This is a genomic window from Streptomyces showdoensis, from assembly GCF_039535475.1.
Classification (GTDB): domain Bacteria; phylum Actinomycetota; class Actinomycetes; order Streptomycetales; family Streptomycetaceae; genus Streptomyces; species Streptomyces showdoensis.
Window position 1 is genome coordinate 1 of record NZ_BAAAXG010000001.1, and the last position, 57050, is coordinate 57050.

General features: G+C 72.2%; 49 protein-coding genes and 3 pseudogenes (1 of these 52 running past the window's edge). 27 read left to right on the plus strand and 25 right to left on the minus strand.

From position 1 onward, the window contains the following. On the plus strand, positions 1–814 hold an 814-nt coding region (locus ABD981_RS00005; RefSeq protein ID WP_345527190.1), incomplete at its 5' end, for a hypothetical protein. A gap of 728 nt (positions 815–1542) precedes the next feature. Next, positions 1543–3147 carry an FMN-binding glutamate synthase family protein gene (locus ABD981_RS00010; protein WP_240495339.1) on the plus strand — a complete coding sequence of 535 codons (1605 nt, stop codon included), beginning with the start codon at positions 1543–1545 and terminating at the stop codon, positions 3145–3147. A gap of 123 nt (positions 3148–3270) precedes the next feature. Here the strand turns inward: ABD981_RS00010 and ABD981_RS00015 are convergent, their stop codons facing one another. Then, entirely contained in the window at positions 3271–4005 is a 735-nt protein-coding gene (locus tag ABD981_RS00015; protein ID WP_046909661.1) for a DsbA family protein, read from the minus strand. Positions 4006–4122: 117 nt separating this feature from the next. Then, positions 4123–4629 (minus strand): MauE/DoxX family redox-associated membrane protein, encoded by a 507-nt coding sequence (locus tag ABD981_RS00020; RefSeq protein WP_123954788.1) that lies wholly within the window; start codon positions 4627–4629, stop codon positions 4123–4125. A gap of 949 nt (positions 4630–5578) precedes the next feature. Between ABD981_RS00020 and ABD981_RS00030 the strand changes: the two genes are divergently transcribed. Together ABD981_RS00030 and ABD981_RS00035 are read left to right on the plus strand one after the other, a co-directional pair. Then, positions 5579–6991, plus strand: coding sequence for an erythromycin esterase family protein (locus ABD981_RS00030; protein WP_123954789.1), 1413 nt, complete (start codon positions 5579–5581; stop codon positions 6989–6991). 394 nt (positions 6992–7385) lie between these two features. Further along, positions 7386–7733, plus strand: coding sequence for a PRC-barrel domain-containing protein (locus ABD981_RS00035; protein ID WP_046909662.1), 348 nt, complete (start codon positions 7386–7388; stop codon positions 7731–7733). Between the two features lie 637 nt (positions 7734–8370). On the opposite strand, the gene ABD981_RS00040 is transcribed toward ABD981_RS00035, so the two are convergent. Further along, on the minus strand, positions 8371–9978 hold the full coding sequence (locus ABD981_RS00040; protein ID WP_046909663.1) for a S8 family serine peptidase: 1608 nt from the start codon (positions 9976–9978) through the stop codon (positions 8371–8373). Between the two features lie 651 nt (positions 9979–10629). On the opposite strand from ABD981_RS00040, the gene ABD981_RS00045 reads away from it, so the two are divergent. After that, positions 10630–13575 (plus strand): ATP-binding protein, encoded by a 2946-nt coding sequence (locus ABD981_RS00045; protein ID WP_046909664.1) that lies wholly within the window; start codon positions 10630–10632, stop codon positions 13573–13575. On the opposite strand, the gene ABD981_RS00050 is transcribed toward ABD981_RS00045, so the two are convergent. Then, positions 13551–13889, minus strand: a complete 339-nt coding sequence (locus ABD981_RS00050) for a hypothetical protein (RefSeq protein ID WP_131723909.1) — start codon at positions 13887–13889, stop codon at positions 13551–13553. The two genes, ABD981_RS00045 and ABD981_RS00050, sit on opposite strands and share 25 nt — an antisense overlap. A 164-nt stretch (positions 13890–14053) precedes the next feature. On the opposite strand from ABD981_RS00050, the gene ABD981_RS00055 reads away from it, so the two are divergent. Continuing rightward, entirely contained in the window at positions 14054–14659 is a 606-nt protein-coding gene (locus tag ABD981_RS00055; RefSeq protein WP_046909665.1) for a GOLPH3/VPS74 family protein, read from the plus strand. A gap of 51 nt (positions 14660–14710) precedes the next feature. Here the strand turns inward: ABD981_RS00055 and ABD981_RS00060 are convergent, their stop codons facing one another. Continuing rightward, on the minus strand, positions 14711–15430 hold the full coding sequence (locus tag ABD981_RS00060) for a hypothetical protein (protein ID WP_046909666.1): 720 nt from the start codon (positions 15428–15430) through the stop codon (positions 14711–14713). 248 nt (positions 15431–15678) lie between these two features. Between ABD981_RS00060 and ABD981_RS00065 the strand changes: the two genes are divergently transcribed. Continuing rightward, the gene (locus ABD981_RS00065; RefSeq protein WP_240495336.1) at positions 15679–16218 is read left to right on the plus strand and encodes a GNAT family N-acetyltransferase; all 540 of its coding nucleotides are present in this window, start codon (positions 15679–15681) and stop codon (positions 16216–16218) included. A gap of 778 nt (positions 16219–16996) precedes the next feature. On the opposite strand, the gene ABD981_RS00070 is transcribed toward ABD981_RS00065, so the two are convergent. Then, positions 16997–17623, minus strand: a complete 627-nt coding sequence (locus ABD981_RS00070) for a maleylpyruvate isomerase family mycothiol-dependent enzyme (RefSeq protein WP_046909667.1) — start codon at positions 17621–17623, stop codon at positions 16997–16999. Positions 17624–18298: 675 nt separating this feature from the next. Here ABD981_RS00070 and ABD981_RS00075 point away from each other — a divergent pair. Both ABD981_RS00075 and ABD981_RS00080 read left to right on the plus strand, forming a co-directional pair. Continuing rightward, positions 18299–18472 carry a CsbD family protein gene (locus ABD981_RS00075; protein ID WP_123954790.1) on the plus strand — a complete coding sequence of 58 codons (174 nt, stop codon included), beginning with the start codon at positions 18299–18301 and terminating at the stop codon, positions 18470–18472. Between the two features lie 411 nt (positions 18473–18883). Continuing rightward, positions 18884–19618, plus strand: a complete 735-nt coding sequence (locus ABD981_RS00080; RefSeq protein ID WP_240495337.1) for a restriction endonuclease — start codon at positions 18884–18886, stop codon at positions 19616–19618. 161 nt (positions 19619–19779) lie between these two features. On the opposite strand, the gene ABD981_RS00085 is transcribed toward ABD981_RS00080, so the two are convergent. The 4 genes and pseudogenes from ABD981_RS00085 to ABD981_RS00100 all read right to left on the minus strand — a co-directional run bounded on the left by ABD981_RS00085 (position 19780) and on the right by ABD981_RS00100 (position 23748). Further along, positions 19780–21858: a serine/threonine-protein kinase gene (locus tag ABD981_RS00085; RefSeq protein WP_123954791.1), complete on the minus strand. Its 2079-nt coding sequence runs from the start codon at positions 21856–21858 to the stop codon at positions 19780–19782. 319 nt (positions 21859–22177) lie between these two features. After that, positions 22178–22319: pseudogene (locus tag ABD981_RS00090) on the minus strand (4-hydroxy-2-oxovalerate aldolase); the annotation flags it as partial. 79 nt (positions 22320–22398) lie between these two features. Next, entirely contained in the window at positions 22399–22860 is a 462-nt protein-coding gene (locus ABD981_RS00095) for an SRPBCC family protein (RefSeq protein ID WP_046909669.1), read from the minus strand. 150 nt (positions 22861–23010) lie between these two features. Continuing rightward, positions 23011–23748 (minus strand): nitroreductase family protein, encoded by a 738-nt coding sequence (locus tag ABD981_RS00100; RefSeq protein ID WP_046909703.1) that lies wholly within the window; start codon positions 23746–23748, stop codon positions 23011–23013. A 1089-nt stretch (positions 23749–24837) separates the two neighbouring features. On the opposite strand from ABD981_RS00100, the gene ABD981_RS00105 reads away from it, so the two are divergent. From ABD981_RS00105 to ABD981_RS00125, 5 genes are all read left to right on the plus strand, one after another. After that, positions 24838–26103, plus strand: coding sequence for an FUSC family protein (locus tag ABD981_RS00105; RefSeq protein WP_240495338.1), 1266 nt, complete (start codon positions 24838–24840; stop codon positions 26101–26103). Between the two features lie 79 nt (positions 26104–26182). Beyond that, positions 26183–27697 (plus strand): MFS transporter, encoded by a 1515-nt coding sequence (locus ABD981_RS00110; protein WP_046909671.1) that lies wholly within the window; start codon positions 26183–26185, stop codon positions 27695–27697. Positions 27698–27966: 269 nt separating this feature from the next. Further along, positions 27967–29556, plus strand: a complete 1590-nt coding sequence (locus ABD981_RS00115; RefSeq protein ID WP_046909672.1) for a phytoene desaturase family protein — start codon at positions 27967–27969, stop codon at positions 29554–29556. A gap of 495 nt (positions 29557–30051) precedes the next feature. Continuing rightward, positions 30052–30216 carry a hypothetical protein gene (locus ABD981_RS00120; protein WP_165590980.1) on the plus strand — a complete coding sequence of 55 codons (165 nt, stop codon included), beginning with the start codon at positions 30052–30054 and terminating at the stop codon, positions 30214–30216. A 454-nt stretch (positions 30217–30670) separates the two neighbouring features. After that, positions 30671–31120 (plus strand): SRPBCC family protein, encoded by a 450-nt coding sequence (locus ABD981_RS00125; protein WP_046909673.1) that lies wholly within the window; start codon positions 30671–30673, stop codon positions 31118–31120. Positions 31121–31518: 398 nt separating this feature from the next. Here ABD981_RS00125 and ABD981_RS00130 read toward each other — a convergent pair whose 3' ends face one another. Together ABD981_RS00130 and ABD981_RS00135 are read right to left on the minus strand one after the other, a co-directional pair. Continuing rightward, positions 31519–31716: a hypothetical protein gene (locus ABD981_RS00130; protein WP_046909674.1), complete on the minus strand. Its 198-nt coding sequence runs from the start codon at positions 31714–31716 to the stop codon at positions 31519–31521. Between the two features lie 154 nt (positions 31717–31870). Continuing rightward, positions 31871–32824: a helix-turn-helix domain-containing protein gene (locus tag ABD981_RS00135; protein ID WP_046909675.1), complete on the minus strand. Its 954-nt coding sequence runs from the start codon at positions 32822–32824 to the stop codon at positions 31871–31873. A gap of 124 nt (positions 32825–32948) precedes the next feature. Between ABD981_RS00135 and ABD981_RS00140 the strand changes: the two genes are divergently transcribed. The 3 genes from ABD981_RS00140 to ABD981_RS00150 all read left to right on the plus strand — a co-directional run bounded on the left by ABD981_RS00140 (position 32949) and on the right by ABD981_RS00150 (position 39312). Further along, a complete protein-coding gene (locus ABD981_RS00140) occupies positions 32949–37136 on the plus strand; it encodes a S8 family serine peptidase (RefSeq protein ID WP_046909676.1) in 4188 nt (1395 codons plus the stop codon). A gap of 451 nt (positions 37137–37587) precedes the next feature. After that, complete coding sequence (locus ABD981_RS00145; protein ID WP_046909677.1) at positions 37588–38766, plus strand: Cmx/CmrA family chloramphenicol efflux MFS transporter; 1179 nt, start codon at positions 37588–37590, stop codon at positions 38764–38766. A 204-nt stretch (positions 38767–38970) separates the two neighbouring features. Then, a complete protein-coding gene (locus ABD981_RS00150) occupies positions 38971–39312 on the plus strand; it encodes an avidin-fold protein (protein WP_046909678.1) in 342 nt (113 codons plus the stop codon). A gap of 21 nt (positions 39313–39333) precedes the next feature. On the opposite strand, the pseudogene ABD981_RS00155 reads toward ABD981_RS00150, so the two are convergent. Further along, positions 39334–39495 (minus strand): annotated as a pseudogene (locus ABD981_RS00155) (alpha/beta hydrolase); the annotation flags it as partial. Between the two features lie 168 nt (positions 39496–39663). Between ABD981_RS00155 and ABD981_RS00160 the strand changes: the two are divergent. Continuing rightward, positions 39664–40914 carry an MFS transporter gene (locus ABD981_RS00160; protein ID WP_046909680.1) on the plus strand — a complete coding sequence of 417 codons (1251 nt, stop codon included), beginning with the start codon at positions 39664–39666 and terminating at the stop codon, positions 40912–40914. Between the two features lie 20 nt (positions 40915–40934). Here the strand turns inward: ABD981_RS00160 and ABD981_RS00165 are convergent, their stop codons facing one another. The 3 genes from ABD981_RS00165 to ABD981_RS00175 form a co-directional block, all read right to left on the minus strand. After that, on the minus strand, positions 40935–41999 hold the full coding sequence (locus tag ABD981_RS00165; protein ID WP_046909681.1) for a protein kinase family protein: 1065 nt from the start codon (positions 41997–41999) through the stop codon (positions 40935–40937). Positions 42000–42073: 74 nt separating this feature from the next. Beyond that, positions 42074–43987, minus strand: coding sequence for a molecular chaperone HtpG (htpG, locus tag ABD981_RS00170; protein ID WP_046909682.1), 1914 nt, complete (start codon positions 43985–43987; stop codon positions 42074–42076). Positions 43988–44161: 174 nt separating this feature from the next. Then, the gene (locus ABD981_RS00175) at positions 44162–44806 is read right to left on the minus strand and encodes a hypothetical protein (RefSeq protein ID WP_046910364.1); all 645 of its coding nucleotides are present in this window, start codon (positions 44804–44806) and stop codon (positions 44162–44164) included. Between the two features lie 128 nt (positions 44807–44934). On the opposite strand from ABD981_RS00175, the gene ABD981_RS00180 reads away from it, so the two are divergent. From ABD981_RS00180 to ABD981_RS00190, 3 genes are all read left to right on the plus strand, one after another. After that, positions 44935–45366 carry an Hsp20/alpha crystallin family protein gene (locus ABD981_RS00180; RefSeq protein WP_046910365.1) on the plus strand — a complete coding sequence of 144 codons (432 nt, stop codon included), beginning with the start codon at positions 44935–44937 and terminating at the stop codon, positions 45364–45366. Positions 45367–45465: 99 nt separating this feature from the next. After that, the gene (locus tag ABD981_RS00185) at positions 45466–45903 is read left to right on the plus strand and encodes a DUF2267 domain-containing protein (protein ID WP_046910366.1); all 438 of its coding nucleotides are present in this window, start codon (positions 45466–45468) and stop codon (positions 45901–45903) included. A gap of 15 nt (positions 45904–45918) precedes the next feature. Then, the gene (locus ABD981_RS00190) at positions 45919–46362 is read left to right on the plus strand and encodes a DUF2267 domain-containing protein (RefSeq protein WP_046910367.1); all 444 of its coding nucleotides are present in this window, start codon (positions 45919–45921) and stop codon (positions 46360–46362) included. 38 nt (positions 46363–46400) lie between these two features. Here the strand turns inward: ABD981_RS00190 and ABD981_RS00195 are convergent. The 4 genes and pseudogenes from ABD981_RS00195 to ABD981_RS00210 form a co-directional block, all read right to left on the minus strand. Next, positions 46401–47286 (minus strand): annotated as a pseudogene (locus ABD981_RS00195) (oxygenase MpaB family protein). Between the two features lie 142 nt (positions 47287–47428). Continuing rightward, positions 47429–48271, minus strand: a complete 843-nt coding sequence (locus ABD981_RS00200) for a class II glutamine amidotransferase (protein ID WP_046910368.1) — start codon at positions 48269–48271, stop codon at positions 47429–47431. Between the two features lie 233 nt (positions 48272–48504). After that, positions 48505–49107 carry a hypothetical protein gene (locus ABD981_RS00205; protein ID WP_123954933.1) on the minus strand — a complete coding sequence of 201 codons (603 nt, stop codon included), beginning with the start codon at positions 49105–49107 and terminating at the stop codon, positions 48505–48507. 16 nt (positions 49108–49123) lie between these two features. After that, positions 49124–49687, minus strand: a complete 564-nt coding sequence (locus ABD981_RS00210) for a hypothetical protein (protein WP_046910369.1) — start codon at positions 49685–49687, stop codon at positions 49124–49126. 263 nt (positions 49688–49950) lie between these two features. On the opposite strand from ABD981_RS00210, the gene ABD981_RS00215 reads away from it, so the two are divergent. The 3 genes from ABD981_RS00215 to ABD981_RS00225 are packed head-to-tail and all read left to right on the plus strand — an operon-like array spanning position 49951 to position 51921. After that, entirely contained in the window at positions 49951–50640 is a 690-nt protein-coding gene (locus ABD981_RS00215; protein ID WP_046910370.1) for a HemK2/MTQ2 family protein methyltransferase, read from the plus strand. After that, on the plus strand, positions 50624–50866 hold the full coding sequence (locus tag ABD981_RS00220; RefSeq protein ID WP_046910371.1) for a CDGSH iron-sulfur domain-containing protein: 243 nt from the start codon (positions 50624–50626) through the stop codon (positions 50864–50866). Before ABD981_RS00215 ends, ABD981_RS00220 begins: the two co-directional genes overlap by 17 nt. After that, complete coding sequence (locus ABD981_RS00225) at positions 50863–51921, plus strand: iron-containing redox enzyme family protein (protein WP_046910372.1); 1059 nt, start codon at positions 50863–50865, stop codon at positions 51919–51921. The genes ABD981_RS00220 and ABD981_RS00225 overlap by 4 nt, the downstream gene beginning before the upstream one ends. Here ABD981_RS00225 and ABD981_RS00230 read toward each other — a convergent pair. The 4 genes from ABD981_RS00230 to ABD981_RS00245 form a co-directional block, all read right to left on the minus strand. Beyond that, positions 51918–52613 (minus strand): DUF6766 family protein, encoded by a 696-nt coding sequence (locus ABD981_RS00230; protein ID WP_046910373.1) that lies wholly within the window; start codon positions 52611–52613, stop codon positions 51918–51920. The two genes, ABD981_RS00225 and ABD981_RS00230, sit on opposite strands and share 4 nt — an antisense overlap. 194 nt (positions 52614–52807) lie before the next feature. Continuing rightward, positions 52808–53284 (minus strand): hemerythrin domain-containing protein, encoded by a 477-nt coding sequence (locus ABD981_RS00235; protein WP_046910374.1) that lies wholly within the window; start codon positions 53282–53284, stop codon positions 52808–52810. 14 nt (positions 53285–53298) lie between these two features. Continuing rightward, positions 53299–53574, minus strand: a complete 276-nt coding sequence (locus ABD981_RS00240) for an isoamylase early set domain-containing protein (RefSeq protein WP_046910375.1) — start codon at positions 53572–53574, stop codon at positions 53299–53301. A gap of 151 nt (positions 53575–53725) precedes the next feature. Continuing rightward, the gene (locus tag ABD981_RS00245) at positions 53726–53956 is read right to left on the minus strand and encodes a DUF6480 family protein (protein ID WP_046910376.1); all 231 of its coding nucleotides are present in this window, start codon (positions 53954–53956) and stop codon (positions 53726–53728) included. A gap of 228 nt (positions 53957–54184) precedes the next feature. Between ABD981_RS00245 and ABD981_RS00250 the strand changes: the two genes are divergently transcribed. From ABD981_RS00250 to ABD981_RS00260, 3 genes are read left to right on the plus strand one after another with little or no spacing between them, the layout of a single operon-like run. Further along, positions 54185–54814, plus strand: a complete 630-nt coding sequence (locus ABD981_RS00250; protein ID WP_046910377.1) for a flavodoxin family protein — start codon at positions 54185–54187, stop codon at positions 54812–54814. A gap of 33 nt (positions 54815–54847) precedes the next feature. After that, a complete protein-coding gene (locus tag ABD981_RS00255) occupies positions 54848–55741 on the plus strand; it encodes an SDR family oxidoreductase (RefSeq protein ID WP_046910378.1) in 894 nt (297 codons plus the stop codon). Further along, positions 55738–56739 carry a PHP domain-containing protein gene (locus ABD981_RS00260; protein ID WP_046910379.1) on the plus strand — a complete coding sequence of 334 codons (1002 nt, stop codon included), beginning with the start codon at positions 55738–55740 and terminating at the stop codon, positions 56737–56739. The genes ABD981_RS00255 and ABD981_RS00260 overlap by 4 nt, the downstream gene beginning before the upstream one ends. 97 nt (positions 56740–56836) lie before the next feature. Here ABD981_RS00260 and ABD981_RS00265 read toward each other — a convergent pair whose 3' ends face one another. Continuing rightward, positions 56837–57050, minus strand: the 3' portion of a protein-coding gene (locus ABD981_RS00265) for a DUF6479 family protein (protein ID WP_046910415.1). It continues 23 nt past the right edge of the window; only the last 214 of its 237 coding nucleotides appear in the window; the start codon falls outside the window, past its right edge; it ends in the stop codon at positions 56837–56839.

Here is a 57050-nt window from a genome sequence, read left to right on the forward strand (position 1 = left end):
GCCCGCCCTCCAGCAGACGCTCCCGCACAAGCCGTACAGCCCCTTCGTGCTGGTTCTCCTGCTGCCGCTCATCGCGAAGCTGCTGCTGTGGCTGCGTGCCTCGCCGCGGTTCAGTGCGCGGGGGACGGTGCTGAGGGGTGGCTCCCTCGGGGTGCTCTTCGGGCTGCTCTTCCTCATGTACTCCGGGTGGCACCTGTGGTCGCTGCCCGGCGTCGTCGTCGCCGTCCTCTTCTTCCACCCGTGGACTACCGGGCGACTGCGCGGGCTCCTCTTCCTCGGCAGCTCGCTCGGCGGCTTCCTGCTCGTCGCCGGGGTCCACCTGCGGGTGCTGCTGGGGGCGACCAGCACGCGGGACCAGTGGTGCTCCGGGTACACGCTCACCGAGCCCGCGTACATCGGGACCACTCCGCTCAGCAGCCGCGCCTGGGACGAGCCCGGCGAGTACCCGGGCTTCGGCGAGTTCTCCGGGCTGCACACGTACGCCGTGATCGTGCTGATCGGCCTCGGCTTCGCCGTCGCCCTCGGCCTGCGCAAGGCCGTCGTCGCCGCCCCGCTCGCCTGCTTCGGCAGCGCCTGGCTCATCCGCTTCTGGCTCGCCGGGCACATGGAGTCCGACCAGCAGGTGCAGCTGTTCCCGCGCACCATGATCCAGATCCAGGTGACCCTGACCGCCCTCACCGTGCTCGCCTGCGTGCTCGCCGCGCAGCGGCTCGTGCCGCTTCTCAAGCGGCTGCGCGCGCCGGAGAACGGGCGCCGCAGGAACGCTTCACCGCCGTCGGCGTGCTGCTGGCCATGGCGCTCGCGGGCGGCATGATCGGGTCCTTCTTCAGCAACCAGTACCTGCCGACCCGCCCGGCGAGAAGCTCGCCGGCACCCTCGCCTGGCAGGCCCACCAGTTCCGCAAACCGGACGGCACCTGCCCACACGTACGCGGACAAGGGGAGGTGCAGGCCCTTCCCCGCGCGCACCGTCGCCGAGGACTTCCCCGAGGTGGACCGCATGGTGTGTCGAGTACCCGTGGCGCAAGGCGACCAAGGAGGGCTGGATCGTCCTCGACCTCATGACCCGGCCGTAACGAGCCCGTGCACGGCCGGCGGCGGGACGCCGAGGTGTGCGTCAGGTCGTCACGCTCGTCCGTCGTGACGGGCCGTGGGTTTCGCATTCCGACCCGGTCTCTGACTCTCCAGCACCCCCAGCACGATGACACCCGCCACGGCATCGGCAGCCCGGCCCCGTACCGGCCGCAGGACACCGATCCCGGTGAGGCGGTGGGCATAGAGAACGCTTATGAGCCCATAGCGCGGCGCCCTCTAGCTGTCGTCGTCCGTGCGGGCGACGGTGGAGTCGTCTCCCGTGAATCTCCCGGCATTCGTAAGAACCGTTTCTCGGAATGCTCGTCGGACCGAGTACTGGCTCCGCACGCAGATTTCCCGGGCGCCGTTCGCCGTACCGCCGGGTGCGCACCGTGAGTCCCGAAACAGCGACTCTCCCCCAGGGCCCGTCCCCATGACAGGTTCCTCTGACCTACCGAATCCGAGTCTCATCGTGAAGAAACCCCTCCTGGCGGCCCGCCATTCCGCTCTGCTCGTGGCCGTGGCCCTCACCGTTCTCGGCGCAACGCTCATCTGGTGGCACTCTCCACGATGGTGGCTGCTCGCCGCGCCTGCGCTGTGTGCGACCGCTCTCGGGACGTACGACGTGTTCCAGCGTCGGCACGCGATCTTGCGCAACTATCCGCTGCTCGGTCGAGCCCGCTTCCTCCTGGAGCGCATCCGGCCGGAGATCCAGCAGTACTTCATCGAGCGCGACTTCGACGGCCGCCCCTATGACCGGGACGTGCGCGACGCGGTGTACCAGCGCGCCAAGGGCCTGGAGGCGAAGCTGGCCTTCGGCACCGACCGGGACGTGTACGGCGACGGCCACGAGTTCCTCGTGCCGTCCATGGCGCCCCGGAAGGTTTCCGCGACGCCGCCCACCGTCCGTGTCGGCGGACCGCACTGCCCCCAGCCTTACGACATGCCGCTGCTCAACATATCGGCCATGAGCTTCGGCTCCTTGTCCTCCAACGCCGTACTCGCGCTGAACAAGGGGGCCCGGCGGGGCGGGTTCGCCCATGACACGGGCGAGGGAGGCATCTCCGAATACCATCTGCGCCACGGCGGGGACCTGATATGGGAGATCGGCACCGGCTACTTCGGCTGCCGGACCCCCGAGGGAGACTTCGATCCCGTGGCCTTCGCGGCCAACGCGGCGCTTCCCAGCGTCAAGGCCGTTCTGCTCAAGCTCTCCCAGGGAGCCAAACCCGGCATCGGCGGCATGCTGCCCGGCAGCAAGGTCGACGCGGAGATCGCCGGCATCCGCGGTGTCCGCCAGGGCCGGACCGTCCTGTCACCGCCGCACCACCGCCAGTGTTCGACTCCGCGCGCGCTGGTCAGGTTCGTCGCCCGGCTGCGCGAGCTGGCCGACGGCAAACCCGTCGGCATCAAGTTCTGCGTGGGCGACCGCGTACAGGTCCTGGCGCTGTGCAAGGCGATGCTCGCCGAAGGCGTGAGCCCCGACTTCATCGTCGTGGACGGCGCCGAGGGCGGCACCGGCGCCGCCCCATTGGAATTCGCCGACCACGTAGGGATGCCGCTCACCGAAGGGCTGATGACCGTACACAACGCGCTGGTCGGCGTCGGCCTGCGCGACTGGGTACGCGTCGGTGCGAGCGGCAAGATCGCGACGGGCGCGGACATCGTCCGCCGCCTCGCGCAGGGCGCGGACTTCACCAACGCGGCCCGTTCCATGATGTTCGCCCTCGGCTGCATCCAGGCACAGGCCTGCCACACCAACGCCTGCCCGGTAGGCGTCGCCACCCAGGACCCCCGACGGACCCGCGCGCTGGATGTCGACGACAAGGCCGAACGCGTCCGCCGCTACCAGGCCGCCACCGTACACAGCGCCCAGCAGCTCATCGCGTCGATGGGACTCACCGACCCCTGGCAGCTGCGCCCGCGGATGCTCCACCGGCGCGTCGGCCCGGGCGGAGAGATCCGATCGTACGCCGAGCTCTACGAGTGGCTCGAGGACAAGCAGCTCTTGAACGGGCCTCCGTGGTCCTGGCAGGCCGACTGGGACGCCGCCAACCCCGATCTCTTCACGTAGCGGACGGGAAGGGCGTGGCCCACGGCAGATGACCGCCGCCCAGCGCGTAGCGACCGGCAGGCGGTGGCCCGCGGCAGGGGACCGCCGCCCGCCGGCTCCTCTACGAGAAGCGGTGGGCGGCGGTCACGTGCCGTGGGCCGTCACTTCCTGCTCGACCAGGGTGGTCAGCCGCTCCGGGGACAGGGATTCCGGGTCTTTCAGGAGGTCATGGCCTTTGAAGAGGAGGGCCGGTGTGCCCTGGATTTCGTCCTGCTGGTCGAATGCCCTCTGAACCTCGGCGACCCAGGTGTCATGGGTTCCCTCCCGGACCGCGGCGGTGAACCTCTCGCCGCTGAGCCCCACCTTCTGCGCGAGCTTGAGGAGCAGGTCCTTGTCGCCGAAGGTGTCGACGTCTTCGGCGACGGGAGGATGCGCGTACAGCACATCGTGGTAGGCGCGGAACCGTCCCGCGTCCTGGGCGGCGGCCAGGGCGTTGGCCGCGCGCCTGGAACCCTCGCCCGGCACTATGCGGTCGACGAAGGACAGGATGTGGTAATCGACACGGAGCTTGCCCGCGTCCTCCAACCTGTTGATCGTCTCGTGGAGCGTGCGTTCGATCCGCGCGCATCCCGGGCAGCGAAGGTCCTCGTAGATCGTCATGACCGCGGGGGCGTCGGCCCGGCCCACGGAGATGACGAGGCCGGCCTGGTCGGTCACTCCCGCGGGAGTGACGACGGGCCGGTCGTCGGACGCGCGGTTCGCCCGCACCATGACGGTGAGTACGACGTTGCCGGCCAGCGCCAGGGCGATGCCACCGGTGATGGCGGCGCGTCGGACGCGCCGCTTGCGGATTTCGTCGCGGCGGCGTTCGTGGCGCATACGCTCACGTGCGTCGCGCGGCCGGAGGGGTGCGGGGCGGAAGGGCATGGGTACCTCTCACGTACGGCTTGCTGGGGGCACGGAACGCTGTGCGTGCCCGCGGTTGCGAGGTCCGGGTCAGGCGACCACGTTGTCGAGGGCGTACCGGCTCCGTGGCCGGCACATGAGCCACACGCCCGGACAGATCAGGGCGAGATCCCGGAGGATCTCCTTGCTGTACTGGGTGTCGGCGGGGTCGATTTCACCGCCGCCGCCGAAGCACCCGCAGTCGATCGCCAAGCCGCGTTGCCTGGCATGGACGACGGCGCCGGCGAACACCACCAGGAGGACGGTGGACAGCAGGGCGGCGAAACGGACGCGTAGGCCCAGCAGCAGAAGCATCGCGATGCCGAGCTCCAGCACCGGCAGGCCATGACCGACCGGGGTCACCCAGGACTCGGGCAGTACCCGGTACGCGCGGACCGCCTGGACGGACTGCTCCGGCTGCTGGACCTTCGCCCAACCGGCCCAGCACCACACGACGGCCAGCACGAGCCGGGCCGCACCTGCCGTCAGGCAGCGGCCCCCTCCGTCTTCGCTCGTGCCTTCCGGGCCCGGTGGGCGCCCAGTGGTCGACGTTCCCATCTCTCGTCCCTCGTCATTTCTCTCGGCTGGACAGGGCCCCCGGCGATCCCGGGGAGCGGGACCGCCGCGAGCACGGGTACCGGCAGGCTCGTACGCCGCGCGTGCGCGGGATCGACGCGGGCTGCCGTGCCCTCGAACGCGGGCGGTGAGTGCGCCGCTGGCTGCGGCGCGGACGCCTTCCGCCATGACCCGGCGACCACACCTGCGGCAGAACACGCCGGCCTGTGTCCAGCCGGCGACAGCGGCCATGAGGCACGTTCCGGCGAAGTCCCGCGCCCGACCCGCCGCGATGTGACAGGTCGTCGCAGACGACGGTCCCGCAGCCGCCCCCTCGCAGCGGCCACCGTCACGCGGCCCCAGCACCGCCGGCCCCGTGCGGAAAGACACGCTGCCCGGGGAGCGGCTGTCAGCGGACGCTCCCGCTTCCCTGCATCTCAGCCCAGTTCGCCGCGCGACGGCAGGGGATGTGGGGAGATGGGTCCATAAACCGAACTTATGGCGCCTGCTGCGGCGCGTCGGGGCACGTCTCCGGGAGCGCGAGTGCGGCATGGAGGATTCCGTCGGGCAGCCGCACCTCCTTGCCGCCGAGCGCGCCTGAGAAACGGCGAGCCGCAGCCCTCGCGGGTCCGTGCCCGGACGCGCGCCATCGCTGTCCCGGCCGACTGCCTGTTCCTGACCGAGCGGCACTCGCCGACGGCGACCGGCACCACGTGCCCCGGCTTCTGCCGCTGCTCCAGGCTGTCCCGTCGAGCCGGAGTCCGCGCGGGCGTCCCCGCCGCACGCCCCGGCGCCTGTATGCCGACCGGGGCTGCGACTTCGACACGTACCGTCGCCTGCTGTGGTAGCGGGACGTCAAGCCGTTGATCGCACCGATGGTGTAGCTGACTCCCGGGCCGGCCGAGGGCGCACCGGATGGTTCGAGGTACTCCCGCGCGGCGAAAGTGGGTCCATGAACACGCACAAAGTCCTGCTCGCCGCCCTGCTCGTCCCGCTCGGTGCCACCCTGGCCTTCGCCCCGGCCGGCTCCGCCGCCACCCCGCCCGCCCCGGCCGCCGTATCGGCCTTCGCCGCCTCCTCCGCATCTGCCAGTCTGAACGGGGCCCCGGCCACCGCGTTCCGTTCACCCGAGGCGGCCCTGGGCCGGGTGGCTCACCCGCTGCGGACCACCGAGCCCGGCGGTCCTCTGGCCGACCTGCGCCCGTTCGGTCGGATGGTCGGCGACGCCCGGGTGGTGGGCCTGGGCGAGGCTTCCCACAGCTCGCACGAGTTTTTCACCGTCAAGCACCGGGTCTTGCGGTACCTGGTGGAGGAGAAGGGCTTCCGGGCCTTCGCCCTCGAAGCGCCGTGGAGCACCGGACTGCGGCTCGACGCCTACCTCGTGCGCGGTGAGGGTGACTTGAAGCAGATCATGGACGAGGAGTTCCAGGGCACTTACCGGTGGTGGAACAACGCCGAGTACCGCGACCTGCTCCAGTGGATGCGCGCGTACAACGTCAAGCACCCCAACGACCCGGTCCGCTTCGTCGGCGACGACGGCGGTTTCGCCGGTGCGGAGTTGTACGACAAGGTGAGCGCCTACGCGGCCGCGGCCCGCCCCGAACTCGCCCCGCAGCTCACTGAGCTGTACCGGGGCCTGCGGCCCGCCACCGATGCCGAGACGTACGTCAGCGACTATCTGTCGAAGCCCATGGCCGAACGCAAGGAGCTCGCCGAGCGGACCGGCCGGGCGGTGGACCTGCTGAAGCAGCGCTCCGGCACGGGCCCCGACGCCGACGCGCACGCCTGGGCTGTCCAGCACGCCACCGCGATCCACCAGATGACCACGCTGTTCGCCTTCGACTGGGACGACCCCCGGGCCGTCCCCGACATCATGCTCTACCGCGACCGGATCATGGCGCAGAACGTCGCCTGGTGGCAGCGGCAGACCGGAGACAAGATCGTGCTCGCCGCCCACAACGGTCACATCTCCCTCAAGACCTACATCCCCGGCGCCTACCCGAGGGTCCAAGGCGACTTCCTGCGCGAGCGGCTGGGCAGCGGCTACCTGAGTGTCGGCCTCACCTTCGACCACGGCTCGTTCAACGCCTTCGGCGCAGACGGCGCCGTCCACCGCTTCACCGTCGGACCGGCCGCACCCGGCACCATCGAGCACACCCTGGACCGGGTGCGGTACCACGACTCCGTAGTGGACCTGCGAAACGCCCCCGCGGCGGCCCGCGCCTGGCTCGCCGCACCGCACACCGTCAAGAACATCGGCGCCACCTACCCCGGGATCGCCGACGCCCCGCAGATCCGACTCTCGGAGTCGTACGACGTCGTGATCCACCTCCAGCGGGTGGAGGCGGCCCACATGCTCAAGTAACACCGGACCCGCGCGGCGCGGCGGCAGCCCGGGGGGCGGCCGGACCAACGTCCCGCCCCGCCGCCGCGCCCACGCTACTCCCCCCGCCCTTGCCGCCCGCCCTTCCAGCCCACCGGCTCGTGGCCGCGAAGGGGGAGTGCGCACCCGTACCCCGACGGGCGATGTTCCGGCCCGCAGCGTCGACACGCGGCCACGGGGCACCGAGTCGACGCACCCCCGTTCCTCTTGACCAAATGCATAGAGGCGCCAACGCCCGCCCAAAACGCCACCCAGATATCCGCCTCCTGCGGCAGCCACCGCCAGATCATCTCTTTCGAATGGAGTGCCTGATGGTGGGCACACGTCTCAAGCGCGACATCACGTCCTGCAACGGATACCCGCCAAGGAGTCATGCATGAGCCACAACATGTGGAGCTACGTTCCCACCGCTGGTCACGGCCCGGACGATGACCTCACGGGGTACAGCGTCGAAGCCGCCGACGGACGCATCGGCAAGGTCGACAAGTATTCCGCTGAGATCGGCAACCAGTACGTCGTCGTCGACACCGGTGTATGGATATTCGGCAAGGAAGTTCTCCTGCCCGCCAGCACCGTGACGGCCATCGACAACGAGGAGCGGCGGATCCTGGTCTCGCTCACCAAGGAGCAGATCAGGAACTCGCCGGAGTTCGACAAGGACAAGCACCTGGGCGACCCCGCCTATCGCGACCAGCTCGGCGGCTACTACGGTTCGGGCCACTGAGCCCGCTCAGATGGCCGGTCGGCGATCTGGCCACGGTGTTCGGCGACATCGACGGGCGAACGGTTCTGGCAGCGGTCGGCCGAGGTCGGATGCGTGGAAGTGCGCCCCGAGATGGCGTCGCGGCGGTGGGCGGAGGGCGACCGGGCGGGTGCGGAACGCTTCGCTCGGCGGGCCGCCGATGCGGGGGTGCCCTCCGCGCTGAGGGAGGTGGGCGCCCTGTGCTGGGGCGTACGGTGACGACGGGGCCGCGCAACGCATGTTCCCGCACGCCGCTGACGCCGGTGACGGGGAGGTCCCGCCTCGTCTGATGCTGCTGCGTGAGGAGGGCTGGGATGCGGCCGGCCGGTGCCATCCGACTCGCCCAGTACGCGGCTGAGACCGGGGACCGTTCCCGCTAGAGGGGGCCGGCCACGCATCGTGACACGCCGTGGAACGCGAACGGCGCTGAACCGTTGTGGCAGCGCATCGCCGATGCCGGAGACGCGTCCGCCCTGGTGGCGCTGGGACCGCTACACGGTCCGCGTCTCCGCGCGCTGATCGCATGGTGCGGCGAGCGGCCCCGCTCCCGGCCGGGTTCGCCGGGAGCGGGGCCGTCCCTGGACACGGGATCCGCGTCAGGAGGGAGGCGCCGGCGGGGTCAGAACTGGAGCGACCAGGCGTTGATGTAGCCGGTGTCGTTGGTCCAGTTGTCGGTGGCGCGCAGCTTCCAGGTGCCGTTGGCGGACTCGCCGGAGGCGTTGACGGTGAAGGTGCCCTGGATGTTGTCGGCGCTGTCGTTGGAGTCGTAGTCCTTGAGGAGGAAGGCGGTGCCGTCGGGGGCGACCAGCTCCAGCCGCACGTCGCCGCGGTAGGTGTGGCGGACGTCGACGGCGACGGCGAGGTTCGAGGGGGCGTTGCCGGTGACGCCGGTGACCGTGAGGGGCGAGTCGACGGTGGCGTTGTCGCGGATCTGGTAGTCGTCGGTGTTCTCGAACTTCTTGCCGGTGGGCGGCGGGGTGGTGCCGCCGGTGCCGGTGTACAGCAGCTTGTTGGGAGAGCCGGTGCGGGCGTCGGTGACCTTGTCGGACGTGGCGTCGGCGACCAGCTTGTCGCGGACCTGGGCCGGGGTCCAGGTCGGGTTGGCGGCGAGGATCAGGGCCGCCGCGCCCGCGACGTGGGGAGACGCCATGGAGGTGCCGCTCATCGTCTGGGAGCCGGTGTCACCGGAGTTGGAGGTGGAGACGATGCTGTCGCCGGGGGCGAAGACGTCCAGGCAGGAGCCGTAGTTGGAGCCCTGGCCGTTGGACCAGCCGGTGGCCCGGGCGTCACGGCTGTTGGTGGCGCCGACGGTGATGGCCGCCGGGGTGGAGGACGGGGAGTAGGAACACGAGTCGGCGTTGTTGTTGCCGGCCGCGACGACCCAGGTGACGCCGGAGGCTATGGAGGCGGCGACGGCGTCGTTCACCGACTGGGTCTTCCCGCCGCCGATGCTCATGTTGGCCACGGCCGGCTTGACCGCGTTCTTGGTGACCCAGTCGATGCCCGCGAGGACCGGGGCCCACGTGTCGCCCGAGGTGCCCTGGCAGTTCAGTACGCGGACGCCGACCAGCTTGACGCCCTTGGCCACGCCGTAGGACGCGCCTCCGACGGTGCCCGCGACGTGGGTGCCGTGCCCCTGACAGTCGGAGGCGTTGGCGTCGTTGTCGATGAAGTCGTAGCCGCTGACCGCGCGGTTGCCGAAGTCGCGGTGGCTCATGCGGATGCCGGTGTCGACGATGTACGCGTTCACGTTGGAGGCGGTGGTCCCGTAGGTGTAGCTCTTGTCCACGGGGAGGTCGCGCTGGTCGACGCGGTCCAGGCCCCACGAGGGCGGCGAGGGCTGGGTGTCGACGGCGTACGCCACGCCGTCGGCCTCCACGCGGGCCACCGTGGGGTCGGCGGCCAGTTCCCGGGCCTCGCTCTCCGCCATCCGGACGGCGAAGCCGCGCAGGGCGGTGGTGTAGGTGAAACGCAGGCTGCCCGCGTGCCGTTTGGTCAGGGCACGTGCGGCGGCGGGCACGTCGGCCGGGGCGACCGAGCCCTTGAAGGTGACGATGTAGGAGCCTTCGACCGCGCCGGGCCGGTCGGCGCCGACGATGCGGCCTTCCCCGCCGCCCGGCGGTGCGGGTGCGGCGCCGGCCGCGGCGGTCGCGGAGGCTGCGGCGAGCAGGGCGGCGCTGGTACTGATGGCGAGCAGGCGCCGGAGGGCGCGAGCGTCGAACTCCATGAGTGCTTCCTTCGTGGGAGGTGTCCGGACCCGGTGGGAGGTCCGGAGGGCGGCATCCGTCGCACCGGTGTCTCCGGGCGCGCTCCGTCAGGGGTGGGGAGGGCGCGCCCGGAGGGGCCGCCGGTCGTCCGGGACGTCGATCCGGGTCGGGATCGTGACGGCCCGTCGGCCGAGTGCGGTCGTACGGGCGCCCCTGATGGCGGCGCCCGAGACGACGGGACGGGGTGGCGTGGCGTACGGAGCGGGCTCCGCGGCGCACGGATCCGGTCACGCCGTACGGCTGCGTGGGGTGCTGCCTCCCCGTGGCTCCCTCGGCTGGGGACCGTGGTGGACGGGACGGCGCGACCGGACCGCCCAGAGCTTCGGTCACCTGGGAGGAGGCCAGCAATCCGTAGCGCTACCCAAAGAGTGGGGCGGGTCGCCGAGGCTCTGTCGTCCGGGCGAGGCCGTGCCGGGCCCGGGGAATTCCCTGGGTAGTCGCCCCCTATTGCGACGGCGGCGCTGGTACGGGTAGACCACCTGCCGGTGGGCCCATCTGCCCCGACGGACACGGCGGCGTCGCTCGCGCGGCCGCGCGCGGAGTCCGGTCCGCGGGTGCGTCCACGACGTTCGACGGAGCTACCGGGCGCGTGGCCGGGGAAGGGCGGAGCCGTGGAGAGAGGTCCGTTCGAGGCGCGTGGCGGCGGAGTGCGGGCTGAGGGCGCCGGGTTCGTCGGCCGGGCCGAGGAGGCGCGGCGGCTGCGGGCGGCCCTGTGCGCGGGGCGCGGCGTCGTCGTCGTCCGGGGGGAGGCAGGGGCGGGGACCTCGCGTCTGGTGGACGAGGTGCTCGACGGGGCGGAGTTCGCCGCGTGGACGCAGCTGCGGGGGACGTGCCCGGACGGTCCCGACCCGGCACCCCTGGAGGGCGTCGCCTCGGCCCTGGCCCGACTCCCCCACCATCAGGGCCTGGCCGACCGGTTGCCGCCGGTCGCCGGAGTCCTGGGGCTCGTCGTGCCCGAGCTGGCCGACCGGCTGCCGCACCCGCCGACGGCGGCCGCCGACCCGGGGACACGACGCGGACTGGTGCCCCGTGCCGTGGGCGCGCTGCTCGCCTCGCTCGGTGACACCGTGCTGGTCCTGGAGCGGATCCACCTCGCCGACCCCGCGACCCTCCGGCTCCTCGACCGCCTGGCGGACGCGATGCCCACCGGACTGCGGTTGGTCGTCACCGAGGACGCCGCCCCCGGGTTGCCGGTCCTCGGCGTCCGCGTCCCGGCGGGAGGGCGATGCGAGGAGATCCGCGTACGGCCCTGGACGGCGGAGCAGACCGAACGGTTCGTCCGCCTGTGGGCAGCGGGGCACCCGCGGATTGGACCGGACGAACTACCGGAACTGGCAGACCTCGTCCACGGGCTGTCCGGCGGGCTGCCCGGAGCCGCCGACGCGCTTCTCGACGACGCCGGAGAGCTGCTGTCGGCCGGCGGGGCGGACGGCGCCCGGGGGCTCGCGGTGCTCACCGCCGTACGGGAGGCGGGGGTGCCCGGGCGTGTGGTCAGGGAGTTCGCCCGGCGGTGCGCCCCCCTCACGGCGGACGCCCGGCGGATCGTCGAAGCGGCCGCGGTCCTCGACCGGCCGGCTCCCCTCGACGTCCTCGCCGAGGTGGCGGAGTGCCCGCCCGATCTGGCCGGAGCGGCGGTCGAGGCGTGCGTGCGCCGGTCCGTATTGCGGGCCGACGGGTCGTCGCTCGCCTTCCGGCATCCGCTGGATCGGCGGGCCGCGCTGGAGCGGGTGCCGGGGCCGCGGGCGGCACGGCTCAGCGTGCGCGCGGCCCGGGTCCTGCACCGCTCCGGGGACGGCCCGCTGCCGTTGCTGGACCTCGCCCGGCTGTACACGGCCGCCGGGCAGGTCCGTGACGGTCTGCGGTGCCTGCTGGTGGCCGCCGACCGGGCGGCCGCCTCCGGCGACTACGCCACCGCCACCCGCCTGTACACCCGTCTGGTCGTCGAGGATCCGCGCGCCGAGGGGCGGGTGCGCACCGCCGCGAAACTGGCCCGCACCGCCCAACTGTCCCGGACCGGCGAGCAGGTGGTCGCCGCCGTGCGCACGGTCCTCGACGAGGACGACCCGCCGCCGCGCCTGCGCGGCGAGATCCGCCTGCACCTGAGCGTGGTCCTGCGCAACCAGACCGGAGGGGCGCTGGACAGCCTCGAAGAGGTCGCCCGCGCCATTCCCGACCTGGAGGCGTCCGACCCGCAGACCGCCGCACGCGCCATGGCGGTCGCCTCCATCCCCTCCCTCCAGGGCTGGCCCGTCGCCCGGCACCGGCACTGGCTGGACCGCGGCGAGGCGCTCGCGGAGCAGGTCGCCGATCCGGTCGCCCGGGCCGCCATCGCCGCCAACCGGGTCACCGCCCTGATGCTCGTCGGCGACCCGCGCGCCTGGCGCGCCGCGGAGGCGCTGCTCGGGCCGGCCGAATCCGCGATGGCGGCCGCGCACCACGCGCGGGGCTGGACCAACCTGGCGCACGCGTCCAGCGCGCTCGGATACGGCGCGCGGGCACGGGACTTCCTCGACCGGGCCGTCGCCGGGCTCGCCGACTCCAGCAGCCCGTATCTGGAAGGGCTCGCCCAGACCGCCCGCCTGGTCCTCTCCTGGCACGGCGGCCGCTGGGACGGCCTGCACGCGGCCGCCGACCACACCGCCCGGCTGTACCAGGAGATACCCGACCTGACCGCGGAGGCGACGCTCGTACGCGGACTGGCCTCGCTCCACGTCCTCGGCGACGTCCCGCGGGCCCGTCACGACCTCGCGGAGGCCGCCCGGACCATCTGTTACGACACGGGCTTCGTCCTCACCTCGTCGGCAGCCGCCACCGCCCGCCTGCACCTGGAGGCGGGGCGCCCCGGGCAGGCGTGCGAGGCCGTCGAGGACGTGCTGCGCCGGCTCGCCCGTACCGAGGGATGGGTATGGGCGAGCGAGGTGCTTCCCGTGGCGGTGGAGGCGCTCCACCGCCACGGCCGTACGGCGCGCGCCCGACGCCTCGTCGCCGACTTCGCGACCGGCTCCGCGAACGCCGACGCACCCGCCGCGACAGCCGCCCTGACCGTGTGCAGGGCACTGCTCGCGGAGGCCGTGGACCGGTCGGGCGAGGCCGTCCGCCTGCTGACGGACGCGGAGGCGCAGTGGCGGTCGCTCGGCCGCCCCCTCGACGCCGCCCGCGCGGCGGAGGCCCGGGGTCGCTGCCTGCTCCGCCTCCACGGGGAGGCCGCGGCCCGGGACGTCCAGGACGTGGTCGAGGTGTACCGGGAACTGGGCGCCCGCTGGGACGTCGCCCGCTGCCGACGCCTGCTGCGCCGGCACGCCATCGTCACCACCCACCGCCGGGGCCGCCTCGGCTACGGCGACCGCCTGTCCCCACGCGAGGAGGAGGTGGCCCTCCTCGTCGTCCAGGGCCGCGCCAACCGTGACATCGCCGAGAGCCTGGTGCTGTCCACCCGCACCGTGGAGCACCACGTGGCCCGCATCATGCGGAAGCAGAACGCGGCGTCGAGGAGCGACATCGCTCTGCCGGAGGGGACGGAAGCGGGCTGGGATCACGGCGCTGTGCGCCGGGGGTGACGGGGGTTGTCGGCTCGATCGGTTGTCGGGTCGATCGGTTGTCGGGTCGATCGCTCGCCCGCGTGATCGGTGTCGGCTTGATCGGTGTCGGCCTGATCGGTGTCGGCTTGATCGCCCGCCGCGTGATCGGTGGTCGGCTCGATCGCTTGCCCGCCTGATCGGTCATCGGCTCGATCGGTCGTCGGCTTGATCGGTTGCCCGCGCGATCGGTCGTCGGCCTGATCGGGGTGGCCGGAGTCGCCGGATCCGCGCTTGATCTGCGGAGCGGCCGTGAGTCGGCCCGGAGCTCGTACGCCGGCCTGCACAGGGAGCATGACCAGGCTGGTCGATCATCCGGTGATCGCGCCACGGCCGAAACACTGCTCGGAGCGGCCGACCGGGACGATACTGGCAAGGCAGCGTCCCGCCGCCGCGACGGCTCCACCGCCGAAGAGACTGCTGGGCGCGCCTTCGTCGATGCCTCCGAGGGGAGCCGTTCATGACCACGGCGAAAGACCTGTTCATCATCGCGATGGACCCCGGGCAGGAACCCGCCGTCGGGCAGGGTGACCTGTCTCTCGCGCTCGCGGGAGCCGAGCTGATCGACCTCCTCGGCGCCGGGGACGTCACCCTGGACGGCGTCCATATCGTGCCCGGTACACGGTCGACCCCCGATGACATGCTGCTCGGCGAGGCGGCGGCGGGGCTCGTCCAGGAGGCACCGTACGAGCGCGTCGAGGACTGGCTGTGGCGGCGCGGCGAGGGGCTCGCGGCCGCCTACCAGTCCGCGATGGAGGGGGACGGCGAGCTGGTCCCGGCGCGCAGTGGCCGCCTGTCGTTCGGTGCGCGACGCATGGAGCCGGCCGACACGCCGGCGCGCCGCGGGGCGATCGACCGCTGGGAGCGGAAGGAACCCGTCCTGACGGCCCTCGCCTCGGTCGTCGGCATCGGCGGCGGCCCGTCCGACGCCGCGCCGGGTCTCGACGAGGAGGCGGCCACGGTCGTGGTCGCCGCCGCGCACGACGCGGTCATGGAACTGGAGGCCGTACGCCAGCGGCGGACCATCGAGAACTCGGCCTTCGCCAACCTCTGGCGCGGGCCGTGAGGAGCCAGGGACGAGCCCGGGGTTGACCGGTCGTCGCCTTCGGCCGCGACGTCACCAGTCGTTGAGCCAGTCGCCCGGAATCAGGTCGCGGACGCGGGCGATGGCTTCTGCCGTCCGCCCGCGGGCCAGGACGGCGGCGCCGTCGTCATCGCGCACAAGTGAGTCGTGGCCCAGAAACCACCGGGTCTGCTCGCCGACGGGATACGCGGGGAACGGCAACCGGACGAAGTTCGTCTCCAGCAGCTCGAAGGTGTCATCCTGCGGGTCGAGGTAGTCGCAGAGCTCTTCATCGGCCCGCAGGGACTCGGAGAGAGCGATCTCGACGAAGCAGAGGGAGAGACGTTCCAGCCACCCCTCCCATCGCTCGGCGCTCTTGTCGGCGAGGTCGAGCCGGATGAACACCGCGGGATCGTCGTCCCGGAGGCCGTCGAGGAGGATGCCCCAGGATGCGGCTCCCTGGTTCTCGTGCCGGAAGACCAGGGCCTCCTTGGCGTCATCGACATACAGTTCCGCCGGGCCGAGCAGCACATCGTGGTTGCTGTGGAGATCCGGCCGACGCCCGAACAGCGCGTACGCCTCACGCAAACCCGTCGGCAGGTGGAGACCCAGCCTCGCCTCGGCAGCGTCGAGTTCGGCTTCCGCCCATCCGTCACCGCCTTTCAGAGCCGCGCCGGCCCAGTGAGCGGCGAAGCCCTGGATGAAGGCCCAAGCGCCACTGCGGCCTCCCACGCCTCTGGCGAGCGACGCGACAAGATCGAACCCTTGTGTCATGCGGGGACGATATCCGTCCCGCCCACCAGCCATCCCCGCACTCTGGCCAGGTGCTCCAGGTGGTCCTTGAATTCGGCGACATTCAGGACCCGCTCGGTCACCATCTGTTGCTCGGACGCGGCCTCGGTACGAGCCGCAGTCCTCTCGCGCGCGGACCGACCGGCGCTTCGGGCCCCGCACCGTAGGTGTTGATCTCCAGGCCGAGCATGTCGCTGGTCGTGGGCTTTCGGGCGTGCTTGCATGCAGCGGTGAACAGCGAGAGTGTCTCCGGCCCGTGCCTGCCCCCGAGTGTCCGGCAGCGGAATGATCGCGACCTCGATGACTGCGTGTGGGTGCTGAGGGAGGTGCATGAGCACGACGGCTATCCGGTCAACTGGCCCGACCTCCCGAAGGCGTGGCTCACGCCGCCCTCGCTCATCGCCTCGTGGGTGGCAGAACTCGACGGCCGCGTCACCGACCACATCGGCCTGTCGCGGAGCGACGTGGGTGACGCCGCACCTGCGCTGTGGAGCGCCCGGGCGGGGGTGGGTGTCGACGCGACCGCCATGGTCAACCGGCTGTTCGTCGCCCCGTGGGCCCGGGGGCACGGAATCGGGGCGCTACTGATGGGACAAGCCGTCGCGGAAGCACGGCGTCTCGGCTTGCATCCAGTGCTCGATGTGGTGGCTTCGGACACCGCCGCGGCAGCCCTGTACGAGCGGCTCGGCTGGCGCTTGCTGGCAACAGTCGAACAGCGCTGGAGCCCGGAGCAGAAGGTGAACGTCCGGTGTTACGCGGCGCCGTGCTGACGCACGGTCTGGCGGTCACACCCACGCGCTGGGCCCGTCGACCGATACGCCTCGACAGGAGACCGGACTGCCGGGCCTGTGCAGGGGTCTCCGAGTTCGGCGCCGCGCAGCTCGAAGGTCGCTCTGGGGGGGCTCCCGCCCGCGGGCCGCGACGGGCGGGCCGGGAGGGGCGGGCCGGGACGGGACGCCCGGGACGGGCGGGCCGCGACGCCGACCCGCGCTGTCACGGTGCCGACTCGCTCGCGACGCCGGACGGCCGCCTGAGCCTGACCTCACGGCCGGCCCCGCCTGCGTACCGCACGGCCGACCGACTCGGCGGGCTCGACAGCGGACACAGAGCCGCTTCCCAGGGCGGCGGACGCAGCGCCGCAGGCAAGGCGGCACCGGCCCGGTTCGGCCGGCCCGCCCGTCCGCCCGACCATGCCGGCCCCTACGCGCACGAACCGCACGTACGACGGCAGCACCGCGGGCGAGCACAGCGACAGGCGAGTGGGGTACGCGAGGCCGACCCCATGGGGCGGGCCGACTCAGGCGGGCCGGGGCCCGGTATGCCACCGGACGGACAGCGGCGCGGCCCGACAAGGGCGCGCCCCACGGGCCCGGCGGGCGAACCATGCAGTGGCGGGCGCACGTGATCCCGGCCGGCGTCGTGCTCCTCGGCGCCGCGGTTCTCCCCCGCCGCTGTCCTTCGTCCAGTCCCAGCGGTGGCCGGGGAGCGCGACGTACCAACTCGTCGATGGGCCCCTCAGCAGCCGGGCCGAATAGGAACGGCGAGCCGTCAGAGCTCCCTCACCAGCGCCTCTACGCCCGGCCCCGAGAGGTCGTCGAGGGCCACCCGGCGCCCCGAAACGGCAAGCAGTAGGGACAGGGCGGGGCCGGTCACTGCGGGGCCGGCGCCGACCGCCAGCTCGGTGTCCGTCGCCGTCAGGCGGACCCGGGTCACCAGTTCCTTGGCGCCGCCGAAGGACGCGGGGGTCCGGGTCTGCAGGAGCAGGGCTCTGGTGACGACTGCGGTGGGGTAGCGACGCCTGAGGCCCAGGGGCCTGCGGATGTCCTCACCGTGGACGACCTCCTCGACGAGACGGCTGTCGAGCGGCGCCGGAGGCGTCGACGTCCGCGTCGCGACCCCGCGGAGCCTGCGCAGGGTCTCTCGTGGGTCCTCGCCGCGTCGGCGTGCCACGCCGACGGCGTTGTGCCGGTCGAAGTCGAAGCGGGCCCGGGCGAGGCCGAGGAGGAACCCGATGCGTGTCGTGAGGGCGGTGTCGACCAGGTGGGCGGCGACGTCGTGCACGGTCCACCCCGTACAGAGGGACTCCTTCAGCCACTGCTCGTCGTCGAGCGCCGCCAGGTCCTCGACCAGTGCGGCCCGCTCGGCGTGCACCAGCGGCCAGACGTCCTGTGTCACGGCTTCTCCTTCGTGGGGTGACAAGGTCCTCTCAGAGAGGACTCCGGACGCCTCGCGGACTCATCGGTCGTCCCACGCGGACGGCGTCACCAGCGCAGCGCGGCACCCGGCCACGGACGCGGCACCGACGGGGCGCACGATCACGAGATCGGACACGTCCGCATCCGGACCGTCGCCGACCCCGTCGTCGATGAAGCGCGGGATGCTCGGCGTCGAGCCCGCTTCCGGATTTCTGTCACTTCTTCGGGGGCTCGGAGCCGAGCCGTGGGGACACCTGCGATGACGCGGCGGGGCTGCGTTTCCGTCCGGCCCGCGCCTGGGCCCTGCGCCGCCTGCGGAATGGGGGGCCGCAGGCGACGCCCCAGCCCCGCCGCATCGCCGTTGTCCGGGGTCCTGGGGGGCGACCCGCGGACGGCGGCGTTAGGCTCGCGTGCCCGCCGCGACCGCTTTCAAACGAAGGACGTCGTGCCTTCGCGACAGCCGTGAGGAAGGGGCGGGATCCCTCGGTCGCAGCGGTCCGTACTCGGTACGGACTGCCGTCGCCCCACCAGACCCAACCGCCTCCGGAGCCTCGGAGCCTCGGAGCAGCGTCATGGCGACGGGGATGTTTAGGAGGGGAAGTGGCGAGTAGGAGGGGTTCAAGACCAATCCGGTTCCGTCTACGAGGAGGTCCCCATGTCGAGCACGGAGAAGAACAAGGCGCACGCCGAGCAGGCCAAGGGCAAGCTCAAGGAGACCGTCGGCCGCGCGGTCGGCAACGAGCGCATGACGGCCGAGGGCCGCATGGACCAGGCCAAGGGCAAGGCCCGCCACGCCAAGGAAGACATCAAGGACTCGTTCCGGAGCTGAACCCCCGCTACGCCGCTGGGCCCCGACCACTCCCCCGGGTCGGGGCCTAGCGGCGTGCACCGGCTTCCTCCGGAGCCGGCGAAGCGACATCGGGGTGCGGCAGCAGCAAGCGGGGGCGGGCGGGCCTGTCCCGCGGGGGAACCGCCGCGGTGCAGCGGGTAGCCGGCCGGGCGACCCGCGGGCAGTGATGCCGGACAGCGTTTGAGCAGCCCTTTCGCGGTCAGGTGGCTCCTCAGCCGTTGCACGCGACACAGCGTGGTCCCGTCCCGGGGGTCTCAGGGACGGAGCGTGCGTCGGAGGAGACCTCACACCAACCGGGGAAGGGGGCCGCACATGGCGGCGAGGGGTGGCAGGGAGAGGGGTACGGCCGAGGAGGGCCGAACGGCCGTCGGGCGTGACATGGTGCTCGCCGTGGGTCTCGCGGGAACGGTCGCCGGCGGGGCGGCGCTGTTCCTCAGGACGGTGCTCGGCTCGGGCGGCCACCCGCCCGTCATGCTCATCGGGCTGCTCGTGGTGCTCGGTGTCGGGGTGGCGATGGCACGGTGGAGCATCACACCTGCGCGGCGCGGGAGACGGCGGCCGGCCCTGAGGGTACGGGAGCGGGGTCACGCGCCGGTCGAAGTGGCTCCCGGCGGCGAGATACCCGAGCCGGCGGCAGGGGGCGCGCCTGCTGCGGCACCCGTCGTGGACGGGGATGCCCTGGACCACGCCGCGGCGGATCCCTACGAGTTCGAGCACATAGTCGCAGCGCTCTGCGCCCGCGACGGCTGCGGATCCGTGGAGGTGGTCGGAGGCGCCGGTGATCTGGGCGCGGACGTGCTGGCGACCACCTCCGACGGGCGGCGGGTGGTGCTCCAGTGCAAGCGGTACGCGCCGGACCACCGTGTCGGTTCGCCGGACCTCCAGCGCTTCGGCGGCACCTGCTGGACCGTGCACGAGGCCGATGTCGCGGTCCTGGTGACAACCAGTACCTTCACCGAACCGGCCCTCGACTACGCCGCGTCGAGCGGAATCCTCTGCGTGGACGGGCCCGCTCTCGACGCGTGGACCGCGTCCGACTCGCCGGCCCCCTGGGACGCGCTCCCTCCGGAGACCGAAAGTCGAGCGGAAGCGGAACCCGAGCAGGAGGCAGCAGCCGCCGGGTGAGGCAGCGGGGCTGCGGTAGGCACACCAGGAGCCGGTCAGACGGGTCGTCACCGAAGTGGGTGGCAGCCGGGGGCACTGCCGGTGCCCTTGTCGCTCAGGTGGAAGACCGCCCGGCCGGATCCTCGGGCCCAGACCGGATCCTCGGGGCCCAGGCGCACTCGTCAGGTGCCCGTGGCGGTCAGCTCACCCACCCAGTGCCCGGCTTCGAAGAGGGGTGTGTCGGCGCCGCGGAGCGGCCCGGTCGACAGCTTCCTCTTTCCCTTGTCCTCGCTCACCCAGAACGTCAGCGCGGAGGTGTTCTTGGCGCAGCCCGACGGCTGCTTGCCGTCGGCGAGCTCCGCGGGCGCGGTGCGGAGCCGGGCCTGCTCTTGGGAGAACACCTCCGCCTTGTACACGCACCTCTCCCCCATCACGTTCGTGGACACGAGACGGATGTCGCGTTTCGCGGCCCCCTCGCCCATCGTGACTTCGAAGCGGTACGTGCCGTCTTCTCCCCGGCCGCCCCACGAGCCCCGGAAGTTCTCGGGCAGAGGGCCCTTGGCGGGCGGTACCTTCTCGAACATCTGGGGGTTGTAGGAGGTGGTCCCGTCGCTTTGGTGGTCGTAGAAGCCCGGGTCGTGCTCCCACTCGAAGGCACCGTTCCATATGGCTACGAACGCCCCCGTACCGTCCGGTGCGGAGGGGCCGTAGTCACCGGCGTTGTCCTCGCAACGTTCCGCTTCGGACGTGGGGATCGCTCTCTTCAGCCGACTCGTGCCGAGCGCGATCGCGTCGCTCTTGGACTGGGTGATGGTGCTTTCCCAGACGCACAGCCGCTCCTCGTTCAGCAAGGAGTACTCGGCAGTGCCTCCGGCGTCGACGAGCAGGCGCGCCAGCACTCCCTCGATGCGGAGGTTGTCCGTGTCCCTCAGGGAGAGGGACGCCTCCCAGCTTCCCCGCAAGGCCTTCGGTGCACTCAGGGGCGGTGGCGTCCCCGTCCCGGCCTGCCACGGGCGGAGCGCCAGCAGGCCGCCGACGGTGACGAGCACGACGGCGGCCGCCGTCCCCGCCACGACGGCCGGGCGACGCCGCCGGTCAGGGTCCTGCGCTGGGTCGTGTGAGCGGGCCGTTTCGTCGTATCCCGGCCCCGCCGTGGGGGCGGACGCGAGCGTGTCCGACGGGGACGCGGCGGGTGCTTGCACCGGATGACGCTCGGGGGGCGTTCGCGCGGGCCGAGGTGTGGCGGGGGCTTGCGCGGGCCCGGGTGCGGCGGGGGCTTGCGCGGGGCGGGGCGCGGGCACAGGACCGGCAGGCCTGGACGGAGTGGGGTCCTGGCTCGGCACGAGGGCCGTGTGCGGCCGCAGCGGGTCGAAGTCCAGCAACCGCGCCGCGTGCCGCCCGAGCCGCCCGAGGAGCGCGCCCGGCAGCCATTCGCCGGCCCCTTCCGTGGCGGTGCGGGCGGCGACCTGCTCCGGCGTGGGGCGCTGTGCCGGGTCCTTCTGCAGACACTCGCGTACGAGTCCGAGGAGCGCCCCGGGCAGGCCGTCCAGATCCGGCTCCTCCTCCGCGACCCGGAACAATTGGGCGTGCAGCCCTTGGCCGTTCGCCCCGAAGGCCTGGCGTCCGGTGGCGGCGTAGGCGAGGACCGAACCCAGGGAGAACACGTCGGAGGCGGGGGTGACGTGGAGGCCGCGCACCTGCTCGGGCGACATGAAGCCCGGCGAGCCGATCACCATGCCCGTGCGGGTCTGCAGGCTGTCCCCGCTGATGCTGTCCAGCGCCCGGGCGATGCCGAAGTCGATGACCCGAGGGCCGTCCACGGTGACCAGGACGTTCGACGGCTTGAGGTCGCGGTGAACCAGGCCCGCCTCGTGGATGGCCCGCAGGGCGAGCGCGAGCCGGTTCGCCAGGACCCGCACCGACTGCTCCGGCAACGGCCCGTGCTGCTCGGCTACGACGGCATGCAGGTCGGGTCCGGGGACGTACTGGGTCGCGACCCACGGCGTCTCCGCCGCCGTGTCCGCGTCGAGAACGGCCGCGGTCCAGGACCCACCGACCCTCTTCGCCGCGGTGACCTCACGCGCGAACCGCGCCCGGAATTCAGCGTGCTGGGCGAACTCGGTCTGTACGACCTTGACCGCGACGGTACGCCCGCCCTCGGAGCGGGCGAGGTAGACCCGGCCCATTCCGCCGGCGCCTAAGCGGGCGATGAGGCGGTAGGGGCCTATGTAGGGCGGGTCTTCTGCGGTCAGCTGATCCACGAGGAAGGAGGGTAGCCCAACTCGCCCGAGGTGACGGGGCAGATGACCTCTTTCCAGAAGCGGTCGACACCGGGTGACGGCTGGGTCGTGGACTGACGCGCAGCAGATGCGGACCGCTCCCCGCCCGGGGGGCGGCTGGTACCGCTCCCCGCCCGGCGGGGTGTGGCCGGCCCCCCGCTCTGCGGGGCATGGCCCGTGAACGGAGCGGTGGGCGCCGGTGATCGCGCGCGATCGGGTCTGTGCGGACTCGACGCGAGCCGGCCGGTCAGAAGCGACCCCCAGCCGGCCCGCGCCCTGGCCCGTGCCCACTCGCTTCGGCGGCTCGGACGCCCCAGCCGGCGAGGGAGGCGTCGACGCGGGTGGACGCCGTTCTCGACGGCGACGACGGAGTGGGCGACGCCCAGGCCGAGGTTGTGGTGGGCGTGGATGCCGATCTCGCTGTCGGGGTCGAGGACCTCGCGGTGGCGTGGACGGCGACGTTGCCGGAAGCGGAGACCACCCGGCACCCGCCGAAGCCCGTACCGCTTGTGGGTGGTCCCGTCAGCTGCCGGGGGTGATCCGCCCGCGCCAGCCGCCTTCTTCCACGCCGCGCTCCTCGATGAAGGTCTTGAACCGCTTGAGGTCGCCCTTCACCCGGCGGTCGACCATGCCCATCGCGTCGGCCGCCTTCTCCGCGGCGCCGTCGGGCTCGAAGTCGATCGCCAGACGCACCTGCGTCCGCTGACCGTCCAGTGGCTCGAAGGTGACCACACCCATCTGCTGGACCTCTCCCCCCAGCGTGCGCCAGGCGATCTTGTGGTCGGGCAGCTGGTCGACGATCTCGGTGTCGAACTCACGCGTCACCCCCGCGACCTTGGTACGCCAGTGGTTATGGCGCTCGTCGACCTGCGTGACCTGCTCGACGCCCTCCATGAAACGGGGGAAGTCTTCGAACTGCGTCCACTGGTTGTAGGCGGTGCTCAGCGGCACGTCGACCTCGATGGACTCCTGCACCATGCTCATCGCGGTATCCCTCCGGACGATTCGGACACTGTGGGCGTTCGCCTGCCCCGCCTGAGGCCACTGATGCACCGGCACGCCCGGATTCTCTACGCACGGGACCGACGGGAGGGGGCGGCCAGGGCGGACGGGGTGCGCTCCGGCCGGCCTGACCTAGAGCTCGATCAGGACCTGGTCCAGGGACTTGCGGACCAGGTCGGGCACCTCGCAGTCGTCCGCGGGGTAGCCGACCGGGATCACCGCGAAGGCCTTCTCGTTCTCCGGGCGGTCGAGCACGTGGGAGAGGAAGCGCATCGGGCTCGGGGTGTGGGTCAGTGCCGCCAGCCCGGACAGGTGGAGAGCGGACAGCAGCATGCCGACCGCGATGCCGACCGACTCGTCGACGTAGTAGTGCTTGTGCTTCGTGCCGTCCGGACCGAGCCAGTAGCGCTGCTGGAAGACGACGATCAGCGCCGGGGCATCCGTGAGATGGGTCTTCACCGCGTCCGTACCGAGGGGACGCAACGCCGCGAGCCACTCGTCACCCAGCCGGCCGTCGTAGGAGAGCTGCTCCTCCTGCTCGGCGGCGGCACGGATCCTCTGCCGCAACGCGGGGTCCTTGACCAGAACGAAGGTCCAGGGCTGCTGGTGCGCTCCAGAGGGAGCGGTCGCCGCACAGGCGATGGCGTCACGAACTACCTGCTCTGGTACGGGATCGGGAGAGAAGTGGCGTACGGTTCGCCGCTCGTCCATCCGTACCCGCAGCTCGGCGGCGCGAGATAGAGATTCCGACTGCGGCATCCGCTCGGGCCGGTACGGGGCGGAACGGTACGGCCGACCGTGGATCGGGGTCCACCGTCCCGTTTCGGGAGTGGTCGCGGAGACGGTCTGGGGCGCGTTCTCGGATGACATGGAGCAGATCTTCACGCCTCCCTCCCGCCTCTCTCCAGAGGGAGGCAAAGCCACATGCCCGTCGCGTCCCCTTCTGGGGGTTTCGGGGGCTGCGGTCACGAGACGATTTCCGGCGTGGTTCGGCAGCCGGCGCACCGCCATCCGGGGGCGGCGAAGCCCCGGGCAGACAGTCTGCGGCGTCAAAGTCCCGGGTCCCGGCCTCCTGCGCGGACGCCGCGCAGGGGTGGACCATGGCGTCTCCGTTCCTCGTCCGGCCCTTCGTGGCGCTGGGCGGCGCGGGCTGCGCCGGGCTGGACCATTCGGGCCGCTCCTCAGCAGGAGCCGGGCCGCTGTACGGCAGCTGACGTACAGCGGCCGACGCCTTACGTCGAGAACAGGGGAGGCCACTTCGCGAGGCCGGGCTCCGCATTTCGAACCCTCGGTGTGTTTTCGGCCTTTCCCAGGATTCGCCAGGCCGCGGCGCTGCGCGGCGGCGTCTCGCCCGTCGCATCGTCGGCAACCTGGTGGGGAGGGTGCCTCGCTCCGCCTGTCCCGGAGCGCCGCCGGACCGTCGGCCGGTCGGTGAGCGCCCAAGGCGTGCGGCTGCAGGTCGGCCCGGGCGACGAGGCCCTCGATGGGGTGGCAGTGGTCGAGCTGCAGGCGGCGCTCAGCGCATGGCTGCACACGGCTCAGCCCTTGGCAGTCCGGCGGGGCGAAGAAAGGGGGCGGAGCCCTGGGGCGTCCACTTTGGCCGCGACGTAGACGTACGGGGCAGCAGATCCGCCCGGCCTTCATCCAGGTCGCGCCGCTTCACGTGGCAGAGCAGTCGGCCCCCGCCTTTGGTCGCCTTCCGGCGGGCTGGCTCCTCCAGCCTGTCCAACCGCCAAGGTCGGCTGCCCTGGCTGAAGCGGGCGTCGGCGCGCCGGCCGGGGGCGGCGGCCACGATCCGGGCCGATCCATCGGCCGCCCGGGCGCACGCGCGCATGAGCGGGCGGTCGCCCGGGCAGGCGGTCGTCCGAGGGCGTGCCGGGACGCCTGGCGGGGCGGCGGGCGCGACGCGCGTCCGCCTGGCGGTGCCGGGCGGACGAGGAACGAAAGGCGAGGTGAGAGGTGGCGGCGCGCGAAGGAACGAGGACCGGTCCCGGCGGGCTCCTGGCGCGACTGCGACGGGACCCCTTCGCCGTACAGACCGTACGGTCCACGGCGGCGGCCACGCTCAGCTACGTCGTCGCCCTGCGACTCAGCAGCGAACCGGTGCCGCTCACCGCGCCCCTGACAGCGCTCCTCGTGGTGCAGGTGACCCTCTACTCCACGCTCACCACCAGCCTCCGCCGGGTGAACTCGGTCGTCGTCGGCGTGCTCATCGCCATCGCGTTCAGCGTCGTCGTGGGCCTCTCCTGGTGGAGCCTGGCGCTCGTCATCCTCGCGTCGCTGCTCGTCGGCCGGCTGGTCCGGGTCGAGGAGTTCGTACCCGAGGTCGCGATCAGCGCCATGCTGGTCCTCGGCGTGACCCAGGTGTCCGACACGGCCTGGGACCGGGTCCTGGAGACCTTGATCGGCGCGGTCGTGGGCATGGTGTTCAACCTGGTCCTCGCGCCGCCGGTGTGGGTGGACACCGCCGGGGACTCCATCGACGGCTTGGCCCGGCGGATGAGGCTGTTGCTGCTGGATGTGGCGGACGAGTTCACCGGGGCGCCGCCGGTGGCGGAGGCCGCTGCCCGGCTCCACGAGGCCCGGCGGCTGGACAACGACGTCGCCGACGTCGACGGTGCGCTGCGGACCGCCGAGGACAGCCTGCGCTTCAACCCGAGGGTCAAGGAGGGGCTGCTGCACCGGGTGGTGCTGCGGACCGGTCTCGACACCCTGGAGATCTGCACCGTCGTCCTGCGGGTGCTCGCCCGCACCCTCACCGACATGGCCAAACACAAGGAGGGGCAGCGACTGCTGCCGGAGCGCACCGCCCTCGCCGTCCGGGAGACCGCCCAGTACACAGCGGACGCCCTGGTCAGCTTCGCCGTCCTCGTCACCTCGCCCGCCACCGCCGATGCGGAGGCGGCGGAGGCCCGGCTGGCGGGCGAACTACGGGCGGCGCGGGCCTGCCGCGACGCCGCCGCCGACCAGCTCCTGGCCGTCGCCCTCGCCGAACCCGGCCGCTGGCAGCTGTACGGGGCGATGCTCGCCGAGATCGACCGCGTCCTCGACGAGCTCGACCCCGAGCACCGGGGGCGGCGCCTGATGGAGGAGCTGGACCGGCAGGTGCGCGAGCGCCACGAACGGCGCCGCCGCCTGACCTCCCGGAACCGCTGGCGCGCGCTCCGGCCCGCCCGCGGCGGGGGGCGGGCCGGAGCGCGCGCCGAGGTCCATGCCGACGAGTGAGCGCCGGCGCGAGCCATGGACGCGTCGACGGATGACCTGCCGCGCGCGGGGTAGCCGCAGCGGTGGAGAGAGGAGAGCCATGACCGCCACGCCTTCTTCCCTGGGGGACGGTACGGGTACGGGTGCGCATACGGGTACGGTCACCACGGCCGTACCCGCCCGGCTCGACCGCCTCCCCTGGTCCCGCTGGCACTGGATGATCGTCATCGGCCTCGGCACGGTCTGGATCCTGGACGGTCTCGAGGTCACCATCGTCGGCAACGTCGCGGGCCGGCTCGCCGAGGACGGCAGCGGGCTCGACATCACGGCGGAGCAGGTGACGGGCGTCGCCGCCGCGCTGTACGTGGCGGGCGCATGTTCGGGCGCGCTGTTCTTCGGGTGGCTCACCGACCGGTACGGGCGCAAGAAACTCTTCATGGTGACGCTGGTCGTCTATCTGGCGGCCACGGCGCTCACCGCGCTGTCGATGGAGTCCTGGTGGTTCTTCCTCTTCCGCTTCCTCACCGGCTTCGGCATCGGCGGTGAGTACGCGGCCATCAACTCGGCCATCGACGAGCTGATCCCCTCCCTCTACCGGGGGCGGGTCGACCTGATCATCAACGGCAGCTACTGGCTCGGCGCCATTGGCGGCGCCCTGCTGTCGATCGTCATGCTCGACACCGACATCTTCCCGAAGGACCTCGGCTGGCGGCTCAGCTTCGCCCTGGGCGTCGTCCTCGGACTGGTGATCCTGCTGGTGCGCAGACATGTGCCGGAGAGTCCACGCTGGCAGTTCATCCACGGCCATAGTGAGGCGGCGGAGAAGCTGGTCGATTCCGTGGAGCGGGAGATCGAGGCGGAGAAGGGGGCCGAACTCCCGCCGCCCGCCGGTGAGATCACCATCCACCAGCGCAAGAGCATCGGCTTCGGCATCATCGCGAAGACGGTCTTCGCCCGCTATCCGCGCCGGGCCGTCCTCGGGCTCTCGCTGTTCATCGGGCAGGCGTTCCTCTACAACGCGATCACCTTCGGCTTCGGCACCATCCTGATCACCTTCTTCGATGTCCCCACCGGCAGCACCGGCTACTACTTCGCGGTGATCGCGGCGGGCAACTTCCTCGGCCCGCTGCTGCTCGGACGACTCTTCGACACCGTCGGCCGGCGCATCATGATCACCAGCACCTACCTGCTCTCCGGCCTGCTGCTCTTCGGCACGGCCTGGCTCTTCGGCCGCGGCTCGCTCACCGCGACCACGCTCACGGCCTGCTGGTGCGTGGTGCTGTTCTTCGCCTCGACGGGCGCCTCCAGCGCCTATCTGACCGTCTCCGAGATCTTCCCCATGGAGACCCGCGCCATGGCGATCGCCTTCTTCTACGCCCTGGGCACGGCGGCCGGCGGCATCGCGGGACCGCTCGTCTTCGCCGACCTCACCGCGTCCGGGGTGCCCGGGGACACGGTGCTGGCCTTCCAGATCGGCGCGGCGCTGATGTGCGCGGCGGGCGTCGTGGCGGCGTTCTTCGCGGTGAACGCGGAGCGCCGTTCGCTGGAGGACATCGCCGAGCCGCTGTCGGCGCTCCGGGCGGACGAGTCGGCAGGGGTGGCCGAGCGGGGGTGAGCGGGGCAGAGCGGGGCGTTCGGCGAGGCGGACACGAAGGCGGCCCGGTGGCGGCGGCCCAAGGGTCGCCTGGGAGCGCGGCCAGCCCCGCGGGAGCGGGGTACGCGCTATGACCGTGACGTCACGACATCGAGGAAAGGTGTTCACCGTTCCACGATGACCGAGCAACACGCACAGTCCCGTGAAGGCACCGGCCCTCGAGCGCCGGTACCGGGGCTTGCCGGCCCGTCTGGCCAGGGTGGTGGAACGAGCGTCCCGGGAGGTGCTCCATGCCTGATGCCGTGGTGATCGGCGCCGGCCCCAATGGGCTGGTGGCCGCGAATCTCCTTCTGGACGCCGGATGGAGCGTAGAGGTCTTGGAGGCGCAGGAGGAGCCCGGCGGAGCCGTACGCAGTGACGTCGGTGTGCACCCTGACTACGTCTCGGACGTGTTCAGCGCCTTCTATCCGCTCGCCGCCGCCTCCCCGATCCTTGCGCGTCTCGACCTCGCCGCGGAGGGCTTGCGCTGGAGCCACGCCCCGTCCGTGCTGGCCCACCCGCTGCCGGACGGCAGGTGCGCCGTGCTGGAGCGCCGAGTGGAGGACACCTGCGCCGGGCTGGCCGGCTTTGCCGCTGCCGACGCCGACGCCTGGGAGGACTTGTACCGGACGTGGGCCAAGGTGGGGCCCGATCTCGTGCGTGCCCTGTTCACGCCGTTTCCTCCGGTCCGCTCGGGGCTGCGGCTGGCGGCGAGACTCCACACCTCTGGTGGACTGCGACTGGCCCGCAAGCTGGCTCTGCCGGTGCGCCGACTGGGCGAGGAGGAATTCGCCGGAGAGGGCGGCAGGCTGCTGCTGGCCGGCAACGCCCTGCACGCCGACCTGGCCCCCGAGGCGGCCGGCAGCGGCGGCTTCGGCTGGCTCATGTCCATGCTCGGGCAGAGCCACGGCTTCCCGGTCCCCGTCGGCGGCGCCGGCGCACTGACCGCGGCGCTCGTGAACCGCCTGCGGCGTCGCGGAGGCGTTCTGCGCTGCGGGGAGCGCGTCACGTCCGTCCTCGTACGCCGCGGCACGGCGGTCGGGGTCAGAACCGCGGGCGGGGAAACCGTCGGCGCGTCGCGGGCCGTGCTCGCCGACACGTCGGCACCGGCCCTCTACCGGGACCTCGTCGGCGAAGAGCATCTCCCGTCCCGGCTCCTGCGGGACCTGGAATGCTTCCAATGGGACTTCGCGACGTTCAAGGTCGACTGGGCGCTGACGGCGCCGGTGCCGTGGACCGCCCGGCAGGCGGCCGGAGCGGGCACGGTCCACGTGGCCGACGGCGTCGACGGGCTGACCCGGTTCGCCGCGCAGATCGCCACGGGCCAGGTCCCCGACGAGCCGTTCGCCCTGTTCGGCCAGATGACCACCGCGGACCCCACCCGCTCCCCCGCCGGCACGGAGTCGGCGTGGGCCTACACCCACCTGCCGCAGCACATCACCTCCGATGCCGGCCCCGACCGCATCACCGGCCGCTGGGATCACCGCGAACGGGAAGCCATGGCGGACCGCATCGAAGCACAGGTGGAGCGCTTCGCGCCCGGCTTCCGCGGGCTCATCCGAGCGCGCCGCGTCCTGTCCCCCACCACCCTCCAGGCCATGAACGAGAACCTGCACAACGGAGCCATCAACAACGGCACCACCGCCCTGCACCAGCAGGCGATCTTCCGGCCCACTCCCGGCACGGGGCGCCCGGAGACCCCGGTCAAGGGCCTCTACCTCGCCTCCGCGGCGGCCCACCCCGGCGGCGGCGTGCACGGAGCACCCGGTGCGAACGCCGCGCGGGCCGCCCTGCGCGCCCATGGCCTCCGCGCGCTCCTGCACCGCGCCCAGCGCGTCTGACGCATGTCCGTACCGCCGCGGTCGAAGGGCTGAACATCATCTGCCGCCTCGTCGGCACCGCCCGGCGCGCGACGTCCGCCGCCCCACGCACTGCACCGCCGGCCGCAGCTCCTCAGCCTCTCGCGGCCCGACACCGCAGTCTCATACGTCGAGGCCTTCGCCCACGAGGTACGGCGCTTCCGCCTCATCGCCCCCTCTCGCGTCGGGTGCGAAGGCCTCGCCGCGCAGGAACTGTCCTGGAGCGGGAACGCGTTCTCAAGGACGCCCTGGCCGCAGGGGCCTCCGTCGCGGGCCGGGCTGCCGCCGCACGGGGGGGGCAGGCGAGCTCGACGGGCTCGCCGGCGACGGAGCCGGTGCCCGTCGAGGAACCACCGCCGCCTCAGAGCATGTAGCTCACGGTGAGGGCGTCGTGCTCCATTCAGTCGCGTGGGTCAGGTTCGAGCATCACCCGTACGGTAGAAGCGCGGATTCCTGTGGTTCCTTCATCCTCAATCCATGATCAAGAAGGCATTCGCTCTCCTGGCGCTGGTGGTATCGGCGAGCATCCTCGGGTCCGGCGTCGCTTCCGCCTCCCCCGCGCACCGTGGGGACAGCGACCCCATGGTGTACGTCCCGATCCAGTTCGTCGAAGAGCTGCTCGGCGAGTGGGGGCGTGACTGAGCCCGTCGCCTTCGGGACGCCGCCCTCGGCGGGAACGTACGAGGGGGGAGGCACAGGGTCGTCCTTCCTGGCCCTGGGCATCGCGCACGCCATTCATCGCCCCTCACTCACATCGGTACGGCTCGCCCCTGCCGGTTCGGCCTCCACACGACATCGGCCACGGACAACGGACCCGGGCGACGACAGCCCACGATGCCGCGATGGCTGTCCGCGACCGGCTTCGAGCGCCATAGCGTCTTCGTCGCGTGTGGAACGGCATCGGCCGGGCAGGGGCACGGCATGAGGCCCAGCGCCCGCCGGCACGGATCAACCACCGAGGCGTCGACGTCGGCAGCGCACTACTTCCGGCACCGGCTCGAGGCTCGCGGGGACGCCCCTGCCCGCCACCGGACTCCCCGGACCAGGCGACGGCGCAGCCGACACGACCCGCCTACCGCCGACCAGGAGGACGATCATGGCCGTACGACACCGCTTGATCCACGCCGCGCCGGACCGAGTGTGGGAGGTCCTCGCCGACGGCTCGCGCTACGCGGACTGGGTGGTCGGCACGAGCGAGTCGCGGGTGGCCCGCGGTCTGTGGCCCGAGCTCGGATCCGCACTGGAGTACACCGTCCGGCTGGGACCATGGACGGTGGCCGGCACCACCGTCGTACGACGCGTGGACGTCCTTCGGGAACTGGAACTGGAAGTGGACAGTGGCCCCCTCGGCACCGCACGCGTGGCGATAGACATCCGCCCCTGGGGTGACCAGGCACTGGCGATCGTGGACGAGCACCCTCTGCAAGGCATCGGCGGAACGCTCCACAACGCCGCAGTCGACGCACTGATCCAACTGCGCCACCGCAGCATGCTTGCCAGGCTCGCGAACGTTGTCGAGGAGGAGACCGGCTACGTACGCCACTGAAACGCCGCCCCAGCGCCGGCCTTCTGCGGACGGCATGTTGATCCGAGACCGATGCCGCGTAGGCGTCCGACCTCTGCGCTGCCGGGGAACGCCGTCGCCCACGGTGGAGGGCGGTCACTCAGACCGTGGCGGGAGATGCCCTGGAACACTGTTCGCCCTCCGGGGCAGGGGCTCCGGTCCACTCACACCCCTACCGGGCGTCAGGCTGCGGCCGACCACAGGACCAGATGGCTGGGCGGCAAGGTGCCTGCGACGATCTCCTTGCGCGGGCTGGGGTAGGGGCGTGCGCCGGTTGCGGGGGTAGAACCAGGTGGCGCCCCTGGTGTCGCGTCCCGATCGGGTCGGCCTTGCTGACGCGGCGGGCACGGGGGTCACCCGCCGGGCGGGACGCTCAACGGTCAGGAGCGGGACCACAGCCGACGCCGGCCGCCGGAGTGGGCGGATCGGCCGGACCCGACGCCCGCCAGGTGCAGGGCGAGCGCCGTGAGCCCGATGAGCATCACGTTCGTGGACGAGAACGTGTCGTTGGTCGCGATGTCCGCGGCGTTGATCAGGAAGGCGACGAAGAACAGTACGGCCGCTGCTATGCCGAGCATGGCGGGGCTCCTTTCGTAGAGGTGCTGTTCCGTCTGCCCGCGTACCGCACCACCACACCCGTACGGCTCCGGGCCCTCGCGCTACGGGCGGGGGACGTGTCGTGCGCGGCGGTCGTCGTGCGGACCGCGTGAACGGGGCGCGACGAGGTGACGGTCAGATCCAGCCGCGGCGTGCCGCGACGACGCCCGCCTGGAAGCGGTTCACCGCGCCCAGGAGTTCGTGGAGGCGGCTCATGCGCCGGCGCATGGTCCGGACCGACCAGCCGAGCTGGCGGGCTATGGCGTCGTCCTTGAGGCCGCTGACCAGCAAGGTCAGCATCAGACGGTCCTCCTCGCCGAGCGGGTCCTCCGCGGGCGCGTCGAGCGGCAGGGCCTGGTTCCAGCAGAGCTCCCAGTAGTCGGTGAGGGCGTCCAGCAGACAGGACGGGCGGATGACCGCGGCGCGCACGCCGTCGAGGTCCAGGGAGAGCGGCATCAGCGCCAGCCGGCGGTCCGCGATGGCCAGTTTGATCCGCAGGCCCGGCATCACCCGGGCCTGTTCGCCCCGGCGCACGAGTCCCCGGATGTCCTCGAGCACCCCCGGCCACTCCAGCGCCTCGGGTGCGTAGACCGCGCGGTAGCGGACGCCGCGCCCCAGTGCCGTGCTCTCCACCGGGTTGGAGGTGGTCAGTGCGTACGGTGGCCGGTCCAGTGTCATGACGTCCTCGCGCGCCTCCTGCTGCAGGCGGACGAACCAGCGGCCGAGCGCCTCACGGCCGGTGGCGATCTCCACCTCCTCCTCCCCCGCGGTGCCGGCCTGGGCCGCCGCGAAAAGGCGGGACAGCTCGTCCGCCGCCGAACGGACCCGGTCCAGCTCCGCGGTCCTGGTCCGCACCAGGGACTCGACCGCGGCTCCCGGGTCGATCGCCGCGTACCGACGGCGCACACCCGCGAGCCGCCCGACCAGGCCGTGGTCGTTTAGCCGCTCCAGTGCCCTGGCGGCGCGGAGGACGGAGCAGCCGAGGTCCGCGGCGAGCTCGGCCGGGGCCGCCGTACGCCGGGTCAGCACGGCCCGGTAGACGCTCTCGTCGAACGGATCGATCCCTGCCGCGGTGAGCTCGTTCGTCATATGCGGATCCTGGCCCACTTGTGCCAGCGGCAGCAATGGGCCGTCAGGATCCGTTGTACGGAGAGTGATTTCGGCACTAGGACTGCTTCCCATGGCCAAGAACCCACGAAGGATCCGACGTCTGGTGGCCGTCACGGCCACCACCGTCGCGCTGGCCGGGACGCTGACCGCGACGCCCGGCACCGCGACGGCCCAGTCACCCGACCCGAACCAGCGGGTCATCGTCGAACTGTCCGGAGACGCAGCCGTCGCAGCCGCCCCCGGCGGCTCGCTCACCTCCCTGACATCCGGCACGGCGGCGGCGGTCAGCGGCGCCCGACGGGCCCTGGCGGCGCGGCAGGGCGCCTTCGTCGGGTCGGTGCGGAACGCCGGGCTGCACCCCGCGTCGCCCCGCGGACTCGGGCTTCTCGTCAACGCGGTGGCGATGACGGTGCCCGCCTCCGAGACGGCACGGCTCGCCGCCCTGCCGGGCGTCATCGCGGTGCGGCCCGACACTCGGATCCAGGTGCGCACGGACGTCAGCGTCCCGCTGACCGGCGCGCCCGAGGTGTGGAAGCGCGAGGACCCAAGCGGGGTGAAGGCCACCGGGAAGGGCACCGTCGTGGCGGTCCTGGACAGCGGTGTGGACTACGGGCACCTCGACCTGGGCGGCGGCTTCGGCAAGGGGCACAAGGTCGTCGGCGGCTTCGACTTCGCCAACGGGGACGCCGACCCGATGGACGACAACGGCCACGGCACCCACGTCGCGGGCATCATCGCGGGCAGGGCGGCCGGCAGGGGCGGCGTCACCGGAATGGCGCCCGACGCGCGCCTGTTGGCGTACAAGGTGGTGGGCGCCGACGGCAGCGGCTACACCTCCGACATCATCGCGGGGATCGAGGCGGCGGCCGACCCGGCCAACCCCGACCGGGCCGACGTCATCAACATGAGCCTCGGCGGTCCCGGTGACGGCACCGACCCGCTGGGTCGCGCGGCGACCGCCGCCGTACGGGCGGGGGTGGTCGTCGTCGCGGCGGCCGGCAACGAGGGACCCGGCAGCGGCACCGTGAACTCCCCCGCGTCGGCCGACGGCGTCATCGCGGTCGGCGCCTCCACGAGCGGGGTGCGGATGCCCAGCGCGTACCTGGCCGGCCGGGAGCCCGAACTGATCCAGACGTACCGCGGCGTGCTGTCCGCGAACCCGCCGAGGGAGCCGGTCACCGCGCCGCTCGTGGACGTGGGTGCCGGCACCCCCGAGGACTGGAAGCGGGTCGGTGACGTACGGGGCAAGATCCTTCGGGCCGACATGCTCGTCGCACCCGGTACGGACGTCCTGAGCCAGAGCGACATCGACTGGGCACGCGAAGCGGAGGAGCGCGGCGCGCTCGCCGTGCTCGGCGGCCTGGCGGCGAACGCCGGACCCTCGCTCGCCGCCCCGGGGACGGTCGGGGCCCGGGCGACACCCGCCCGTCCCGACCCCGCCCGGACCGCGGCGTCCGGCGACTCGTTGCGCATGGACCGCCTGGTCGTCATGGGCATCGACTCGACCCAGTACGCCCAGCTGAGCCGGGAACTGGCCAAAGGCAGGGTATCGGTGACCCTGCGCGGCACCGACTCCACCGACGACATCGCCTCGTTCTCGTCGCGGGGCCCCGGCACCGGCTTCGGGCTCAAGCCCGACCTGGTCGCCCCGGGCGTGGAGATCCGCTCCACGATCCCCACCTCGATGTACGCGCCCGGCGTCTACCGCATGTCGGGTACCTCGATGGCGAGCCCGCACGTCGCCGGAGCCGCCGCCCTGCTGCGTCAACTGCGCCCGGACCAGGACCCCGACGCGATCAGGTCCGCGCTGGTCGGATCCGCGAAGCAGCTCACGGGCACCGGCCCCAGCGTCCAGGGCAACGGGCGGCTCGACGTGGCCGCCGCCGCGTCGTCCGTGCTCACCGCCTCGCCGGCGACCCTGTCGTACGGTCTCGCCGATCTGACGCACGGAACGGTCGGCGGCACCGCGAAGGTGCGCCTGGCCAACCCCGGCGGGCATCCGCTGACCGTCGACCTCGGCGCCACCGGACCCGTCACCGTGTCCCCGCGGCGGGTCACCGTCCCCGCCCGGGGGTCGGCGACCGTCGGGGTGACGCTGCGCGCGGACCGTCCGTCCGGCGACGCGGAGATCAGCGGCCGGATCACGGCCACCCCGTCGCGCGGCCCCGCCCTCCGGGTGCCGTACCTGCTCGTCGTCCGGCACCTGGTCGTCCAGGCGTCCCCCGACCCCAGCGACGGCCGCTCCACCGTGCACGTCGCCGGACCGGCCGCCCTGAAGGCGCCGCCGGAGATCACGGTCACGCCCCCGCACGGCAAGGCCTTCACGCTGCCCACCACCGTGAACGGAGCCGGCTACTACCAGGCCGACGTGAGGGGGAAGGCGGCCGGCGCCTACCGGCTGGCCGTGCGGGCCACGACCACCGACGGACGGCGGATCACCGGAACCGGAGCCTTCGAGGTCACCCCCGCCGGCAGTCGCGGCGACCGCTGGGAGCCCATCGGCCCGAACAGCGAGGCCGGTCACGTCGCGCTCTCGCCCGCCCGGCCGGATCAGGCGGTCGTGACCCAGTTCCGGAAGGCCGCCCCCTGGCTGACCACCGACGGCGGCGCCCACTGGCGCCAGTTGGGCAGGCTGCCGATCGCCGACGGCAACGGCACCGGAGCGGTCGTGGTCGACGCCCAGCGCCCCGACCGCTGGTGGTACGCCGTGAACTCGGCCGCCGATCCCACCCGTCGGGGAACGATCCTGCGCACCGACGACAACGGCCGCACCTGGCGCACGTTGGACGTGCCGGACGCGCACATCGACGCGTTCACGGCGGACGAGCGGACCCGTACCCTCGTCGCGGTGGTCGACGGCACGCTGCTGGTCAGCACCGACGCGGGCGACAGCTGGGCCACGTACCCGACCGGCGTGACCGGCGACGTCCGGGGCGCCACCCTCGTCGGCGACACCCTGTACCTGTCGACCTTCGCCAGCGTCTGGCGGATGGACGGCGTCGGCAAGGACGACCCGGGTCCGGCGGTCCTCGTCCTCGACGAGCCGGTGAACACCCTCCGCGGCATGGCCGCCGACTCCGCCGTGGTGGCCGTGTACGTCCCCGGTACGGGCGTCCGCGGGTCCTACGACAAGGGGCGTTCCTGGTCCACTCTGCTGCCCCTGCCGCAGGGCGGTGACGGACTGTCCGCATCCGGCGGCGACCTGTACCTGCGGGCGCTGTTCGGCGCCGGGCAGGTGAGCCGCGACCACGGCAGGACGTGGAAGGCCGTGCCCGCTCCCTCGAAGGCCGCCATCGCGATGGACTACGACCGCTGGGCCGACGGGACGGTGAGCGTGTCCAGCGAACAGGACGGCCTGTACCGGGGCGCGGCCGACGGTACCGCCTACCGCAGGATCGGCGTCCAGGGCCTGACCGCCTTCGCCCTCGCGGCCTCCGGCGACCGGCTCCTCGCCGGAACGGTGAGCGGCACCTACCGCGCCGCGATCCCCGTGGCCGGCCCCGAGTGGGGCCAGTCGGGTGCCGAGGGCATGACGGGGCGCCTCACGTCGCACATCGCCGTGTCGCCCCGGGACACCACGGTGGTGTGGCAGGTCAGGCGCACCGCGACCGGCCTCTTCGAGGTCTCCCGCAGCGGTGACTCCGGCCGGACCTGGCAGGTGAAGGGCACGTCGTCGGAGATCCCGACCTCGCTCCTGGTGCACCCCGCCGACCCGAACCGGGTGGCGGTCGGTTTCCGGAGCATCTTCGGCGACGGGCTGTTCTCGACGTCCGACGGCGGCAGGACCTGGAAGAACCTCTTCCACGAACGGTCCTTCGGCGCCCTGGCCGGCGACCCGCGCAACCCCCGGCGCCTCTGGCTCGGCAACTCCTCGGGCCTCTACCGTTCGGACGACGGCGGCGTCACCAAGACGAAGGTCGCCGACGGCCCCGTCTCCGCGATCCTGACGGACGGCCGGCGCCTGGTCGTCGGCGGGTCGTCCGTCCGGGTCAGCACGGACGACGGCCGGACCTTCCGCACCGCCGACACCGGCCCGCTCGCGGTGCACGTCTCGGATCTGCTGCGGGTCGACGGAGCGCTCTACGCGGCCACCACCCGCTCGGCCGAGTCCGGACTGGTCCAGGGCGGCAGGGGCGTGCTGCGCAGCACCGACGACGGCCGCACCTGGGAGAACGTGTCGAGCGGCCTGCAGAACACCGACACGACCAGACTGGCCGCCGCCCCCGACGGCCGCACGCTCTACGTGGGCACGGTCGACGGCGGGGTGCACCGGCTGAGGCTGCGCCGATGAACGACCGAGGGGTGGCGGGCGTGATGTCACGAGCACCTCACGCATGACCGCATGACCGCATGACCGCATGACCGCATGACCGCATGAAGAGTGTCGACCCGGCCCGTGGCTCACGGGCCGGGTCGGCACGCGCGCCGGTGTCCGGCGGTCAGCCGCGTACCGCGGGACGTGCCGGTGCCCTTGGGGGACGCCCGCGTACTCCGCTACGAGGGGCGGGCGGGGCACGCGAAAACAAGGTGCGGTGCCGGGCATCGGTCGGATAGCGTGCGGCGCATGTCGAGTCCTGAGTCAGACACGGTGGGGGCTTTCGGTCACGCCGTCAGCCCCCTGAACCACTGAGCTCACCGCACCTGCTGCCGCGCCGCGTCTAGCGGCGGGGCGAGTGTGCGCCGGGGACTGGCCGCGGTGACGAGATGACCCTCTCGTGCCTCTCTCACCTCGGAGCCACTCGATGCCTCTGCCGCTCTACCTCCTCGCCCTCGCGGTCTTCGCGATGGGGACCTCTGAGTTCATGCTCGCCGGCCTCCTGCCGGACATCGCCTCGGATCTCGACGTCACGGTCGGGACCGCGGGCACCCTCACCTCGGCCTTCGCGGTCGGCATGGTCGTCGGCGCCCCTCTCGTGGCCGCGCTCGCCCGGAACTGGCCCGCGCGCGCGACCCTCCTCGGTTTCGTGCTCGCTTTCGCGGCGGCCCACGCCGTGGGCGCCGTCACGTCGAGCTTCCCCCTCCTGCTCGCGAGTCGGGTCGTCGCCGCGCTCGCCAACGCGGGGTTCCTCGCCGTCGCGCTGACGGCCGTCGCCACCCTGGTCCCGCCCGACAGGACGGGGCGCGCACTGGGCGTACTGCTGTCGGGCACGACGGTGGCCACGGTCGCCGGTGTCCCCGGAGGCGCCGCGCTCGGCACGTTGCTCGGCTGGCGGGCCTCGTTCTGGGGTGTCGCGGTTCTCTGCCTGCCCGCGGCCCTCGGCATCCTGAGGGCCGTCCCGGCGGTACGTGCGAGGGGCGAGGCGACGGGCAGGCGGGCCCTGCGAGCGGAACTCGCCCAGCTCACCAGGGCGCGCGTGGCCCTGGTGATGCTGCTCGGCGCGCTGGTGAACGCGGCCACGTTCGCGAGCCTGACCTTCCTCGCGCCCGTGGTGACCCACGACGCCGGGCTGGGCGAGCTGTGGATCTCCGTCGCTCTGGTGCTCTTCGGCGCCGGTTCCTTCGTGGGTGTCACCGTCGCCGGGCGGCTGTCCGACCGCCGCCCCGGTCTGGTCATCGCCGTCGGCGGTCCGTTGCTGCTCGTCGGCTGGCCGGCCCTGGCGCTGCTGGCCGAGGAGCCGGTCGCGCTTCTCGTCCTCGTGTTCGTGCAAGGGGCGCTGTCGTTCGCCGTGGGCGGCACGCTGATGACCCGCATCCTCTACGAGGCCGCCGGAGCCCCGACCATGGCAGGCTCCTACGCCACCGCGGCGCTCAACGTGGGCGCCGCGGTCGGCCCCGCCCTCGCCGCCGCCACCCTCGGAACCGGAGTCGGGACCCTCGGGCCGGTCTGGGCGAGCGGACTCCTCGTCGCGGCGGCGCTGATCACCGCCTTCCCCTTGTTCACCACCGTCACAGGCGGCGGGGGCGCCGAAGCGATCCGGTGACGAGCGGCCGGGCCCGGGGGCGTGCGCTCGCGCTCCCGGGCACGGCAGCGCGCCGGGCCGCGCCGGCCCGGGCGGAGCCTGTCGGCCACGGTCCAGCTGCGTAGGGCCACGGTGGTCCGTACTAACGTACGTACCACAGCGCCGCCTTGGCGTCCGGCACAGGTGCCGGGTCCGGCCTGCGGCTTCTCCATCTCGGGAGCCCTCATGACACGCTCGCTCGACGGCCTCGTCTTCGTCCCGGTCACCGACCAGGCACCCGGTCAGGTCGGACGGCAGACCCGGTTCGCGTACCACGAGGAGGGCGAGCGGATCTGGGCGGAGTACTCCGGCGGGGACATCGTGCGCGGGTACCTGGTCGGTACCCGCGCGGGCGACACCCTCGACTTCCGCTACGTCCAGCTCCGCTCCGACTCCACCACCGCGTCGGGGCACTGCACCTCGCTCGTGACCGAACTCCCCGACGGCCGGCTCCGCCTCGAAGAGACGTGGAGCTGGGAGTCCCAGCCGGGCAGCGGCACCAGCGCGGTCGAGCAACTGCCCGCGTAAGAGCCCGGCGTCCCGGGGGCACTACGGCAGATCGGTGGAGAGGAAGGGGTCGAGGAGCGCGGACAGCGCGTTCGGGCGGTCCAGCGGGACGATGTGGCCGCAGTCCTGAAGGTGGTGTCCGACCAGGTCGTCGGCGAGAGGACGGAGTTGGTGCTCGAGCCCGCGGCCGACGGGGTCGGAGCCCGTTCGACACGATGCGGCGCAGGTGGTGTGCGGTGGTGGCGCGGATGCCGCGAGGACGCGTACGCCGGGGTGGGGGTTCTTGTCCACGTCCCCGCCGGACGTGGGGGGGGAGCACACGACCTCGGCGCGCCTGCTGCCGGATCAGGGGCCGCTGTTAGCCTGCCGTTCATGATCAAGAGCAGCCTGACCGGCCGAATAGGCCGTCTAGCGGGCGACAACGGGCCGGAGCGCGTGCTGATCGCCGCCAGTTTCGTCAACCGGGTCGGCAACGGTCTGTTCAACGCGGCGTCGGCGCTCTATTTCACGTTGGTCGTGGGCCTGCCCGCGGTGCAGGTCGGCGCCGCGCTCACCATCGCCGGAGTGATCGGACTGTGCGCGGGGATACCGGGCGGGCATCTGGCCGACCGGCGCGGGGCACGCACGATCATGATGTCGGCCCTCGTGGTCCAGGCGCTGTCGATGGCGGCCCTCGTCCTCGTCGAGAGCTGGGCCGTGCTCACGGTCGTCGCGACGGTCGACCAGGTCGCCGCGGCGGCCGGCGGGGCGGCGGCGGGCGCCCTGGTGGTCCGGGTCGGGGGTGACCGCCCGGCCCGGTTCCGGGCGAAGCTGCGCACGTTCGTCAACTTGGGCGTCGTCCTGGGGACGTTGGGTGCCGGGCTGGCGCTCGCCGCGAACACCCGCGGCGCCTACGTCACGCTGATCCTCGGCAACGCGGCCAGCTTCGCCCTGTGCGCGGCGCTCCTGCTCCTGCTGCCCCGCTATCCGGTGCTGGCCCCACCGCCGGCGCAGCGGCGCTGGGGCGCCCTGACGGACCGTCCCTTCCTGGCGTTCACCGCCCTCTACGGGGCCATGGGACTGCAGTACCCGGTGGTCTCGCTGCTGCTGCCGATCTGGATCTCCGAGCACACGGAGGCGCCGCGCTGGACGGTGGCCGCGCTGTTCGCCGTCAACTCCCTCTTCTGTGTGCTGATGCAGACCCGGATCGGCTCGCGTATCGAGACCCCGCGCGACGGCGGCCGGGCGTTTCGCACGGCGGGGCTGCTCTTCCTCGTCAGCTGCCCGATGATGGCGCTGGCGGCCTACGCACCGGTCTGGGCCGCGGCGGGACTGGTCCTGGCCGCGATCTTCGTCCACAGCCTGGGAGAGGTGTGGGAGTCATCGGCGGGATACGCCCTGGGCTTCGGTCTCGCCCCCGACCACGCCCAGGGCCAGTACCAGGGTGTCCTCGGTCTCGGTTTCAGCGCGGGCCAGGCTCTCGCCCCCGCGCTCCTCACCACGGTGGTGCTCGGCCTCGGCACGACGGGCTGGCTGCTGCTGGCGCTGTTCTTCGCGGCGCTGGGTGCCGCCGGCCCCTCCCTTGCCCGCTGGGGCATGCGGACCCGGCCGCAGCCGGCCGTGGCCGCGGAAGCGACGGGATGACCACGGTGCGGCTCCGGCCCTCAGCGGGCGCGCGAGGCCCGCTCGAGCGCGTCGGCCGGAAACGGCGTCCGCTTGCTCTCCGTGAGAAGGCGGCGGTGAAAGCCGTCCAGGACGACGGCGGTCCGGGCGTGTCGTTCGATGATCGCGGCGATCTCCGGCGTGACGCCATCGGGCTTTCGGCCCGCGATCCACGCGTGGAGGAACGCCTCGTGGTCGGTGCCGCCGCGCATGCCCTCGGGCAGATGGTGGCGGAGCAGGTGACTCGGGGTGTAGCAGCGGTCGTACGCGAGGTGCCGGGACAGGAACTCCGCCTCGTCCGAGGCGAGTTGGAAGCCGGAGCTCAGGGCGAGTCCGAAGTCCGCGAAGTAGAGCAGTCGTCCATCGGTCAGGATGTTGCGGAAATGGGCGTCGAAGTGGACGAGCCCGTGAGAGCTCATGAAGGCCGTCCCGCGCGCCAGAGCGTCCTCCACCCATGGGTACGGCGAGTCGTCCCCGCCCTGCGGGCCGGATCCCCGCTGGTCGGCGAGCCACGTGGCGAGGGTCTGGGGCACGTGTTCCAGGAACAGGACCAGACTGGAGGAGGAGCGGCCGATGGCCTCCAGCCGCTCGCGCACGGCCGTTGAGCCCTCCCAGTGCGCGACCGCACCGTCGATGCCTCCGAACTCGTCGACGAACCCCTCGGGAGGGGTGTCGGGCAGGACCCGCCAGTGGTACATCAGCGGAAAACCCTCGTACTCGTTCCCGAGGACCCAATGGGTGGTCATGGCGTGCACGGCCAGCTCGCGCCAGGCTCCGAATCCGGCCGACCCCACTCCGTACTGGTAGAACATCGGCAGTCCGAAGAGGTTCGCCGTCGAGCGCGCGTTCTCCGGCCGCGTCTCGATGTCCGTCAAGGGGACCCGCTTGACGAAGACGCGCGTCCCCCCGACCTCCCACTCCGCCGACCTGCCGCCGATGCCGGCCCCGAGGGGTGCGACGCCGGCCAAGACCTGGCTGAGCCGGTGGTCGCTCAGGAGCGACAGGTGCGTGGCGACGGTCCCGTACGTGGCGAGGCGCGCGGCATGGCAGGGGTCCGGCTGGTGCATCGACGGCTCCTCCGTACCCCGAACCCGTCCGGGGGCGGTCGGGTGCTTCGGCCGCGCCGGACCGCCCCCCACGGTCACAGGGTGCGGCTCAGGTGGTCGGTGAGCAGCCGGGTGAAGCGGGCGGGATCGGGCAGGTCTCCGCCCTCGGCGAGCAGCGCGCTGCCGTAGATCAGTTCGGCGATCTCCGCACGTGCGGGATCATCGACGCCCGAGTCGTGTGCCGTGCGGAGGGCGGTGACCAGCGGGTGAGCCGGGTTGAGTTCGAGGATCCGCTTGACCGGGGGAATCTGCTGGCCCATCGCCCGGTACATCTTCTCCAGGGTCGGTGTCACGTCGTGGGCGTCGCCGACGACGCAGGCTGCCGACGTCGTCAGGCGTGAGGAGAGGCGGACCTCCTTGACGTGCTCGGACAGGGTGCTGGTCAGCCAGGGCAGCAGGTCCGCGAAGTCCTGCTCGCGCCGGGTCCTGTCGGCGTCGGTCTCCTTTCCGTCGTCGGCGGACTCCGCGAGGTCGACCTGGCCCTTGGCGACGGACTGCAGCCGGTGGCCGTCGAAGGCCGGGACCCGGTCCACCCACACCTCGTCGACGGGGTCGGTGAGGATCAGGACCTCGTAGCCCTTGGCCGCGAAGGCCTCCATGTGCGGGGAGTTCTCCACCATCGCACGGGTCTCGCCGGTCAGGTAGTAGATGGCGTCCTGGCCGTCCTTCATGCGCTCGACGTACTCGCGCAGGGTGGTGGTCTTCTCGGGGTCGTGCGTGGAGGCGGCGGACAGCAGCCCGAGCAGGGTTTCGGTGTTGTCCGTGTCCTCGAGCAGGCCTTCCTTCAGCACGCGGCCGAACTGAGCCCACACCTTGGCGTAGCGCTCGGCGTCCTTGGACTGCATGTCCTTGATCGCGCCGAGGACCTTCTTGACCAGGCGCCGTCGTACGCCGGCGATTTGCCGGTCGTGCTGGAGGATCTCGCGGGAGACGTTCAGCGACAGGTCGTGTGCGTCCACGACGCCCTTGACGAAGCGCAGGTACTGCGGCATGAGCGCTTCGCAGTCGTCCATGATGAACACCCGCTTGACGTACAGCTGCACACCGGGCTTGGTCTCGCGCGAGAACAGGTCGAAGGGCGCCTGTGAGGGGATGAACAGCAGCGCCTCGTACTCGAAGGTGCCTTCGGCGCGCATGTGGATCGTCGCGGCCGGCGGCAGCCAGTCGTGGCCGGTCTGCTGGTAGAAGTCGTTGTACTCCTCCTCGGTGACCTCGCTGCGCGGCCTCGCCCACAGGGCCTTCATCGAGTTGAGGGTGTCGGTTTCGCGGCTGGACCCGCCGTCGGCGTCGGTGCGCTCCGCGGCCATCCGGATCGGCCAGCGGATGAAGTCCGAGTACCGCTTGACGATCTGCCGGATCTTCGACTCGGAGAGGTAGTCGGCGAGCCCGTCCTCGCTGTCGGCGGGCTTGAGGTGCAGGGTGACGGACGTGCCCACGGGCAGGCCGTCGACCGCCTGGAGGGCGTACGTGCCCTCGCCGTCGGATTCCCACTGGGTGCCGGAGTCGGTTCCGGCCCGCCGGGTGCGCAGGGTGACCTTGTCGGCGACCATGAACGCCGAGTAGAAGCCGACTCCGAACTGTCCGATCAGGCCGGCTTCGGTGGCGTTGTCCTTGGACTCCTTCAGCTTCTCCAGCAGGCCGGCCGTGCCGGACTTGGCGATCGTGCCGATCACCTCCACCAGGTCGTCCCTGGTCATGCCGATCCCGTTGTCACGCACGGTCAGGGTGCGGGCGGGCTTGTCGACCTCCAGCGAGATGTGCAGGTCGGTGGTCTCGGCCAGGGCGGAGTCGGTCAGTGATTCCAGCCGCAGCTTGTCCAGGGCGTCGGAGGCGTTCGAGATCAGCTCGCGCAGGAAGATGTCCTTGTTCGAGTAGATCGAGTGGATCACCAGCTGGAGCAACTGGCGGGTCTCGGCCTGGAACTCCAACGTCTCGACACTGCTGCTCATAGAGGTCTCTTTCCGTGTGTACGTGAGGAACGGACGGGGACTCGGGCCGGGACGGACAACGGTCCGCCGACGGCTTGGATGGGGGATGGGGGGGTGGGGGGACGGGGGGCGGGGGACGGTGAGGACGGGGGCGAGCCGTACCGTATGCGCCGGTGCGGATCTCCGCCGTGGACGTCAGTCCTCGCCGTCGGCCCCGGCGAGCCGGTCGCCCAGCTCGTCCATGTCCGCGACGAGGTCGGCGTGGGCGCCGAGGTGAGGGCGCATGCCGGCCAAGGGCGCGATGAGGTCGGAGGCGTCGGCCGCGCCGAGAGCGACACGCAGGGCGGCCTGGGCCGAGCGCGCGTCGGGCGCGAGGTCGCCGAGCGCGGTGATCTGACCGGCGAGGCTGCGCAGGTCGGCGGCGTGGGCGCGCGCCCAGGTGAGGGTGGCGCGTTCGGCGGCCCTGGCCTGGCGGGTGGCCGTCACACGCTGCTCGCCGGTGGTTCCGACGGCGCCGGGGCGGCCTCGCAGGTAGCGGCGCTCGGCGGCCTGGCGGCTGGCCACGCCGAGGGGAGCGGCGAGGTCGGCCCAGCTGACTCCCGCCTCGCGGGCGGTCTCGATCAGGCCGGTCTCCCACCCCGTGAGCTGCTCGCGCACCTGACGCAGCAGCACGAGGGAGGCCAGCGCCTGCTGCGGGCCGGGCCTGGAGGCGTCGGGAGCCTCGTGCTGGGCCTCGCGCAGCGCGTCGTCTATGGCGGCGAGGGCCGCCGCCGCGGCGAGGAAGGACGCCGGGCTGTGGGCGTCGGTACGGGGCGTGTCCGGCTGGTCGGCTGCGGTCACGGGCACCTCCCTCGATCTGTCATCACTTCGACGACGTCTTGTTTGTCATCCATCGGATGACATGTTACAACGGTTTCAGTGCAGCGCATTGGCAGCAACTGCCCGAAACCGCTGGAGGTGTTTTCACGATGTTGATGCGCACTGACCCCTTCCGTGAGCTGGACCGGCTGACGCAGCAGCTGATGGGACCGGGCACCTGGTCGAAGCCGTCGGTGATGCCTCTCGACGCCTACCGCGAGGGCGACGATTACGTGGTGGCCTTCGACATCCCCGGCGTGACCGCGGACGCGATCGAGATCGACGTCGAACGGAACATGCTGACCGTCAAGGCCGAGCGTCGGCCGGTGGCGAAGGCGGACGACGTGAAGGTGGAGCTGTCCGAGCGGCCGCTGGGCGTCTTCTCCCGGCAGATCATGCTCGCCGACACCCTCGACACCGAGCGCATCGCGGCGGACTATGAGGCGGGGGTGCTCACCCTGCGCATCCCGATCGCCGAGCGCGCCAAGCCCCGCAAGATCTCCATCGGCGTCGGCTCGAACCGCAAGGAGATCTCCGGCTGACACCGCCCCGGACCGGTGCGGAGGACGGCAGCCTGATCTCCCCCTCCCCGCCCTCCGCACCTCCGTGGACAGCCGGACGACACGAAGGGGTGACCGCCGATGACGCTACGACGCGAAGCGTTCCTCGACCACGTGAAGGAACGCGGCGCATACGACACCGCCGCCGAAGCCGAGCGGGTGGCACGCGTGGTGCTCGCCCTGCTGGGCGCTCACCTGGTCGGCGAGGTCCGCGCCCGGCTCGCGACACACCTGCCGGAGGGCTTCGCCCTGATCCTGCTCAACCCTCTGCAGAGCGCCGAGCCGCTCTCCCCCGAGCGGTTCGTCCGCGCGGCGGCGGCCTGGATCGAGGGTGCCACCGTCCAGACCGCGACCTGGGACGTCAGCGCCGTCCTGTCCACCGTCGCCGACGCGGCCGGCGAGGACCTGATGGGGCAGGTCCTGCTCCAGCTTCCCGTCGGCTACGAGCTGCTCTTCGGCCACCCCCAGACCACCTCACACGAACGGGGTGCCCTGCCCGGCACCCCCATGGCTCCATGAAAGGCGAGCACACCAGTGATCTCCGACGCGCGCGGACCGCTTGAGCACGAGCAGCTGTACTCGACGGCGTACGAGCAGATGCTGGAGAGGGTCCGCTACGAAGGCGCTTACCCCACCCGTGAGAGGGCCGACGAAGCCGTCCGCCTGGTCCTGGCCGGATTCGGACGCCAGCTGACCGGCGACGAACGCGTCGACCTGGCCGCCTGCCTGCCCCTGGAGGCGGCCCGCGTGCTGACCGCCCAAGTCCCCGACCCCCAGCCGCTGACCGGCTGGGCCTTCGTCAAGGACCTCGCCGCCCGCTCCGGCGCGTCCCTGGCCACCACGCGTTGGGACACCGGTTCCGTCTTCGCGGCGGTCCGCGCCCATACGGGAACCGGCCTGGTCGACCGGGTCCTGAACCAGCTCCCCCACGGCTGGGCCCTGCTGTTCGGCCAGGCCGAACTCACCCCCGCCGCGTAGACCGTAGGTACGCGCCGAACGGGCGGTGCCCGGCCCCGTCACCCGGTGCTGGACGAGGGAGGCCGGCGCATCGCCCAGCGGATGGCGACGGTTACCGCTGAGCCGGCGGGAGTGGCGCACCAGCGCTCGGCCCGGGGCAGCAGGGGAAGGTTCAACGGGGCACGGGCCCAGTCCGGCAGCAAGGCGACCGCCGCCGCCGCCAACATCGCGTACGGAGGCCGCGCCGGCCACGGCAGCGGCGGGTCGAGCAGGATGAACCGGGCCGCGGCACGGGCCGCGTCCGTGCCGCGCAGCTCGGGCCGGAAGGCATGGATCCGCTGCGCCAGTTCGGCTGCCGTGCGCGGGGGGCCGAGCACGCCCAGAGCGCTCCCGACGCGGGCCGCCGAGGCGATGTACGCGTCGCACTCGTCCTCGGCCAGGGGCTGGGCGCCGAATCGCTGGTGGGCGCGCAGGAAGCTGTCGACCTCGGCGACGTGCACCCACTCCAGCAAGTGCGGATCGTCGGCGCGGTACGGCTCGCCGTCGGGGGTGCGGCCTCTGACGCGTGCGTGCACCGCCCGTACGCCGTCCACCGCGAGCTGCGCGTCCTCGGCCGTCCCGTAGGTGGTGAAGGCCAGAAAGGTGCTGGTCCGCTGGAGTCGCCCCCAGGGGTCCCCCCCGGTAACCGGAATGGGCCTCCACGGCGGCCATCGCCCGCGGATGCAGCGACTGGAGCAGGAGCGCGCTCAGCCCGCCCACGAACATCGAGGCGTCGCCGTGGACCCGGCGGATCGGATCGTCGGGGGCGAACCACCTCGGGCCCGGCGTCTCGTGGATCCTGGCCCGGTTCTCCGCACCGGACGGACCCGCGACGCGGCTGAAGAGGGCGTCGCCGAGGCGGTCGCGGGCGCGCGGCCCGCCGCTCGACGCCGTCCAGGGCGGCAGCAAGCCTCGCAACCCTTTCACAGTTCGACCGTCCCTTTCACAGTTCGATTGTCGCTCCGACGCCCGGCGAGGGCGGGCCGGGCGCCGCGGCGCGGTCTCCACGACGCGACGGCCGGGTTTGCCGGGGCCGAGCGGGGGCGGCTCAACCGTCGTCCGCGGGCACCGGAGCGAAGGGGTGCAGGACGTCGTCGTTCCCGGCGATGACGCGGTAGCTGCTCTCGGGCATCTCGTTCCAGGCTCCCGGCAGGTCGTCGAGCGGCTCGGACACGATGAGACGCGTCTGCGGAGCGATGTTCCGCAGGAACGCCACGTCGGGATGCAGCTTGCGCAGGTCGTCCACCCGGCTGCTGTAGAACAGCGAACGCGAGGCGCGCTCGCTGGAGTAGCGGAAGGCCCAGACCCGGTGGCCGTCCGTGAGCGCGACCGTCATCTGGAGCGGAAAGTCCACCCCGTGCCTTCGGCCGACGTCCTCCACGACCCCCGCCATCCTGGCCACGGCCGCGGGCGGGTCCTGTTCCAGTCCCAAGGTGACCGCGAGGTAGAACATCACCTCGGAGTCCGTCGTTCCTTCGAGATCGGCGTAGAGCGCCGGGTCGATGCGCAGCGAGAGGTCGCGGCGCAGGAGGCGGAACCCGGCGATGGCGCCGTTGTGCATGAACATCCAGCGGCCGCGCCGGAACGGGTGGCAGTTGGACTGTTGCACCGCCGTTCCGGTGGACGCCCTGATGTGGGCGAAGAACAGCGGCGAGCGGACGTGATCCGCCAGCTCCCGCAGGTTGCGGTTGTTCCAGGCGGGTCCGACGTCCCTGAGGAGCGCGGGCGTGTCGCTCTCGTCGGTGTACCAGCCGATGCCGAATCCGTCGCCGTTCGTGGTCTCCACGCCCAGCTTGGCGTTGCGGCTCTGCTCGATCAGCGAGTGGGCCGGTTTGTACAGGATGGTGTCCAGCAGCACCGGAGTGCCGGCGTACACGAGCCAGCGGCACATTAGTGATCACCGGAATCCCTTGAGCTCTGTCAGGGCGTTGAGGAGGGTCTTGATCACGCCGTCGCTTTCGGCCTGGCCGTGGCCCGCTGGGCGGTCACCCGTACGACGGCGTCCGTCGGTCCAAGCGGTCGGGGAAGGGTTCACCGGGCGGCTTCCGGATCTCGGCCGTCCCTGCGCCGGGCGGGGCGGAGCGTCCGGCCGGGCCGGAGCGCGCCGCCCTTCGTGCGTTCCTCTCAGGTCGTGAGGAGCCGGTGGAAGAACGAGCGGTACTGCCGCAGCGCGTGGCGCAAGCTCTCCGTGTCGACGTCCTCGCCCTCGTTCCATTGCCCCTCCAGCTCCTTCCTGCGGTCCCCGAAGGTCGCGGCGAGTTTGCGGATCACGTCGGTGACGAGCGCGTCCGCATCGTTGACCGCCGCGCGGGGGTCGTCGACGAACCGGTTCTGGATCTCGTGCCAGCGGCTGCGGAAGGCCTCCTCGTCCTGAGAGCCGAGCAGCCGCTCCGGGGCGCCTCCCTCGTCCCCCTCGGGACGGGCGGATCGCTCGCCGGGCCCGGCCGGAGTGTCGCCGTCCCTGTCGCGGGCCGCCTCCGCACCGGTCCCGGCCTCGGGGCCAGGGGTGGTTCCGGGCCCCGCGTCGGCACCGGATCCGGTGCCGGTCGCGGGGTACCTCGTGTCGGAGTCGCCTCCGGCCTCGGTCCGGTGAGGCTCGTCCTCGCCGGCTCGCGCGCCGTGACCGCTGTGCTCGCTGTCGCCTACGTCGGTGCTTTCGCCCGGGTAGACGGGCGGAGCCGCGTCCGAGCCGTCGCCGGACCGCTCCGGTGTGTCGTTCTCGCGCATGTCGTGCGCCTCCTGATCAGGTCCGGCCGGGCCGGCGGCTCTCCCCGTCGTCGGAGAGGAGTTCGTCGAAGAGGGCCCGGTAGTGCACCATCGCTCCCCTCAGCTGTTCGGTGGTGGCCTGCCGCGAGGTGCTGAGCGTGTGGACTTCGTGCGCCGCGCGGTAGTGCTCCAGCGTCTGACCGTGTTCGACCGAGAGGTCGCGCGTCTGCTGCTCGAAGCCCTCGGTGGGGTAACCGCGCTCGCCCATGAGCGAGGTCACCAGGCTGTCCGCGTCGTGCACCGCCCCCTCGGGGTGGTCCACGAACTCTTCCTGGACACCGCGCCACCGCTCGGCATAGCGCTCCCGCGCCCCGCTCGACAGGGGCTTGATGTCCAGCGTTTCGTGGCGTTTCTCGCGCGCCCCGAGGTCGTGCTCGGCGGCTCGCTTGCTGCCGGCCTCGTCGACCGTCCGTTCGTACTCGGGTCCGAATCGCTCGCGCAGCCGTCGACGACGCCGCCTGTCGACGGCGATGGCCAGCACGATCACCACGAGCACCACCGCGGCGGGTATGACGATGGCGAGAATCGTTCCTGTCGACATCGGCGTCGCTCCCTTGGCTCGATCCCCCTACCCAGGGCGGCTCCCCCGTCGAGGTGCGTTGAAACGGCGGTTTCCGCGCGGGACTGCGTGCCTCGTCCCCCGGCGTGAGGCTCGCGAGCACCGGCGCCGGCTCGGCGGCCGGTCGCGGCCCTTCCCCCGGTCCCTGCCGTGGCGGGTAGCCGCGCTGATCCGGGGTAGCCGCCGTACGCCGAGGCCAGTCATGGTCCGTCGCCGGGCCAACGCGATATCTGGGAGGTGGGCGCATGTCCATGGCCACCGTGACGTCAGCACGCATGCCGCAGAACCGGCTGTTCGTACCACCTGGTGTGTACCGGCCACAGGCCGACACCTGGCTGCTGGCCGATGCCCTCTCCCGGGAGGAGCTGACGCCGGAGACGGAGGTGCTGGAGATCGGCACCGGCACCGGTGCCGTCGCGCTTCACGCGGCCGCCAGGGGCGCCCTCGTCACGGCGGTGGACGTGTCGTGGCGGGCTGTGATCGCCGCGCGAGTGAACGCCCTGCGGCAGCGACTGGCGCTCCGCGTGCTGCACGGGGACTTCGCGGCTCGCGCCCGGGGGCAGCGGTTCGACCTCGTCCTCTCCAATCCGCCCTACGTGCCCTCGCCCCACCCGCGGCCGCCCACGCGCGGCGCCGAAAGGGCCTGGGACGCCGGCCCGGACGGGCGGGTCGTCATCGACAGGATCTGCTCCGACGCCGCATCGATGCTGCGACCCGGCGGAGTGCTGCTCATGGTTCACTCCGGCATGTGCGACGCGCGGGCCACCGTGCGGAGGCTGGAGGGATCCGGGCTGGCCGCGCGGGCCGTCGCTTGCGCGCGGGTGCCCTGGGGGCCGGTGCTGCGGACGCGACGGGCCTGGCTGGAGGAAGCGGGCCTGGCGCGTGCGGGCGACGCATGGGAAGAGCTGGTGGTGATCCGTGCCCAGCACACCTGACCGCCCCCGGGCTCCCGCGCGCCGCGTGATGCTCGACCACCCCGGGCCCGCGCTGATCGAGGGCCCCGTGGAGATCGTCCTGGAGGACGGTACCGTCGCGCGCTCGGACCGGTTCGTCGTCGCCGTCTGCACCTGCCGCCGGAGCCGGACCTACCCCTGGTGCGACACCAGCCATCGCCCGCACCGACAGAACCCGTCGACCACGCAGAAAGGCAGTCGTCCGTGATCCCCCAGCGTTCCGTCGACTCCGCGGCCCCCCTGGCAGCCGGACGGGGTGAGGTGTCGGAGTCCGTCGTCACCGCCCTGCGCACCGGCGCGCGGCTCCGATGCCCCCGCGGAGCGGCGGTCAGAGCGGATCCGTGGGGCGAGGACCTCCAACTGGCTCTGTACGTGCTCTACGAACTGCACTACCGCGGCTTCGCGGACGTCGACGCCGAGCGGGAGTGGGACCCCGATCTGCTCCGCCTGCGCCGGGACCTCGAGTCCGTGATGAGGGAGGCCCTGCGGGCGGACCTGCGCGACGCCCCGCGCACCGTCGACGAGGCCTTCGGCCCCCTCCTCGTCGAACCCGTGGAGCCCACCGGCGGTGTCAGCCACCATCTGGAGAAACAGGGCGACCTCGGGCAACTGCGGGACTACGCGGCTCTGCGGTCCCTCTACCACCTCAAGGAGGCGGACCCCCATCTCTGGGTGGTACCCCGCCTCAGGGGCCGCGCCAAGGCCGGCATGGTGGCCATCGAGTACGACGAGTTCGGCGCCGGCCGCGCCGACCGCATCCATGCGCGGCTCTTCGCCGATCTCATGGCCGACCTCGGCCTCGATCCGGCGTACGGCGCCTATCTGGAGCACGCCCCGGCGTCCCTGCTCGCGACCGTCAACCTGATGTCCCTGTTCGGTCTGCACCGGGCCCTACGGGGCGCGCTGGTGGGTCATTTCGCCAGCGTCGAGATCACGTCCTCGCCCGGTTCCCGACGACTCGCGGCGGCGCTGCGACGGTGCGGGGCAGGCCCGGCGGCGGCCCGTTTCTACGACGAACACGTCGAGGCGGACGCGGTCCACGAACAGGTGGTACGGCGTGAAGTCATCGGCGGCCTGCTGGCCGACGAGCCCGAGCTGGAGGCCGATGTCGCCCTCGGGTGCGCGGCGACCCTGCTCCTCGAGGACCGGCTCGCCGCGGAGCTCCTGGGAGCGTGGGAGAGGGGACTCTCTCCGCTGCGGAAGCCCTTGGACGTCCCGTCGGGCACCGCCCGTGCCGGGCAGGATCCGGAAGACACCGCCTAACCCTCGATGCCGGTGGTCGTGTGGGCGGCGCCGACGGGTTTCGATTCGGGGGAGCCGCGCTGACGGAGGTAGATCGAGAGCACGACCATCGCGGCTACCGCGAGCAGTTCGGACTGCCAGTTCTGCAGGGTCCTGCTCCAGAAGTCAGGGGTGGCCACGTAGCCGGCCCAGCTGACGGGGTCCTGGAGCTGCCGGAGCCGCTGGTCGTTGTAGGCGGCGGTGCCGGCGATGGACTGGGCCGCCCAGGACAGGAGGAACAGGCCGCCCATGACGGTGCCCAGGGAGCGGGCGTAGAGGGTCTGGCGCCAGTCGCCCGTGCCGGCCCAGCGCGGCGAGTCGGGGCGGGCGTGTTCGCCCATGCGCTGCTCGCGCTCGCTCTCGATGCCTGCCTCGTGGACCTTCTTCGACTCCGGGGAGCCGCGCTGGACGAGGTAGACGGTGCCGAAGATGTAGAGGAAGAACTGGAGGAACTCCGACTGCCAGTTCTCGGTCACGTCGACGGCGAAGTCCGAGGAGGCCAGGTAGTCGGTGAAGGTGATCGGCTGAAGGCCGTCCACGGTCATCTGTTCGTTGAACTCGGCGTGGCCGGTGAGGGCCTGACAGGCGAGGACGACCAGGAAGGCGATGCCGAAGGTGAGGGTCAGGCTGTTGTCGCGCCAGAACCCCGCGCGTGCTTCGCGGTTGCCGTTCATCTCTGGAGCGCCCCGATGGTGATGAAGTAGCCGAGTCCTCCGAGGATGACGGCGAGCGTGGTGACGAAGAGGAAGCGCAAGGTCTCACGCGCCCTTCACCGTGCAGTCGTCGGGCCGGCCGGACGCGGCACCCTCGGAGCCGCCGAGAGCCACCCGTACCGCGGGCGCCGTGGCGACCGGTGGCGTCGGCCGGATCACTTCGAGTCGGCGCTGGGAACGGCCAGCGGGTCGCGCGGGGACTTCTTCTTCCCCGCTTCGAGCTCATCCCCGAGCTCGGTGAGCCGGTTGCGGCCCATGGCCTTGCGGACCTCCGGAAACCACTCCTGCTCCTCTTCCTCCACATGGTGGCGGACCTGTTCCATCAGCACGCTCATCTTCGCCTTGAAGCGCTCGTCGCCCGGGTCCATGTCCTTGAGCTCCGACAGCATCCACACCACCGCGTGGTGTTCCTCGACGCTCTCCAGGATGTGGTCCGTCGTGTCCGGTGCGGCGGCGCGGGCCGCGGGATAGAAGAACTTCTCCTCGATCCAGGCGTGGACGGTGGGCTCCTCGATCACCTCGTCGGCGATCCGGCGGCGCTCGGCCGTGTCGTCGTCGGAGGTCTTCTCGAACCGCTTGAACAGCTTCTCGACGGTCTTGTGGTCCTCGCGCAGAAGCACAATGGCATCCATGGGAGCCTCTCTCATCAGGTGTGGACGCGGCTGTTGACACCGTCGTGTCCGTCGGCCTGGTCGTCGTCGAACCAGTGGTTCCCGGCCGCCAGGTAACGGAAGGAATGGCCGCTGTGGGCCGGCAGCACGACCGTGGCGGCGCGCATGCCGTCGCGGCGGGGCAGAAGCGGGTGGGCCGCGGGGTTCCAGTGGTTGAAGTCGCCCACGACGCTGACGGGCCCGTCCGGGCTGTCGGCGGGAAGGACGAAGGTGATCCGCGTGCGGCCCTTGAGCCGCTTTCGTTCGAGCACGGGAGGCTCCTGACGGGCGGAGGTGGCGGGGGCCCGCCCAACGTCGAAAGGTGCGTCGCACCCCAGGGGCGCCACGCCGTCACCGGAGCGTCACTCACCTGGATGCCGCGATCGTGACCTACGCGGGTGGGGACCACGGCCGAGCCGGGCGCTACAGCGCCAGGACGATGCCGTACGCCAGGAAGAACAGCGCCACGAGGACCACCAAGGCGATGATGACGGCCAGGGGCCCCGCGGCCCAGCCGCGCTTCAACGGCCTGTGCGGGCCCGTTCCCGTTCCGGTGCCGGACTCCGCCGGCGGCGTGTCGCCCGTGGGAACGGAGCCGCCGCTGGTCAGACCGGCGGTGTGGCGCGGGTCGGGGTCCGGGTTGCTCGTATTCATGCCCGGCGGCTGTCCTGATCCCGTCCCGACATGCCGCACATCTGCCCCGGAGGCACGAACAGGTCGGGAGCGTGCAGCCGCGACTCCCCCGGCGCGCTGGCGCCGTCTCACCCACGCCACGCCACGCACGCCCCAGGACGTCCTGCCCCACCGGGCACACCGCACTCGATCACTCCCCGTAGTCGGAACAACCGGGATAGGCCCTGACCATCGGGGTAGCCGGACCATATGGACACAACCACCGAAACCACGCCGCTGCGCGCCGTCGCGCTGGTCTGCTCCCTGTCCCCCTCGCCGAAACGGTCGAGCTCCCAGTTGCTGGCCGAGCAGACCATGGCCGCGCTCGCCGACCACGGAGTGACCGGAAAGGTGATCAGGGTCGCCGACCACGACGTCAAGCCGGGCGTCGAGGTGGACATGGGAGACGGGGACGCCTGGCCGGAGATCCGCGACACCATCCTCGCCTGCGACATCCTGATCCTGTCCACGCCCATCTGGCTCGGCCACCCCTCCAGCATCGCCCAGCGCGTCCTGGAGCGGCTCGACGCGGAGCTCGGCGAGAGCGACGACGAGGGCCGCCCGCTCACCTACGGGAAGGCCGCTGCCGTGTGCGTGGTCGGCAACGAGGACGGCGCCCACCATGTCAGCGCCGAGCTCTTCCAGGGTCTCAACGACGTCGGCTTCACCCTTGCCCCGAACGCCGTCACCTACTGGGTCGGCGAAGCCATGCAGCGCACCGACTACCAGGACCTCGACAAGACACCCGAGAAGACGGCCGCCACGACGGCCACGCTCGCCGCGAACACCGCCCACCTGGCGCGCCGCCTCAAGAAGGCCTCGTACCCGCCCTCGTCCTGACGCCCGCGCCGTCGGACACGGAAGGAGACCGAGATGAACCACCACGACCAGGCCCACCTCACCGATCCGGTGACACTGCACCCACGGCCCCCGTTCCCCGAGCAGGACCAGGACCATCCCGGCTCGACCGAGGCGATGGACCCCCGCCCCGACCACGGTGAGGACACCTACCAGGGCCACGGCCTGCTGCGGGAGCGCAAGGCCCTGGTCACCGGAGGGGACTCCGGGATCGGCCGGGCCGTCTGCCTGGCCTTCGCACGGGAGGGCGCCGACGTCGTCTTCGCGCACCTGCCCGAGGAAGCCGACGAGGCCGAGGAGACCTCCCGGCTGATCCGTCAGGCCGGCCGCACGGCGCTGGCCGTCCCCTGCGACATCCGGCACGAGGACGAGTGCACCGGTCTCGTGGAAGAGGCCATGGGCGCGCTGGGCGGCATCGACCTGCTCGTCAACAACGCCGCCTACCAGATGGCGCAGCCGGACGGCATCGGGGCGATCACCACCGAGCAGTTCGACCGGGTGATGAAGACCAACCTGTACGGGATGTTCTGGCTGACGAAGGCCGCCCTGGCCCACATGCCCCGGGGAGGCTCGGTGATCAACACGGCTTCCGTGCAGGGTTACCAGCCCAGTCCGCACCTCCTCGACTACGCCATGACGAAATCGGCGATCATCTCCTTCACCCACAACCTGGCCCAGATGCTGGCCGGGCGCGGAATCCGGGCCAACGCCGTGGCTCCGGGACCCGTGTGGACGCCGCTCATCCCCGCGACGATGCCCGACCCGACGAGATTCGGCGAGCAGTCCCCGCTGGGCCGGCCGGCCCAGCCGGCGGAGATGGCGGGCGCGTACGTCTTCCTCGCCTCCGACCAGGCCTCGTACATCACCGGCGAGATCGTCAACGCCACCGGCGGGACTCCCCTGCCGTGACCCCCGACGAGGCCCTGCGCCTGATCGCCTTCCTCCTCGAATGGCGCGGGGCCTCGCCGTACCGGGTGCGGGCCTTCCACACCGCGGCCGACGCCGTCGGCGATCTGCCTCCGGGGCCGGTCGAGGCCGCACAGGCCGAACGGCTGCCCGGGGTGGGGCCGGTCACCGCCGAGGTGATCGCCCAGGCGTCCACCGGCGCGACACCGCGCTACCTCGCCCGGCTGCAGGCGGATGCCGCCCCGGGCGCGCGTGCCGGCTGGGACCTGGCGGCTGCGAGCACCGGGGACTGCCACCTGCACTCCGACTGGTCGGACGGCGGCAGCCCGCTCGAGCGGATGGCCGATGCGGCCCGCGCCCTGGGCCACCAGTGGGCCGTTCTCACCGACCACTCGCCGCGGCTCACGATCGCCCACGGACTGACCGCCGAGCGGCTCGCCCGGCAACTGGACGCCGTGTCCGAACTGAACTCCGCCATGGGCGCCGGGTTCCGACTGCTCACCGGTATCGAGTGCGACATCCTCGAGGACGGTTCCCTGGACCAGGACGAGGAGCTGCTCGGCCGGCTGGACCTCGTCGTGGCCTCCGTGCACTCCCGGCTCCGCTCGGAACCCGAGCCCATGACCGCCCGCATGGTCGCCGCGGTCCGCAACCCGCACGTCGACGTCCTGGGGCACTGCACGGGCCGGATCATCACCGGCCGGGGCCGCCCGCCGTCCCGCTTCGACGCCCGTGCCGTGTTCGCCGCATGCGCGGAGGCCGGCACGGCGGTGGAGATCAACTGCCGGCCCGAGCGACGCGACCCGCCGGACGACCTGCTCGCGCAGGCGGCCGCCGCGGGCTGCCTCTTCGCCGTGGACACCGACGCCCATGCCCCCGAACAGCTCCACTGGCAGAGCACGGGCTACGCGCGGGCGGCCCGGGTCGGCCTGGGAGCGGACCGGCTGATCACGAACTGGCCGCTCGGACGACTGCTGAGCAGCAGGACCGGCCTGGCGTGAGGCGCCTCTCCCTACGAACGGTTACGGCTCCCGTCGCCACTCCGACGGGAGCCGTAGGGTCCCTCTCCGCCCCCCGGCGGCCCGGGGCCCCGCCGTTTCAGCGGTCCGTGTCCCCGCCGTCGCGGCCGTCGGGCGTCGACCAGGAACCGCGAGCCGCTCTGGTGTCCGCCCGGGAGGCGTCGGCGGCCGACGCCCGACGGCGGGCCACTCGGCGGCTGCCCCACCAGAACGCGCCGAGGAGGACCGCTACGACGACCACCCCAATGACGACCGCGAAGAGCACTCCGTTGGAACCGGCCGACGCGAGCGTC

Excerpts from the sequence above, each read along its gene's own strand:
- ABD981_RS00115 (WP_046909672.1), top strand. The coding sequence starts at position 27,967 with ATGCCTGATGCCGTGGTGATCGGCGCCGGCCCCAATGGGCTGGTGGCC.
- ABD981_RS00185 (WP_046910366.1), top strand. The coding sequence starts at position 45,466 with ATGACGCTACGACGCGAAGCGTTCCTCGACCACGTGAAGGAACGCGGC.
- ABD981_RS00165 (WP_046909681.1), bottom strand. The coding sequence starts at position 41,999 with ATGCACCAGCCGGACCCCTGCCATGCCGCGCGCCTCGCCACGTACGGG.
- ABD981_RS00245 (WP_046910376.1), bottom strand. The coding sequence starts at position 53,956 with ATGAATACGAGCAACCCGGACCCCGACCCGCGCCACACCGCCGGTCTG.
- ABD981_RS00215 (WP_046910370.1), top strand. The coding sequence starts at position 49,951 with ATGTCCATGGCCACCGTGACGTCAGCACGCATGCCGCAGAACCGGCTG.
- ABD981_RS00130 (WP_046909674.1), bottom strand. The coding sequence starts at position 31,716 with ATGCTCGGCATAGCAGCGGCCGTACTGTTCTTCGTCGCCTTCCTGATC.
- ABD981_RS00110 (WP_046909671.1), top strand. The coding sequence starts at position 26,183 with ATGACCGCCACGCCTTCTTCCCTGGGGGACGGTACGGGTACGGGTGCG.
- ABD981_RS00100 (WP_046909703.1), bottom strand. The coding sequence starts at position 23,748 with ATGTCATCCGAGAACGCGCCCCAGACCGTCTCCGCGACCACTCCCGAA.
- ABD981_RS00150 (WP_046909678.1), top strand. The coding sequence starts at position 38,971 with ATGACACGCTCGCTCGACGGCCTCGTCTTCGTCCCGGTCACCGACCAG.
- ABD981_RS00235 (WP_046910374.1), bottom strand. The coding sequence starts at position 53,284 with ATGGATGCCATTGTGCTTCTGCGCGAGGACCACAAGACCGTCGAGAAG.
- ABD981_RS00075 (WP_123954790.1), top strand. The coding sequence starts at position 18,299 with ATGTCGAGCACGGAGAAGAACAAGGCGCACGCCGAGCAGGCCAAGGGC.
- ABD981_RS00050 (WP_131723909.1), bottom strand. The coding sequence starts at position 13,889 with ATGCTCCCTGTGCAGGCCGGCGTACGAGCTCCGGGCCGACTCACGGCC.
- ABD981_RS00230 (WP_046910373.1), bottom strand. The coding sequence starts at position 52,613 with ATGAACGGCAACCGCGAAGCACGCGCGGGGTTCTGGCGCGACAACAGC.
- ABD981_RS00200 (WP_046910368.1), bottom strand. The coding sequence starts at position 48,271 with ATGTGCCGCTGGCTCGTGTACGCCGGCACTCCGGTGCTGCTGGACACC.
- ABD981_RS00210 (WP_046910369.1), bottom strand. The coding sequence starts at position 49,687 with ATGTCGACAGGAACGATTCTCGCCATCGTCATACCCGCCGCGGTGGTG.
- ABD981_RS00060 (WP_046909666.1), bottom strand. The coding sequence starts at position 15,430 with ATGACACAAGGGTTCGATCTTGTCGCGTCGCTCGCCAGAGGCGTGGGA.
- ABD981_RS00020 (WP_123954788.1), bottom strand. The coding sequence starts at position 4,629 with ATGGGAACGTCGACCACTGGGCGCCCACCGGGCCCGGAAGGCACGAGC.
- ABD981_RS00040 (WP_046909663.1), bottom strand. The coding sequence starts at position 9,978 with ATGGAGTTCGACGCTCGCGCCCTCCGGCGCCTGCTCGCCATCAGTACC.
- ABD981_RS00250 (WP_046910377.1), top strand. The coding sequence starts at position 54,185 with ATGGACACAACCACCGAAACCACGCCGCTGCGCGCCGTCGCGCTGGTC.
- ABD981_RS00135 (WP_046909675.1), bottom strand. The coding sequence starts at position 32,824 with ATGACGAACGAGCTCACCGCGGCAGGGATCGATCCGTTCGACGAGAGC.
- ABD981_RS00030 (WP_123954789.1), top strand. The coding sequence starts at position 5,579 with ATGAACACGCACAAAGTCCTGCTCGCCGCCCTGCTCGTCCCGCTCGGT.
- ABD981_RS00255 (WP_046910378.1), top strand. The coding sequence starts at position 54,848 with ATGAACCACCACGACCAGGCCCACCTCACCGATCCGGTGACACTGCAC.
- ABD981_RS00125 (WP_046909673.1), top strand. The coding sequence starts at position 30,671 with ATGGCCGTACGACACCGCTTGATCCACGCCGCGCCGGACCGAGTGTGG.
- ABD981_RS00180 (WP_046910365.1), top strand. The coding sequence starts at position 44,935 with ATGTTGATGCGCACTGACCCCTTCCGTGAGCTGGACCGGCTGACGCAG.
- ABD981_RS00015 (WP_046909661.1), bottom strand. The coding sequence starts at position 4,005 with ATGCGCCACGAACGCCGCCGCGACGAAATCCGCAAGCGGCGCGTCCGA.
- ABD981_RS00160 (WP_046909680.1), top strand. The coding sequence starts at position 39,664 with ATGATCAAGAGCAGCCTGACCGGCCGAATAGGCCGTCTAGCGGGCGAC.
- htpG (WP_046909682.1), bottom strand. The coding sequence starts at position 43,987 with ATGAGCAGCAGTGTCGAGACGTTGGAGTTCCAGGCCGAGACCCGCCAG.
- ABD981_RS00035 (WP_046909662.1), top strand. The coding sequence starts at position 7,386 with ATGAGCCACAACATGTGGAGCTACGTTCCCACCGCTGGTCACGGCCCG.
- ABD981_RS00055 (WP_046909665.1), top strand. The coding sequence starts at position 14,054 with ATGACCACGGCGAAAGACCTGTTCATCATCGCGATGGACCCCGGGCAG.
- ABD981_RS00120 (WP_165590980.1), top strand. The coding sequence starts at position 30,052 with ATGATCAAGAAGGCATTCGCTCTCCTGGCGCTGGTGGTATCGGCGAGC.
- ABD981_RS00095 (WP_046909669.1), bottom strand. The coding sequence starts at position 22,860 with ATGAGCATGGTGCAGGAGTCCATCGAGGTCGACGTGCCGCTGAGCACC.
- ABD981_RS00205 (WP_123954933.1), bottom strand. The coding sequence starts at position 49,107 with ATGCGCGAGAACGACACACCGGAGCGGTCCGGCGACGGCTCGGACGCG.
- ABD981_RS00145 (WP_046909677.1), top strand. The coding sequence starts at position 37,588 with ATGCCTCTGCCGCTCTACCTCCTCGCCCTCGCGGTCTTCGCGATGGGG.